Origin of the sequence: Paenibacillus lemnae (assembly GCF_012933385.1) — a bacterium.
In the GTDB taxonomy this organism is placed as follows: Bacteria; Bacillota; Bacilli; order Paenibacillales; family Paenibacillaceae; genus Paenibacillus_AQ; species Paenibacillus_AQ lemnae.
This window is the reverse complement of record NZ_JABBPN010000009.1, coordinates 1-57,177: the sequence shown is the minus strand read 5'-3', so window position 1 is coordinate 57,177 and position 57,177 is coordinate 1. Positions and strand designations below refer to the sequence as shown.

57 protein-coding genes, 2 pseudogenes and 1 riboswitch are annotated in these 57,177 nt (G+C 50.0%); of the genes and pseudogenes, 37 read left to right on the top strand and 22 right to left on the bottom strand.

The annotated features are described in order from the left end of the window. Positions 1 to 74: 74 nt before the first annotated feature. The 7 genes from HII30_RS11350 to HII30_RS11320 form a co-directional block, all read right to left on the bottom strand. Positions 75 to 1,583, bottom strand: coding sequence for an MDR family MFS transporter (locus HII30_RS11350; RefSeq protein WP_169505145.1), 1,509 nt, complete (start codon positions 1,581 to 1,583; stop codon positions 75 to 77). Positions 1,584 to 1,702: 119 nt separating this feature from the next. Then, positions 1,703 to 4,006: a UvrD-helicase domain-containing protein gene (locus tag HII30_RS11345; RefSeq protein WP_169505144.1), complete on the bottom strand. Its 2,304-nt coding sequence runs from the start codon at positions 4,004 to 4,006 to the stop codon at positions 1,703 to 1,705. Between the two features lie 160 nt (positions 4,007 to 4,166). Next, a complete protein-coding gene (locus tag HII30_RS11340) occupies positions 4,167 to 5,141 on the bottom strand; it encodes an aldo/keto reductase (protein WP_169505143.1) in 975 nt (324 codons plus the stop codon). 101 nt (positions 5,142 to 5,242) lie between these two features. After that, on the bottom strand, positions 5,243 to 6,382 hold the full coding sequence (locus HII30_RS11335; RefSeq protein ID WP_169505245.1) for an ArnT family glycosyltransferase: 1,140 nt from the start codon (positions 6,380 to 6,382) through the stop codon (positions 5,243 to 5,245). 160 nt (positions 6,383 to 6,542) lie between these two features. Continuing rightward, positions 6,543 to 6,773, bottom strand: a complete 231-nt coding sequence (locus tag HII30_RS11330) for a hypothetical protein (protein WP_169505142.1) — start codon at positions 6,771 to 6,773, stop codon at positions 6,543 to 6,545. Positions 6,774 to 6,865: 92 nt separating this feature from the next. After that, positions 6,866 to 8,719 carry a bifunctional diguanylate cyclase/phosphohydrolase gene (locus HII30_RS11325; RefSeq protein ID WP_169505141.1) on the bottom strand — a complete coding sequence of 618 codons (1,854 nt, stop codon included), beginning with the start codon at positions 8,717 to 8,719 and terminating at the stop codon, positions 6,866 to 6,868. A 261-nt stretch (positions 8,720 to 8,980) separates the two neighbouring features. Then, a complete protein-coding gene (locus tag HII30_RS11320) occupies positions 8,981 to 9,604 on the bottom strand; it encodes a DUF5317 domain-containing protein (protein ID WP_169505244.1) in 624 nt (207 codons plus the stop codon). Positions 9,605 to 9,824: 220 nt separating this feature from the next. Here HII30_RS11320 and HII30_RS11315 point away from each other — a divergent pair, with 220 nt between their 5' ends. The 3 genes from HII30_RS11315 (at position 9,825) to HII30_RS11305 (ending at position 11,740) form a co-directional block, all read left to right on the top strand. After that, positions 9,825 to 10,025 carry a cation transporter gene (locus HII30_RS11315; RefSeq protein ID WP_169505140.1) on the top strand — a complete coding sequence of 67 codons (201 nt, stop codon included), beginning with the start codon at positions 9,825 to 9,827 and terminating at the stop codon, positions 10,023 to 10,025. A 76-nt stretch (positions 10,026 to 10,101) separates the two neighbouring features. Continuing rightward, complete coding sequence (gene nfsA / locus HII30_RS11310; protein ID WP_169505139.1) at positions 10,102 to 10,848, top strand: oxygen-insensitive NADPH nitroreductase; 747 nt, start codon at positions 10,102 to 10,104, stop codon at positions 10,846 to 10,848. Between the two features lie 139 nt (positions 10,849 to 10,987). After that, positions 10,988 to 11,740: an exodeoxyribonuclease III gene (locus tag HII30_RS11305; protein WP_169505138.1), complete on the top strand. Its 753-nt coding sequence runs from the start codon at positions 10,988 to 10,990 to the stop codon at positions 11,738 to 11,740. Positions 11,741 to 11,788: 48 nt separating this feature from the next. On the opposite strand, the gene HII30_RS11300 is transcribed toward HII30_RS11305, so the two are convergent. From HII30_RS11300 to HII30_RS11280, 5 genes are all read right to left on the bottom strand, one after another. Continuing rightward, positions 11,789 to 12,580 (bottom strand): TatD family hydrolase, encoded by a 792-nt coding sequence (locus HII30_RS11300; protein ID WP_169505137.1) that lies wholly within the window; start codon positions 12,578 to 12,580, stop codon positions 11,789 to 11,791. Between the two features lie 15 nt (positions 12,581 to 12,595). Further along, on the bottom strand, positions 12,596 to 13,417 hold the full coding sequence (locus HII30_RS11295) for an ABC transporter ATP-binding protein (protein ID WP_169505136.1): 822 nt from the start codon (positions 13,415 to 13,417) through the stop codon (positions 12,596 to 12,598). Beyond that, complete coding sequence (locus HII30_RS11290; protein WP_169505135.1) at positions 13,414 to 14,184, bottom strand: ABC transporter permease; 771 nt, start codon at positions 14,182 to 14,184, stop codon at positions 13,414 to 13,416. Before HII30_RS11290 ends, HII30_RS11295 begins: the two co-directional genes overlap by 4 nt. Then, positions 14,181 to 15,212: an ABC transporter substrate-binding protein gene (locus HII30_RS11285; protein ID WP_169505134.1), complete on the bottom strand. Its 1,032-nt coding sequence runs from the start codon at positions 15,210 to 15,212 to the stop codon at positions 14,181 to 14,183. Before HII30_RS11285 ends, HII30_RS11290 begins: the two co-directional genes overlap by 4 nt. Positions 15,213 to 15,345: 133 nt before the next feature. Continuing rightward, a riboswitch (TPP riboswitch) is annotated at positions 15,346 to 15,458 on the bottom strand. Positions 15,459 to 15,547: 89 nt separating this feature from the next. Beyond that, positions 15,548 to 15,931: a VOC family protein gene (locus HII30_RS11280; RefSeq protein ID WP_169505133.1), complete on the bottom strand. Its 384-nt coding sequence runs from the start codon at positions 15,929 to 15,931 to the stop codon at positions 15,548 to 15,550. 160 nt (positions 15,932 to 16,091) lie between these two features. Here HII30_RS11280 and HII30_RS11275 point away from each other — a divergent pair, with 160 nt between their 5' ends. The 3 genes from HII30_RS11275 to HII30_RS11265 all read left to right on the top strand — a co-directional run bounded on the left by HII30_RS11275 (position 16,092) and on the right by HII30_RS11265 (position 18,549). After that, positions 16,092 to 16,508, top strand: a complete 417-nt coding sequence (locus tag HII30_RS11275) for a pyridoxamine 5'-phosphate oxidase family protein (protein ID WP_169505132.1) — start codon at positions 16,092 to 16,094, stop codon at positions 16,506 to 16,508. Positions 16,509 to 16,709: 201 nt separating this feature from the next. Further along, the gene (locus HII30_RS11270) at positions 16,710 to 17,753 is read left to right on the top strand and encodes an EAL domain-containing protein (RefSeq protein ID WP_169505131.1); all 1,044 of its coding nucleotides are present in this window, start codon (positions 16,710 to 16,712) and stop codon (positions 17,751 to 17,753) included. Positions 17,754 to 17,859: 106 nt separating this feature from the next. Continuing rightward, the gene (locus HII30_RS11265; protein WP_169505130.1) at positions 17,860 to 18,549 is read left to right on the top strand and encodes a copper homeostasis protein CutC; all 690 of its coding nucleotides are present in this window, start codon (positions 17,860 to 17,862) and stop codon (positions 18,547 to 18,549) included. An 85-nt stretch (positions 18,550 to 18,634) separates the two neighbouring features. Here the strand turns inward: HII30_RS11265 and HII30_RS11260 are convergent, their stop codons facing one another. The 3 genes from HII30_RS11260 to HII30_RS11250 form a co-directional block, all read right to left on the bottom strand. Next, positions 18,635 to 20,956 carry a family 65 glycosyl hydrolase domain-containing protein gene (locus HII30_RS11260; protein ID WP_169505129.1) on the bottom strand — a complete coding sequence of 774 codons (2,322 nt, stop codon included), beginning with the start codon at positions 20,954 to 20,956 and terminating at the stop codon, positions 18,635 to 18,637. 71 nt (positions 20,957 to 21,027) lie between these two features. Continuing rightward, positions 21,028 to 21,699 carry a beta-phosphoglucomutase gene (gene pgmB / locus HII30_RS11255; protein WP_169505128.1) on the bottom strand — a complete coding sequence of 224 codons (672 nt, stop codon included), beginning with the start codon at positions 21,697 to 21,699 and terminating at the stop codon, positions 21,028 to 21,030. Positions 21,700 to 21,786: 87 nt separating this feature from the next. Continuing rightward, on the bottom strand, positions 21,787 to 22,818 hold the full coding sequence (locus HII30_RS11250) for a LacI family DNA-binding transcriptional regulator (RefSeq protein ID WP_169505127.1): 1,032 nt from the start codon (positions 22,816 to 22,818) through the stop codon (positions 21,787 to 21,789). 470 nt (positions 22,819 to 23,288) lie between these two features. On the opposite strand from HII30_RS11250, the gene HII30_RS11245 reads away from it, so the two are divergent. The 5 genes from HII30_RS11245 (at position 23,289) to HII30_RS11225 (ending at position 30,261) form a co-directional block, all read left to right on the top strand. Next, complete coding sequence (locus HII30_RS11245; RefSeq protein ID WP_246246301.1) at positions 23,289 to 25,010, top strand: alpha-amylase family glycosyl hydrolase; 1,722 nt, start codon at positions 23,289 to 23,291, stop codon at positions 25,008 to 25,010. A gap of 168 nt (positions 25,011 to 25,178) precedes the next feature. Beyond that, positions 25,179 to 25,649, top strand: coding sequence for a DinB family protein (locus tag HII30_RS11240; RefSeq protein ID WP_169505126.1), 471 nt, complete (start codon positions 25,179 to 25,181; stop codon positions 25,647 to 25,649). 157 nt (positions 25,650 to 25,806) lie between these two features. Continuing rightward, positions 25,807 to 27,960, top strand: coding sequence for an alpha-galactosidase (locus HII30_RS11235; RefSeq protein ID WP_211184550.1), 2,154 nt, complete (start codon positions 25,807 to 25,809; stop codon positions 27,958 to 27,960). A gap of 616 nt (positions 27,961 to 28,576) precedes the next feature. Beyond that, positions 28,577 to 29,728: a C39 family peptidase gene (locus HII30_RS11230; protein WP_169505125.1), complete on the top strand. Its 1,152-nt coding sequence runs from the start codon at positions 28,577 to 28,579 to the stop codon at positions 29,726 to 29,728. A gap of 107 nt (positions 29,729 to 29,835) precedes the next feature. Next, on the top strand, positions 29,836 to 30,261 hold the full coding sequence (locus HII30_RS11225; RefSeq protein ID WP_169505124.1) for a hypothetical protein: 426 nt from the start codon (positions 29,836 to 29,838) through the stop codon (positions 30,259 to 30,261). 131 nt (positions 30,262 to 30,392) lie between these two features. Here the strand turns inward: HII30_RS11225 and HII30_RS11220 are convergent, their stop codons facing one another. Continuing rightward, on the bottom strand, positions 30,393 to 32,141 hold the full coding sequence (locus tag HII30_RS11220; RefSeq protein ID WP_169505123.1) for an alpha-glycosidase: 1,749 nt from the start codon (positions 32,139 to 32,141) through the stop codon (positions 30,393 to 30,395). Between the two features lie 279 nt (positions 32,142 to 32,420). Here HII30_RS11220 and HII30_RS11215 point away from each other — a divergent pair, with 279 nt between their 5' ends. From HII30_RS11215 to HII30_RS11165, 11 genes are all read left to right on the top strand, one after another. Then, positions 32,421 to 32,792, top strand: coding sequence for a GntR family transcriptional regulator (locus tag HII30_RS11215; protein ID WP_169505122.1), 372 nt, complete (start codon positions 32,421 to 32,423; stop codon positions 32,790 to 32,792). Beyond that, entirely contained in the window at positions 32,786 to 33,679 is an 894-nt protein-coding gene (locus HII30_RS11210; protein WP_343045099.1) for an ABC transporter ATP-binding protein, read from the top strand. The genes HII30_RS11215 and HII30_RS11210 overlap by 7 nt, the downstream gene beginning before the upstream one ends. Then, a complete protein-coding gene (locus HII30_RS11205) occupies positions 33,676 to 34,362 on the top strand; it encodes a hypothetical protein (RefSeq protein WP_169505120.1) in 687 nt (228 codons plus the stop codon). Before HII30_RS11210 ends, HII30_RS11205 begins: the two co-directional genes overlap by 4 nt. Positions 34,363 to 34,576: 214 nt before the next feature. Continuing rightward, positions 34,577 to 34,837 (top strand): metal-sensitive transcriptional regulator, encoded by a 261-nt coding sequence (locus HII30_RS11200; RefSeq protein ID WP_169505119.1) that lies wholly within the window; start codon positions 34,577 to 34,579, stop codon positions 34,835 to 34,837. Positions 34,838 to 34,955: 118 nt separating this feature from the next. Continuing rightward, on the top strand, positions 34,956 to 35,189 hold the full coding sequence (locus HII30_RS11195) for a sulfurtransferase TusA family protein (protein WP_246246299.1): 234 nt from the start codon (positions 34,956 to 34,958) through the stop codon (positions 35,187 to 35,189). A gap of 59 nt (positions 35,190 to 35,248) precedes the next feature. Beyond that, positions 35,249 to 35,734 carry a DsrE/DsrF/DrsH-like family protein gene (locus tag HII30_RS11190; RefSeq protein WP_169505117.1) on the top strand — a complete coding sequence of 162 codons (486 nt, stop codon included), beginning with the start codon at positions 35,249 to 35,251 and terminating at the stop codon, positions 35,732 to 35,734. Between the two features lie 54 nt (positions 35,735 to 35,788). Then, positions 35,789 to 36,364, top strand: a complete 576-nt coding sequence (locus HII30_RS11185) for a sulfurtransferase TusA family protein (protein WP_169505116.1) — start codon at positions 35,789 to 35,791, stop codon at positions 36,362 to 36,364. A 34-nt stretch (positions 36,365 to 36,398) separates the two neighbouring features. After that, on the top strand, positions 36,399 to 37,520 hold the full coding sequence (locus HII30_RS11180; protein ID WP_169505115.1) for an MBL fold metallo-hydrolase: 1,122 nt from the start codon (positions 36,399 to 36,401) through the stop codon (positions 37,518 to 37,520). After that, positions 37,517 to 38,305, top strand: a complete 789-nt coding sequence (locus HII30_RS11175) for a TSUP family transporter (RefSeq protein ID WP_169505241.1) — start codon at positions 37,517 to 37,519, stop codon at positions 38,303 to 38,305. The genes HII30_RS11180 and HII30_RS11175 overlap by 4 nt, the downstream gene beginning before the upstream one ends. Before the next feature lie 58 nt (positions 38,306 to 38,363). Further along, on the top strand, positions 38,364 to 39,380 hold the full coding sequence (locus HII30_RS11170; RefSeq protein WP_169505114.1) for an NADP-dependent oxidoreductase: 1,017 nt from the start codon (positions 38,364 to 38,366) through the stop codon (positions 39,378 to 39,380). Between the two features lie 129 nt (positions 39,381 to 39,509). After that, positions 39,510 to 40,946, top strand: coding sequence for an MASE4 domain-containing protein (locus HII30_RS11165; RefSeq protein WP_169505113.1), 1,437 nt, complete (start codon positions 39,510 to 39,512; stop codon positions 40,944 to 40,946). A gap of 107 nt (positions 40,947 to 41,053) precedes the next feature. Here the strand turns inward: HII30_RS11165 and HII30_RS11160 are convergent, their stop codons facing one another. Then, positions 41,054 to 41,551 (bottom strand): CcdC family protein, encoded by a 498-nt coding sequence (locus tag HII30_RS11160; RefSeq protein ID WP_343045096.1) that lies wholly within the window; start codon positions 41,549 to 41,551, stop codon positions 41,054 to 41,056. Positions 41,552 to 41,768: 217 nt separating this feature from the next. On the opposite strand from HII30_RS11160, the gene HII30_RS11155 reads away from it, so the two are divergent. The 3 genes from HII30_RS11155 to HII30_RS11145 all read left to right on the top strand — a co-directional run bounded on the left by HII30_RS11155 (position 41,769) and on the right by HII30_RS11145 (position 44,010). After that, positions 41,769 to 41,963, top strand: coding sequence for a hypothetical protein (locus HII30_RS11155; RefSeq protein WP_169505112.1), 195 nt, complete (start codon positions 41,769 to 41,771; stop codon positions 41,961 to 41,963). Positions 41,964 to 42,113: 150 nt separating this feature from the next. After that, positions 42,114 to 42,644, top strand: coding sequence for a sigma-70 family RNA polymerase sigma factor (locus HII30_RS11150; RefSeq protein WP_169505111.1), 531 nt, complete (start codon positions 42,114 to 42,116; stop codon positions 42,642 to 42,644). Beyond that, positions 42,637 to 44,010, top strand: coding sequence for a DUF4179 domain-containing protein (locus tag HII30_RS11145; RefSeq protein WP_169505110.1), 1,374 nt, complete (start codon positions 42,637 to 42,639; stop codon positions 44,008 to 44,010). The genes HII30_RS11150 and HII30_RS11145 overlap by 8 nt, the downstream gene beginning before the upstream one ends. Positions 44,011 to 44,089: 79 nt before the next feature. On the opposite strand, the gene HII30_RS11140 is transcribed toward HII30_RS11145, so the two are convergent. Together HII30_RS11140 and HII30_RS11135 are read right to left on the bottom strand one after the other, a co-directional pair. Then, positions 44,090 to 44,536 (bottom strand): hypothetical protein, encoded by a 447-nt coding sequence (locus HII30_RS11140; RefSeq protein WP_246246297.1) that lies wholly within the window; start codon positions 44,534 to 44,536, stop codon positions 44,090 to 44,092. A 131-nt stretch (positions 44,537 to 44,667) separates the two neighbouring features. Further along, the gene (locus tag HII30_RS11135) at positions 44,668 to 45,036 is read right to left on the bottom strand and encodes a cytochrome-c oxidase (protein WP_169505109.1); all 369 of its coding nucleotides are present in this window, start codon (positions 45,034 to 45,036) and stop codon (positions 44,668 to 44,670) included. A gap of 172 nt (positions 45,037 to 45,208) precedes the next feature. Here HII30_RS11135 and HII30_RS11130 point away from each other — a divergent pair, with 172 nt between their 5' ends. The 6 genes from HII30_RS11130 to HII30_RS11105 all read left to right on the top strand — a co-directional run bounded on the left by HII30_RS11130 (position 45,209) and on the right by HII30_RS11105 (position 50,410). Further along, positions 45,209 to 46,273 (top strand): lactonase family protein, encoded by a 1,065-nt coding sequence (locus tag HII30_RS11130; RefSeq protein ID WP_169505108.1) that lies wholly within the window; start codon positions 45,209 to 45,211, stop codon positions 46,271 to 46,273. 79 nt (positions 46,274 to 46,352) lie between these two features. Beyond that, on the top strand, positions 46,353 to 47,003 hold the full coding sequence (locus tag HII30_RS11125; RefSeq protein WP_169505107.1) for an HAD-IA family hydrolase: 651 nt from the start codon (positions 46,353 to 46,355) through the stop codon (positions 47,001 to 47,003). 222 nt (positions 47,004 to 47,225) lie between these two features. After that, positions 47,226 to 48,302 carry a sulfate ABC transporter substrate-binding protein gene (locus HII30_RS11120; RefSeq protein ID WP_169505106.1) on the top strand — a complete coding sequence of 359 codons (1,077 nt, stop codon included), beginning with the start codon at positions 47,226 to 47,228 and terminating at the stop codon, positions 48,300 to 48,302. 41 nt (positions 48,303 to 48,343) lie between these two features. Then, positions 48,344 to 49,186 (top strand): sulfate ABC transporter permease subunit CysT, encoded by an 843-nt coding sequence (cysT, locus tag HII30_RS11115; RefSeq protein WP_169505105.1) that lies wholly within the window; start codon positions 48,344 to 48,346, stop codon positions 49,184 to 49,186. A 28-nt stretch (positions 49,187 to 49,214) separates the two neighbouring features. Continuing rightward, positions 49,215 to 50,078 (top strand): sulfate ABC transporter permease subunit CysW, encoded by an 864-nt coding sequence (gene cysW / locus HII30_RS11110; RefSeq protein ID WP_169505104.1) that lies wholly within the window; start codon positions 49,215 to 49,217, stop codon positions 50,076 to 50,078. Between the two features lie 107 nt (positions 50,079 to 50,185). Continuing rightward, positions 50,186 to 50,410 carry a DUF2292 domain-containing protein gene (locus tag HII30_RS11105; RefSeq protein ID WP_169505103.1) on the top strand — a complete coding sequence of 75 codons (225 nt, stop codon included), beginning with the start codon at positions 50,186 to 50,188 and terminating at the stop codon, positions 50,408 to 50,410. A gap of 60 nt (positions 50,411 to 50,470) precedes the next feature. Here HII30_RS11105 and HII30_RS11100 read toward each other — a convergent pair whose 3' ends face one another. From HII30_RS11100 to HII30_RS11090, 3 genes are all read right to left on the bottom strand, one after another. Next, positions 50,471 to 50,986, bottom strand: a complete 516-nt coding sequence (locus HII30_RS11100; protein ID WP_169505102.1) for a DUF4188 domain-containing protein — start codon at positions 50,984 to 50,986, stop codon at positions 50,471 to 50,473. A gap of 295 nt (positions 50,987 to 51,281) precedes the next feature. Further along, positions 51,282 to 51,920: a TetR/AcrR family transcriptional regulator gene (locus HII30_RS11095; protein WP_169505101.1), complete on the bottom strand. Its 639-nt coding sequence runs from the start codon at positions 51,918 to 51,920 to the stop codon at positions 51,282 to 51,284. 176 nt (positions 51,921 to 52,096) lie between these two features. Then, a complete protein-coding gene (locus HII30_RS11090) occupies positions 52,097 to 53,023 on the bottom strand; it encodes a hypothetical protein (protein ID WP_211184549.1) in 927 nt (308 codons plus the stop codon). 704 nt (positions 53,024 to 53,727) lie between these two features. Here HII30_RS11090 and HII30_RS11085 point away from each other — a divergent pair. The 6 genes and pseudogenes from HII30_RS11085 to HII30_RS11065 all read left to right on the top strand — a co-directional run. Next, positions 53,728 to 53,934 (top strand): helix-turn-helix transcriptional regulator, encoded by a 207-nt coding sequence (locus tag HII30_RS11085; RefSeq protein WP_169505100.1) that lies wholly within the window; start codon positions 53,728 to 53,730, stop codon positions 53,932 to 53,934. Continuing rightward, positions 53,934 to 54,065, top strand: a complete 132-nt coding sequence (locus tag HII30_RS21830; protein ID WP_281363472.1) for a hypothetical protein — start codon at positions 53,934 to 53,936, stop codon at positions 54,063 to 54,065. Before HII30_RS11085 ends, HII30_RS21830 begins: the two co-directional genes overlap by 1 nt. Next, the gene (locus HII30_RS11080) at positions 54,049 to 54,807 is read left to right on the top strand and encodes a uracil-DNA glycosylase (protein ID WP_169505099.1); all 759 of its coding nucleotides are present in this window, start codon (positions 54,049 to 54,051) and stop codon (positions 54,805 to 54,807) included. The genes HII30_RS21830 and HII30_RS11080 overlap by 17 nt, the downstream gene beginning before the upstream one ends. Before the next feature lie 303 nt (positions 54,808 to 55,110). Beyond that, entirely contained in the window at positions 55,111 to 56,136 is a 1,026-nt protein-coding gene (locus HII30_RS11075) for a M48 family metalloprotease (protein WP_169505098.1), read from the top strand. A 252-nt stretch (positions 56,137 to 56,388) separates the two neighbouring features. After that, a pseudogene (locus HII30_RS21615) lies at positions 56,389 to 56,565 on the top strand (YHYH domain-containing protein); the annotation flags it as partial. A gap of 267 nt (positions 56,566 to 56,832) precedes the next feature. Beyond that, a pseudogene (locus HII30_RS11065) lies at positions 56,833 to 57,177 on the top strand (IS21 family transposase); the annotation flags it as partial.

The following is a 57,177-nucleotide window of genomic DNA, read 5'->3' as shown; positions in this document are numbered from 1 at the left end:
ATCGCCACTTCTTTGTTTTTGTGCCTGGCACAGGCGATAACCCGGCGGTGAAAATCCGCTATAGTCGTGGAAAATTAATGCCCGCCAGGTGCACCGGATGTTTTGGGCTGAATCTTCACCCGCTCATTGCCCATCATAAGGACAAACAGAAATGCGAGTCCTGCAGGGATCAATGCCCACATGAACGATTGTGCAATCGACTCAGCCAGAGCGGTCGACACCATCTTCTGAACAGCCGGAGGCATTTGAGCCAGCGCATCCGGAGAGGTAGCATTCTCGGCATCAAATCCGCCAGGAGCTCCGGCTGCCGCACCGGACAGCTTGCTGCTGAGTGAATTACGCTGAATGATCCCGAAGACCGTGATGCCTACCGTCATCCCGAGTGAACGCAGGAAGGAGTTCGTCGATGTAGCTGCTCCACGCTGACGGATATCGAAATTATGAATCGATGCCACGCTCAGTACAGAAAAGGAGAAGCCGACACCGAATCCGGTCAGTATCATATAAGCAGTCAATAGTCCTCTCGGTGTGTCCGGTGTCAGGGTGCTCAGGCAGAACATTCCGGAAACAAAACAGATGGCGGACAGAATCATAATATTTCGGAATGTGGTTCTTGTGGTCAGCATCCCGCCAATCTGGCTGCCGAACACACTGCCCAGCATCATCGGCATCAGCATGAGGCCAGAATCCGTCGCAGATCCGCCGTATACCCCTGCAATGAAAATCGGAATATAAACCGTGGCCACGATAAAACCTGCACCGTAACAGAGGGCTACCGCATTACTGGACGCAAACAGTCTTTTGCGGAACATGCTGAACGAAATGATCGGTTCGCTTGCCCGGGTTTCTGCCCACAGAAAAATAAACAGCAGTACCAGAAATCCTCCGAACAGCCCTAATATTTGCGGTGAGTCCCAGGCATACTTTTGACCGCCGAGCTCCAGGCCGAACATCAGGCAGATAATGGCTCCGACAAGTGTAGCGGCACCAGTCCAGTCAATCTTTTGCTGCACGCGGGACAAGGTCTCCTTATAAAAGGTGACAATGAAGATCAGAGAAATGATGCCGATCGGCAGATTGACGTAAAACACCCATTCCCAGCCGATACTGTCCGTAATAAAAGCGCCCAGCAGCGGACCAAGAATGCTGGAGGTACCAAATACGGCTCCGAGCAGGCCTGTCATCTTACCGCGCTTCTCTGCGGGAAACAGGTCAAAGACAATCGTGAACGCGATCGGCATCAGCGCGCCTCCGCCGATCCCCTGAATGGCGCGGAACAGAATCAGCTGAAGCATGTTATCTGCGAGTCCGCAGAGGGCTGACCCGACCAGGAAAATAACAAGTCCGAAAATATAGAAGCGTTTGCGTCCATACATATCAGACAGCTTGCCGAAGATTGGTGTACCGGCCATGACGGCAACCATATACGCTGACGTCACCCACACAATCTGGTCAAACCCGCCGAGATCTTCTACGATCGTATACATAGCTGTAGCCACAATCGTATTGTCCATGGCTGACATCAGGATGCCGAGCAGAAGGCCGGCCACGACAAGCTTGATATTGCTTTGCTGTGCATTCATGTATTGCTGCTCCCTTTCTATGTATATATTTGTATAAAGGCAGATGGTGGTTCTATTTTAGCGGTTTGCTAACCCTAAAGGCAAGCGGAATTAAAAATACATACAGGCATCTCCTATGATCATCGACGGCGCGATGGAACGGCAGCTTGTTTCATGCCCGGTTTCATGGGAGATCCGCACAGCGGGCAGGTCTTTCGAGGCTGCTCGCCGCCCTTGGCATCCTCCATACGCTGCCAGCCGCGGCAGCCGCTCCCGCTGCAAACCCATGCCTTGACGGCTTCGGTCACTTGCTGCTGACTGCGTGTCTGAGGCTGGGTGGAGGCAGTAGCAGATTTCTGAATCGGACGCATGGTCTGCAAACCCTCAATGTGGAACACGCTCTGAAGAAAACGGGATACTTCCATCTTGCGGCCCCGGTAGTACGCCGGGGAACTGATCAGCAGCTCATCTTTTGCACGGGTAACTGCAACATAAGCGAGTCTCCGTTCCTCTTCCAGTGCATCACTTCCTTTTTCCTGCCTGGAGGTGAGCGGATGATGATCGTCTCTGTTCTCTGCCTGCAGGGAGGAGGTGTGGGGCAGGATGCCGTCTGATGCGCCAATGAGGCAGACCGAAGGGAATTCCAATCCTTTGGCTTTATGAATTGTCATCAGCTTGATGGCATCCGCCTGGTCATCCTTTTTGCGCAGCGCCATCTCGGCATGAACCGTAATTAGCCTGTCGACAAAGGCAAGAAAAGAGGGCACATCCTTGAAACGTTTGGCGGACGCCTCCAGCTCATCTAACCCTTCCTGGATGAATTCCTGATGCAGGGTAATATCTCGAACCCCGTCTGCTTCCATGTATTTGTCGTAAAAGCGCAGCCGGATCTCGCGAATGGCCTCGGCCGGCTCCAGCGGTTTCAGGGATTTAATGAGCTTGGAACGCTGTCTGATCTGCTCGACCTGAAAATCCTTCAGACCCGGAAAGGTCAGGAGGTGGGCTAGTGGGCCTTTTTTGGGACGGGGAGCGTCCTGCTGCTTGATGTACTCCATTCCTTTTTCGCGGTTGATATACAAGGTATGGAGAATGCCTGCCATGGCTTCGAAATTCCGCCGATCCTGTGACAATCGGAGGTAATCCATGACGGGCTTCACCATCCACTGCTCATAGAACAGGTCTCCCTGCTCATAATGAATAAACGGTGTTTCCTCCAGAACTAGCTGCTCAAAGATGGCCCGGCTGTTGTGGGAAGTGCGGTACAAAATGGCGTAGTCCCCATAAAGTCTGCGGCCCTCCCGCACACTGTCTGTAATATGCTTCAGCAGCAGTTCTGCTTCTTCATCCGGATTGTCCGGACGAAGGTACAGCGGGACCTGGCTGCTTTTGCGGGTAGATTGCAGTGTTTTTAAGCGGCGCTTCGTATTGTCTTTAATAATTTCATTGCCCAGTCCGACGATGCTGGACACCGAGCGGTAATTCACATCCAGCGTTATGACGCTGGCACGCGGAAAGTTTTGGTCAAACTCCAGAATAAACTCATGACGGGCACCGTTAAAGCTGTAGATGGTCTGGTCATCGTCCCCCACAACCATCAGATTGGCATGCTGCCGCACGATCATCTGAATCAGCTCATAGGGAAGGCGTCCGGTATCCTGAAACTCATCCACCATAACGAAACGATAGCGCTGCTGAAGGGAAGAGAGCAGCCGCGGATCAGAAGTCAGGAGACGGTGCGACCAGACCAGGATATCGTCAAAATCCATGTGAGCATGTTCTTCCTTCCATGCTTCATATCGAGCAAAAATCTGCCGGTGCTCCACATCTGCAGGTGTGCTGGGTGGGAGGTTATCCAGGCTGGTCATGTTCATCCGGTATGCCGACCACAGGGCCAGCACGGTCTCTGCTTCATAGCTGTCCTGCAGCCCCATTTCACGAAGGATGCGTTTGACGATAAACTGCTGGTGTCTGGCATTGCTGAGAATATCCTGACGGTACCCGCGTGAGCGCAGCAGATACAGGAAGAACGAGTGAAAGGTCCGTGCGGTCACTTTAGCCGCTTCACGGGCATGAATTCCCGGAAGCTGCTGGATTCTTTCTTTCATTTCAGCAGCGGCTTTGGTAGAAAAGGTGACCAGCAGGATCGAGGAAGGGTCCACTTGCCGCACCGATATGAGGTAGCCGGTGCGGCTGACCAGTACGGACGTTTTGCCAGAGCCGGCTCCCGCAAGGGTAAGCAGCGGTCCCTCGCCGTGGCGAACGGCCTGGATCTGGGCTGCATTCAGGAACAGCCCCTCGCCCTCCAGCCCCCGGAAAAATGCAGCATCCGTTTCCTGGCTGCTGATCAGCTCCCGGCTGCTTTTGGAGAGCGTCAGCTTGGCAAAGGGAAGATCGGTCCGCTGACTGCCGAAGGGACGTTTATAGAAATGTGCATAAGAAGTCATTTTACCATTCACCTAACATTTAAAATTTAGCGTACAGCCTACCCAGTGTACCGAATTCCAGGCACACTGGCAAAGGAAAAGTTAAGGGTCTTCCCCCGCACAATAACATTAAATAGAACGGCTGCCGAAGTGTTTTCGACAGCCGTTCTATTTGTAATGATCAAGGCAGATCGCTGCCGCGGGAGCTGACGTAAAGGGAGTACCATTCTTCTCTGGACAGCTCTACGAGCTCGGCACCGCCGCAGGCCCGGATCCGCTCCGGATGTTTGGTGCCAATCACAGGCTGGATACCGGCCGGATGTTTCATCAACCAGGCCAGAAGCACAGCTTCCGGGGTGGTTTCTTTCTCGGCTGCCAGACGCTGGACCATCGCTGCGGTTTCCTGAATGGATTCCGGCATGTTTTCCACTGGACGTCCCGTGTATACGCCTTGAGCAAGAGGTCCCCAGGCCTGAATCTGAATATGATGCTGCTGGCAGTATTCCAGCGTACCTTCGGGGAAGATATTGTCCTTGGAGTTCCCGCGGTTGACCCGTACTCCTGCATCCAGCCATCCCACATGCTGAAGACTCATTTGCAGCTGGTTCACGACAAACGGGATGTTCGTGTAGGACTGAAGCAGCGAGATTTGCCCGGCATGCATATTGGATACACCGAAATGTCGTACTTTACCGGAGGACTTCAAGGTTTCCAGGGCTTCGGCCACCTCGGCCGGGTCCATCAAAGGATCCGGACGGTGCAAAAGCAGAATGTCTAGATATTCTACGCCCAATCGTTCGAGCGAGCGATCTACACTATGCAGAATATGCTTTTTGGAGAAATCATACCGGGATGGCACACCATTCGGTCCGGCGAAGCGGATCCCGCATTTGGACTGCAGAAGAATTTGTTCTCGCAATTCAGGGCGCTCCTTCAGTACTTGGCCAAAAACCTGTTCGGCTTTACCGAGGGTATAGATATCGGCATGATCGAACATATTGATACCTACCGAAAGGGCAGCCTCCACAGCTTCGTGTGCCTGCTTCACATGCTCAGCAGTGAGCGGGCTTTCATCCCAGCCTCCGCCAAGTCCCATACATCCCATAACGATCCGGCTTGCCGGAATATTCCGGCGGTTTAAAGGCATGATACTCATCCAATTACAACCTCCCTAAAGTTTGATTTAACGGCACGAGCGGTCATCTTGATTATTTCTTGTGCAGAGAACCCGCGAGAGTGTTACATGCTTACCTGACATTACCGGTCTCGTTCCAGGCTCCGGTGCAGACTGGACTTGTGGCCATATACAATAGCTTTGTTGGCTAAAAAAGCGGTGTAGAGCAAAATGAACACACCATACGGGAATCCGGTCCCGTCCAGGCTCGGAACAGCCCCTTCGGCCGCAATGAAATAGGCGAGTGTCAGGAGCACAGGCAGCTGACGCTTCAGCCGGTATTTCCAGACCGACCAGACCAAACCGGCCACACCTGCATACAAGAGAACAAGGCGAACAAAATCCAGAGCAGACTGCACCACTCTCCGGGTGTCGGGATCGCTGAACCGCCCTGCATATCGGGTAGATAAACCTCCGAAGATGCTGCGAAAAAAGTGGACAAGAGGGTTGCCCTCAATGAATCGTGCATCCAGCCACAGTGGAGCAAGGTTCCAGGGACCCGGGAGATACATCAGCTTCTCAAACAGGGGAAAGCTGAGCCACCAGGGAGATAAAACCAGCAAATAACCGGCTGCGACCAGAAGCGTTCCACGAATGATATAAGTCCAGGGACTGCGGTAGATGTACCATAACACTAGAAACACAGCAGGGTACAGCAGTGCCTGAAGATTAAAGCAGGCCACCAGTGCGGTCAGCACACCGGCTGCGGCATACCAGCTGTACTGCTTCAGTTCCAGCGCAGCGATGACAGCGCATACTAGCAGAAGCATCAGAGTCTGCATGGTCGTATCCGGCAGGATCAATCGCACAACACCGTAGGCCGGCCAGTACAAGGCATAGATAACACAGGCCAAAAAGGCAGTTGTCGTGTTAAACATGTAACGTGCCAGCACAAAAATGAGATAAACGGAAACCGCATGCAGCAAGCATTGAATGATCCGGTATGCGGTAAAGGCGCCGCCGTCTTCTCCGAATATTTTGATCAGTCCGGCAATCATCAAAGGGACGCCCGGCATGACGACAGAAGAAGCCTCGGAACCTTCCCCGGCGTGACTGATCAGTGCAGCATTAATCATATATTGTTGTTCCATTTCAATGACTGCTGCTTTGGGATTTCTGGAATCTCCTGCTGCTACAAGCAGGCAGGACATTAAGAAAACAACAACAATTAGTCCCAGCAGTGCTTTTCGGTTCAGACGATTTAAGGACCAGATGGAAAACAAGTTGTCCACTCCAATATCTAGAATTATTATCTAATTTCTATCTTATAGAATTGATGACCGGAAGGAAAGCCCGGCAGGGGATCTTCCTTTCGGTCATCACCGTTTGTTCCGTCAAAAAGGCTCCGTTATAACGGAGCCTTCAAACAGTATGACTGCGGTATCAGAATCCGCTGTGATATTTATCATCGCTGGAGGAGCTGTCCTTGGACGTTCCGTCTCTGCGCTTTTCTTCCTGTTTCTCCTGATTCAAATCTTCCATGGGAATCGGGTCTACTGTTTCCTGACTCTTGAATTTATCGAACAGGCTTTCCTCTTTCGTCGGATACTGTTCTGCATGGTCGGTGTTACCGGGACCATGGTCAATAGGAAGATCTTTATTAGATTCTGGCATGGAAATCACCTCGTTTGAGTTTGATACTCTCTTTATACCTGTTTTAGAGGAGGATCAAACATATTTCGGTCCGGTGATGACCAGCGCTGCTCTCAAGATTCCAGTCCGGCAGCAGGCTGCTGCTGTTCCTGGATTTTATGCTCCATGTACTGGATGAACAACTCCGTAAGCTCGGGATCGAACTGGGTTCCGGAACAGCGGCGGAGCTCGATGATCCCTTCTTCGTACGTTTTTGTTTTCTGGTAAGGCCGCTCTGTTGTCATGGCATCAAATGAGTCGATAATGGTCAGCATGCGGCATAGGCGGGGGATCTGGTTGCCTTTAAAGCCGTGCGGATAGCCGCCGCCGTCATAGCGCTCATGATGCAGCTCGATGAACGGCACGAGCTCCTTGAACTTGTCATTCGTTTCCGCGATCCGCTTACCCCAGCTGACATGACGTTTCACGGTTTCCCATTCATCCGTGGTAAGCCTGTCCTTTTTGTTAAGGATCCCCCAGGGAATTTCGAGCTTGCCGATGTCGTGAATGAGCGCCCCTAGAATAAAATGCCGCCGGTCCATACTGTCCAGTTGCAGCGCCTCACTCATGTCGATCGCATAACGGAACACGCGTTTGGAATGCTTGAATGTATCTACATCTTTATATAAGAACAGTTTCAATTGCTGTTCAATATCCCGCACATCCTCGGCAAAATCGATTTCAGCTTCTTTTGCAGATCCGCTGCCGTAGATATGAACATTGTTCTTGCCTTGTTTTTTGGCGTAGTACAGGGCCTGGTCTGCAAAGTCGACCATCTGTGCTTTATCATGAATATCTGTCCGGTAACCGGCAACCCCTGCAGAGAAGGACAAGCATCCGGAAGGAAAGATTTCTACACCTTCAAAATAAGTATCGTTCAGTTTTTTGCGCAGACGGTTTACAAAATCCCAGGCCTTGTTCTCATCATACCCTGGCATCAAAATGGTGAATTCCTCGCCACCAAAGCGGGCTGGGATGACATCTGCCGGCCCGCACTCCTCCGACAGGAACTTTCCGAGAAAACCGAGCAGCATATCTCCTTTTAGATGGCCGAACTGGTCGTTGTATTTTTTGAAATCATCAATATCAATCATAACCAGGGACAAGGACTCGTCGTTATGAATGACCTTCTTGATTTCTGTATTCAGCAGGTTCTCAAAGTAACTGTGATTATACAGGCCGGTACGCTGATCTCGAATGGCCTTTTCCTGGATCTCATTGTACATGGTGAACAGCTGCTTAAACGAATAAGAGAGCATTGTGCTCAGCCCGATGAACAAGATCAGTCCAAATACTCCGTTGCTGCTGATCAGGATCGATAGGGCCAGGGAAAGGATCAGGGTAATAAGGTAAACAAGCAGTGTGTCTTTTGCGAATGACTTTAGAATTTCATAAAGGGATTTCTTGTACTGCAGGAAGTAAAAACAACCAATAAGTAATACGTTAAGTATGAAATATGCTAATAGTGCCAGTAAGTAGGCACCCAAATTTTCGTTTTGAACGGGTCCTATAACGCCGCCGGATAATTCATAAACAAAAGCAGAACCCATAATCATCATGGAATAGACTGAAAAATTGGCAACTTGCTTCCACCAAGCTACTTTGCGGTCAAAAATGATCACAGCGACCAAATTCAGAAGGATGACCGAAAGAGCGAAGTTTGCACCGTAAATGAATATACATGCCAGGTAAACCGATGAGTCCATGGACTGAAAGTTTCCCTCAGGCGGCAGCTGGAACATGAAATGATTAAGAATTAAGGTGGCTCCGAGCATGGCGTACAGCCAAATCCATTGTGAAGAGCTGTAGTTGAGAAAATCACCGCGATTAAAATAAATAAAGATGCCGCATCCAAGTGCCGTAATCAAGAAAAAGTAAATTTGACTTGAGCTGATTCTGGATATAAGAGGACCTCTAGACATAGACATATACGTGCTCCTCGGATAACATGATGTATTCTTCCCATCATTTTAAAATAGATCAATCATTTAAACAACAGAGCAATAATAAAAAAGACAGACTCCCGAGAGCCTGTCTTTTTGGGGATTTAGCCGAATTTGTATCCGGAAGTCAGAGCAACAACGACAGATGCAACGATAACAGCATTGATGACAATACGGGAATACTTGAGTTTTTCTGTTCTTTTCATACTGATCCCCTCCTTTCCAGATGTCGTGAACGTGCAAAATCTATGATAAATTTTGAGGTTCACCAAGGTTGGTGGTCTGGTTCTCAGAATAATCTGACGAACCTGAGGATTTCTTGCCTGCTGTCATAAGATGAACAATATAGAAGAAGATCCCGACATTCATAATGATATCTCCTAAACTGATGGCCTGTGTTCTTGGGTAAGGAGAAGAAAGCGGAATGATATCACCTAAAAAAGGCAGCCTTGTAGAGGCGTCCATCAGATAATGCTTAGTAACCACTGTACTGTTCTTGAGCATGTCCAAATAGTATGGGTCCAGGACAGAAGCAGCCTGCAAAGATACCGGCATTCGGCCCCCGTTGACAGCCATAACCAGAAAATTGAGAAACACGCCAATCAGAATGATTGGAAACCCTTTGTACTGCCGGTTCATCCATAAAAACCACATGCCTACAATATAAATGGCAACAAAGAGATAATTGCTTAATGCAGCGAAATCCGGATTAGACTCTTGAAAACGGAAAATGAACAGCTGAATCAGGAACAATATTGGAAATATCCAGCCGCCTTTCAGTCTGATTTGGCTGAAAGCCTGCAATCCGTGCCGGAAGCCTCCCTTGATCAGTCCAACAACCAGACCCAGAATAATACCGTCGAAAACCATAAAGTGATTCCTACTTTCTTTGTTCGTCGATTCCTGTACACATGTTTTCGACGTATTCATTGGAAAATCCTTCTTTTTAAATTCGTTTTTTTTGAAAAAATCGACATTTTTTCGCGGCCACCTTTTAGCTCATAAGAAAAGAAGGTGTCGGTTTTTGCTATACTTTACATACAGTCGGGGGGTATCGTATAATGAACCGATAATGGAAGGAGGGAATATCATGAGCCAGGTTACGTTGAATGTGGGCGGTATGTCCTGCAACCACTGTGTGAATGCTATAGAGAAGGCTTTGAAGGAAGCTGGAATGTCCGGCAAGGTCGATCTGCAGGCCGGGACCGTTACGGTAGATTATAATGAAAGCCAGACGGCTGTAGAGCAAATCAAGGAAACGATCGAAGAACAGGGATATGAAGTGGTTTAAGACTTTCATATGAATAAGCTCGGTTTCCGGGCTTATTTTTTTATAACAATCTAAGAACCAGGAGTGAAGGCAGCGCATGAATGAGACCATTGATCTTTTAATGAAGCACCGATCGATTCGTAAATACAGCAGCCGGGAAGTGACCGAGGAACAGCTGCAGCGTATCGTCCAGGCGGCCCAGATGGCTTCCAGCTCCAGCAGTGTTCAGGCATATAGTGTCATTGCAGTAACCGATCCGGAGCAAAAGCAAACCCTGTCCGTGCTGGCAGGTAATCAGGCTTATATTGCAGAATGTCCAGTATTTCTGGTCTGGTGTGCAGATCTGTACCGCCTAAAGCAGGCCGGAGAACAGCATCTGGACGGAGCGGAATCTTATATTGATTCCACTGAAAACTTCATCATAGCGACCGTGGATGCATCACTCGCCGCCCAGAATGCGGCTGTTGCTGCTGAGTCGATGGGGCTTGGCATCGTATATATCGGCGGGGTACGGAATCAGATTGCGGAATTTTCTGAGGTGCTTCAGCTTCCGGAGCTCGTGTATCCTGTATTCGGCATGTGTCTCGGGTATCCGGATCAACAGCCGGATGTCCGTCCGCGGCTGCCTCTCGAAGGCGTTTTGCACCGGGGGACGTATAATGCTTCTTCGGTACAGGAACAGGTAGCCAACTATGACAATACGTATACCGCCTACATGCAGGCTAGAAGCGGAGGAGGTAAACCGGCGGCAGGCTGGTCGCAGTTCATGGCGAAGCGGCTCGCTGAACCGGTGCGTCTGCATATGAAGGATTTTCTGCAGCACAGGGGAATGATGAGGCGCTGATACAGAGCTGATAAGGCGCTAGTGCTTGTTATTACAATGGTCATCATGGCATCCGTTAACCTGGCTCTATTCTAGCAGGTCGGATGCCTTTCTATTATATAGAAGGAAAATCACAGAAATGATTTTAGGAGGGGACTTATTGAAGCTGGTATCATGGAACGTCAATGGCCTGCGGGCTTGTGTCACAAAAGGGTTTATGGATGTTTTTAAGGAGATGGATGCCGATCTGTTCTGCTTGCAGGAGACGAAGCTGCAGGATGGGCAGATTGAGCTGGATCTGGGACCGGACTATGAGCAGTACTGGAATTATGCGCTCAAAAAAGGATACTCCGGCACGGCCGTGTTCAGCCGGATGAAGCCGCTGAGTGTTCGCTACGGCATGGAAGAGGACAGCGAGCCGGAGGGCAGAATGATTACGCTGGAGTTTGAGGAGTTTTATCTGGTCAATGTGTATACGCCTAATGCGAAACGTGATCTGAGCCGGCTTCCGTACCGGCTGGAGTGGGAGGACCGGTTCCGCAGATATGTACTGCAGCTGAATGAGCTCAAACCGGTCATCCTGTGCGGAGACCTGAATGTCGCGCATCAGGAGATTGACCTGAAAAATGCGAAGTCAAACCTGGGCAATTCCGGCTTTACTCTGGAAGAACGGGGAAAGATGACAGACCTGCTGGCGTCCGGCTTTATCGACACCTTCCGGCAGCTGTACCCGGATCGTGGTGATGTGTACAGCTGGTGGTCCTATATGCCGAAGGTCAGAGAGCGGAATATCGGCTGGCGTATTGATTATGTTCTGATGTCAGCAGCGCTTTCGGACAGGCTGAAAGATGCCGATATCCACTGTCATGTGGCGGGAAGCGATCATTGTCCGGTGTCGCTGACGCTGGCGTAAGCAGCCCGGCGGACACCGTCACAGGACAGGCAGAACAAGCTCGTACGTTCAATCCAGCCGGTAAAAGCGCCGGGCATTATCATATAGAATGCTGTGTGCCTTATCCGGATCCAGGCCGCGTATCCTGGCCCAGGCATGTGCCACATCGGATGTCATTCCGGGATGGGTGGTTCTGCCCTGAAAAGGACCCTCGAACGGCCAGGGGCCGTCTGTCTCAGTCATCACCTGCAGCATTGGATACTTGGCTGCCAGATCCATCATTTCTTCCTCGTACAGCAGATCCGGCGTGAACGAAATGTAGTAACCGCAATCGGCCATACGCTTCACGGTCTCGGGTGAACCCTTGAACCAGTGAAAATGTGCAGCACGCACGTCGTACTGCTCCAGCAGATCACAGGCAATGTCAGCGTCCTCATAGACGGCATGAAGAATAATCGGCTTGCCGTGCTTCGCTGCAAAGGATATAAAACGTTCCAGCAGTTTCTGGTACGGAAGGTTATCCCAGCTCTGGCCCTGGCTCTGGGCTTCCAGCCTGGAGTAATAGGGCAGGCCGACTTCGCCCACGGCAGCCATGATGTCCAGATGGGCCTCCATAAAAGCAAACAATGCTTCAACCTCTTCCTCGCCGGGAAGGGGTTGTTCAGGATGGAAGCCGAAGGCCGGTTTAACCCGGGAATCGAGCAGCGAGAGTGCCCGGTTCCGGCGGGAGGATTCCAGGTGCATGGAGACGGAAATCAGAGACTTCACGCCGCATGCCTCCAGCTCCTCAAGAATGCGGTGCTGTTCGGTTTCGGGATAAGTGTCCAGATGAATATGGGTATCAATGTAAGCAGAGCGCATAAGATAAACGCCTCCTCAGGATTTGCGCAGCTCATTCCGCATCCGGTCTGAGATCTCCTGCTTCAGCGCGAGAAATGCTGGCTGATGCAGCAGGGCTTCACTTCTTGGACGAGCAAATGGCACCTCAATCTTCTGTAAAATAGCTGCCGGCCGGTTTGACATTACATATACGACATCAGACAGCAGCAGCGCTTCTTCGATATGATGGGTGATCATGAGCACCGAACGGCGGTCCGCTTCCCACATGTCCAGCAGCCAGTGCTGCATGTCGGTTCTCGTGAGGGCGTCCAGTGCGCTGAACGGCTCATCCAGGCACATCACTTCCTGCGGGCTCATCAGGGTGCGCAAGAAAGCGGTCCGCTGCTGCATGCCACCTGAAAGTGTGTCAGGATAGGCATTCTCAAATCCGGACAGGCCGGCACGCTCCATCAGGATACGGGCCTCGTCACGTGCCTGTTCCTTCGGCATGCCGCTGAGCTCACGCGGCAGAAGCACATTATCCAGCGCAGTCCGCCACGGAAACAGCGCAGGCTGCTGCGGCATGTAGGCAATGCGGCCTTTCTGGCCGGTGACATCACTGCCATTCATACGGATAGCCCCTGCATCCGGCTTCAGGAGTCCGCCAATAATGTGAAACAGCGTACTCTTGCCGCTTCCGGAAGGACCGATGATGGAGGCGAATTGTCCGGGCTGAACAGTCAGGCTCAGACCATCAAGCACCTTAACCTCTGTTTTGCGGTCACGGAAAGATTTTGTGATGCCGTCCGCCTCCAGAGCGGAAGAAGGCATCGCTGCTGCCGCATCTATCGCACCAGGAATAGAGATATTTCTGCTCATCGTGACACCTCCCTTGATTTGGCGTTCCAGCGGATCAACCGCTTTTCAAGCAGTGTGATCAGCCCAACCATCAGCAGACTGAGCAGCACGACGATAACAATGGCGACAAAGACCCGGTCGGTCCGGTACGCGGATTTTTGCAGCATCATATAATAGCCGATGCCCCGGTCAGATCCGATCCACTCACCGATCACCGCGCCCATAACGGAATACGTTGCCGCGATTCTAAGGCCCGAAAAGAGAGAAGGAAGGGCATGAGGCAGCTCCAGCTTGGAGAACGTCTGCCATCTGCCGGCTCCTGCCATCTGCATGTAGTTCATCATGGTCCGGTCCGTCCGGGCCAGGCCGTCCATGGCAGCAACGGCTACCGGAAAGAAGCAGACCAGCGTGATGACAATAATCTTCGGAAGCATCCCGAATCCGAACCAGATCATGAGCAGCGGAGCCAGAGCAATGGTCGGCACGTTCTGGCTGACGACGAGCAGGGGATAAAGAGCAGTTTTCAGTCCAGGCAGCATATGAAGAATCAATGCAATGATAAATCCCACAGCAGTCCCGATGACAAACCCCGTCAGTGTCAGCCGCAGAGTGGCCAGTGTATGGCCCGGCAGCCCCTGAGCACCAGAAGCAGCTTCTCTTGCAATTCCTGCAGGAGAAGGCAGAATCCAGTCTTCGATGTGAAACATATAAACCGCGGCCTGCCAAGCCCCTAAAAAGAGAAGGACCGCCACAACGGGCGGCCACACATCCTTCCACCACATTCTCATGGCGTATTCGGCAAAAAGTCATTGGTAAAGGCTTGCTCCGACTCCAGTGGTTTGTCCAGCAGCTTGCGTTCGAACATCCACTCGGCATAATTGTTCCACACTTCAGCCTTCTGCTCTCCCCAGCGCGCCGCATCATCCTGATACTTCGGACTGAGCCATTTCTGGCTCGCCAGCACCAGCTCTTCATCCAGCTCAGGTACCGCTTTGGACAGCAGGGCCGCAGCTTCCTCAGGCTGGTTGATGGCATATTCATAGCCTTTGGCGGTAGCGCTCATGAATGCTTTGACGAGTTCGGGATCGTTCGCAATTTTATCTTCGTTCGTTACTAATACCGGGGTGTAATAATCCAGCGCCTCGGAGTAATCCTTTACATAGATCATGTCCAGAGGCTCTCCGCGAAGCTCGGCTTCCACACCTGTCCACGCATAATAGATCCATGCAAAATCAATATCCCGTTTAACTGCTGTGAAGTAGTCCGCATCCCCCATGTTGATCATCTTGACCTTGCTCACGTCAGCTCCATCGATATCCATGATCGATTTCATGACGGCCTCCTCAACCGGAGAGCCCCAGCCGCCATACGACTTGCCTTCAAAATCAGACGCTTTCTTGATATTCCGGTCGACGGGAGCGGCGAAACCGGAGGTATTATGCTGAATGACAGCAGCGATGGATACAAGCGGTACTCCCTGCGTGCGTGCCAGCGTAACGCCTTCCTGGTAGCTGATGCCGAAATCAGCCTGACCGGAAGCAACCATAGCATCTGTACCACCCGCCCCTGGCTGAACAATCTCGACGTTCAGGCCTTCTTCCTTGTAGTAGCCGAGATCCCGGGCAGCATAAAGTCCTGTATGATTCGTGTTGGCCGTCCAATCCAGCATGACTTTCACATTTTTTACCTGGGCGGGAGCATTTCCGCTTTCTTCCCCGCCGGACTCTTCAGCCGGTGCCTTGGTCCCGTTACCGCAGCCAGCGGCAAACAGCAGGACACTTCCCAGAAGCAGGGACAGCAAGTTTTTCGTTCTCATGATCTATTCTCTCCTTTGGTCAATCCACTTCACGCTAAACATTCACTGATGCAAATAACGTACAGGGTGCACAAAAAAAGCGTCCCCTCAAGGGACGCATCGCGGCAAAAACAGTTCAATAGCCGGCGGATTCCACCGGTCACTGCAAGTTTCCTACGCTGGCATTACCCAGATCAGGTTTAAGGGTCAGTGTCTTGAAGGGACACAATCTCAGCCGGCCGATTCCCAGCTCCCCGTATTTAGTATGAAGTTAGATCGCATTGTTGTATCACGTGTAATTATAGACCTTATCCTCAGGACTTGTCCAGCCGCCCACTAAGCACAGGCATATTGAATCACCGCTGGAAAAACTCAATCCACTCGCCTTCAGGACCATGTATGAAAAAATAACGATGGCCGTTGGGCAGTGTCACAATCTCATCATCGACATGCGGAATATCCAAACTTTGAATGCGCTCATATTCCTGCTCAATATCATCCGTGCTTACCGCAAAATGATGCACCCGTCCTTCAGCCGGCAGATGATCGTTATAGCCCTGAATCAATTCGACCTCTGTCTCATCGCTGCCGTTAAAGCCGAGGAAAGCCAGCTGAATGACCCCGTTGGTGTGGGTAAGTTTTCCTTTAAGCTCAAGCCCTACTACCAACGTATAAAAATTAATGGTTTGATCCAGGTCCCGTACCATAATGCCGACATGGTCCAGCCGTTTTTGTGCCATCTATAACCAGCCTCCTTTGTGATTAAAAATAGGTAGCCACATCATATCACTTCATCCCTAGCTGTCAAGTCGGGATAAGGCATCATAAATCGAGGTTCAGATTTCGTGAAACGGGTACACTATACATACAATGTCTTGTTAAGGAAAGGGGCAAAAAATCATGGACCGTACACAGCTGGAACAAAAAATCGCAGAAGCATTGAAGGATAATAAATTTTGCTCATTTGCGACCGTAGAAGGAAATAAACCGAAAGTGAGATATATGGCGCTTTTTAATGATGGTGTGCATCTTCATTTGGCCACAGACCGCAAAACCCACAAGGTAGAGGAACTCGAGAGCAACCCAAATGTGTATGTGCTTGCCGGATTTGAAGAGGGCGGTACAAAGGAACTGCTGGAGATTGAAGGGCGCGCGAGTGTTACGAAGAACGACAGCCTGCGCCGTGATTTATGGAATGATGATTTTAAAAAATGGTTCAACGGACCGGATGATCCGGATTATGTCATCCTGGATATTGAATCCGTGCGCATCGAATATACTCCGCCAGGCGGCGATCGTCAGGTATGGGAAAAGTAAACGAAATTCGACAATAAAGACCCCTTTGCGGGTCTTTTTTTGTCGTAGGGAGAAATATTCCAGTTAAATCTTTACATTCACTTGGGCAATTAGTATGATGATGAAGTACATAATTAATTCTTAAGACCTAATATGGAAGTAAGGAATTCCAATGTTCATGCCGATAACAAGTATATAGACGACCTGCTGAGGAGGAAGAACATGCAATGCGATAATTGCACTACACTAGAACCGATAGAAGATCAGGGATATGTTTATATACGTCCGGGATATGCTGAAGTTCATCAGCTGTTTCTCGATCATGGTCTGTCTGTTCAGGAGACCTCAGAGGGATGTACGGTTGCTTATGAGGTGCTGGAAGAGATGCTCACCTTGATCAAGCTGTTGAAAGATATTTCTCCTGGAATTCGGGAAGAGCTGTCATTCAGCGTGACAGGGCGGGAAACGTCACTTTCCAGAAGAAAGTGGCTGCCTCTGAAGCAGCTGGAAGAGCAGCTGAAGCATCTGGATGTCGTCAATATTATTATGGAACAGCAGTTCACCAGCTTTATGCAGCCGATCGTAGACAGCAGACAGAACATTGTGGCTTACGAGTTTCTGCTTCGTCCCAGGGAAGACAGCGCTCCTTTTCAGCCATACCAGCTGTTTGAAACCGCCCGCACGACCGGACTTCACTCTTTTCTGGACCGCTCAGCCCGGATCTCGGCAATCGAGACCAGCGCATTGTGGCTTCCAAGAGGCATCAAGCGGTTCGTGAACTTTTTGCCGTCCTCCATCTATAATCCTGAATATTGCCTAAGTCATACCTTTAATACTATTAACAGGCTGTCCCTGGATCCTTCGGATTTTGTCTTTGAGGTTGTCGAGACGGAACGTGTGGATAACGTAAACCATCTGCAGTCGATCTTCGAGGTATACCGCAGAAACGGAATCGCCGTAGCAATGGACGACGTAGGTGCAGGCTACTCGACACTGGAGCAGATGGTGCGATTGAAGCCGGATTACGTCAAAATTGACCGCAGTTTGATTGATCGCTGTGACCAGAACGTAGAGCAGCAGCAGCAGCTGGCGATCATCGCCAATACCGCGCGCGAGTTTGGCGCCAATGTGCTCGCTGAAGGCATCGAACGTCAGGAAGAATTCGAGTTCTGCCGGCAAATCGGCATAGACCTTGCCCAGGGCTACCTGTTCGGGAAACCTGCCGCCCGCCCGCCGATGGACTATCAGAATACGCTTGTCGTCTAATCAAAGGAAGCCACGTATGGCCTTCGTCCTGTATACTATGGGACGAAGGCCATTTGTCTGTACGTATGAAGTTTTCGATATTGACTTACATTGGAGGGTGAGATTGATGCTGCTTGAAATTATAGCAACCACCTTGGATGACGCTGTGACCGCAGAACAACACGGTGCCGACCGGCTGGAATTGATAACTGCAATGAATGAGGGAGGATTAACGCCCAGCATCGGACTGATCGAACAGGTCGTGAAGGCCGTACAAATCCCGGTGCATGTCATGGTCCGGCCTCACAGCCGGTCGTTTGTATACAGCGAACGAGACAAGGCGGTGATGGCTGCGGACATTCAGGCCATTAGGGAGGCCGGCGCTGCCGGTGTCGTATTCGGTATGCTGACGCCTGAAGGAAACATTGATGAAGCACTTTTGGAGCAGATGCTGAAGGGGAGCGGAGATATGCAGGTGACGTTTCACCGGGCCTTTGACAAGCTTGGCGACCAGGCCCAGGGACTGCAGCTTCTGATGAAGTACAAACCGGTAACACGAGTGCTGACATCCGGCGGTCCCGGCTCGGCACTGCACAATATCCCTCAAATCCGCAAGCTGGTCGAAATGGCCAAGGCGTCCGGTACACTTGATATATTGGCAGGAAGCGGCTTAAATAGGCAGGCCATCCAAGATTTTGTGCGCCAAACCGGTGTGAACGAAGTTCATTTCGGCTCTGCGGTTCGGTATGAGCATTCTGGCATGATGCCGATTGATCCGGCAGAGCTGCGCTTGCTCGCTGACAGCCTTCACCGATAATTATGGGGGAGAGCTGCCCGCAATAAGAAATAAGGCCGGAGACGGGAGCTCGTAAACAGCCCCTATCTTCGACCTTGTTTTTGTTTTAGCTGGTTACTTCCACCGAGCGGGAGGCTCTGACTTCTCCCATGCCCTCGATGCTGTATTCCTGGCCGCCGACATTCAGGACAGCCGGGATATCGGTTTCATTCAGAATGACAACCTCTTGGTCCGTCACCTTCACATTGAAGCGCGCTCCGCGGAACATTACCTTGAAGGAGAAGGAGCTCCAGTGTCCCGGAATGAACGGATTCAGATGCAGTGCGCCATCCTTTACCTTCAAGCCGCCGAACCCGTGAACCACTGACATCCAGGTGCCAGCCATACTTGTTGTGTGGCAGCCGTCTTCCGTGTCATTGTTGTAGTTGTCGAGATCCAGACGTGCTGTCCGCAGGTACATTTCATAAGCCTTTTCCTGATATCCCAGCTCACAGGCAAGAATGGAATGCACACAAGGGGACAGGGAGGACTCATGGACGGTGAACGGCTCGTAGAAATCAAAGTTACGTTTTTTCGTCTCCAGGTCGTAGCGGTCTCCCAGGAAGAACAAACCTTGCAGTACGTCAGCCTGCTTGATGTATACCGAGCGGAGGATGCGGTCCCACGACCATTTCTGATTCAGCGGCAGATGGGACGGATCCAGATCCTTGACCGGTAACAGCTCTTTATCCAGGAAGCCGTCCTGCTGCAGGAAAATACCGCGCTCTGCGTCTTCCGGATAGTACATTTTCGAGATAATGTCCTGCCATTTGGCTGTCTCTTCATCCTTCAGCTTCAGCTTGGATACCAGCTCTGCATAACGCTCCGGCTGATTCTGCTCCAGCTCTTTCAGGACTTCCAGCGTGTATTCCATGGTCCAGGACGCGATCCGATTGGTGTACCAGTTGTTATTGACATTGTTTTCGTATTCATTAGGACCGGTTACACCCAGCATGACATATTTATCTTTGGATGCAGCATAGTTGACGCGCTGCTCCCAGAAACGGGAAATTTCTGCGAGTACCTCCAGGCCGTACTGGGCCAGGTAGGAGGTGTCTCCTGTATAATTTACATAGTTATAAATCGCATAGGCGATGGCGCCGTTCCGGTGAATTTCCTCAAAGGTGATTTCCCATTCATTATGGCACTCTTCTCCGTTCATCGTTACCATCGGATACAGTGCGCCTTTGGTGAAGCCGAGCTTTTTCGCATTTTCCTTTGCTTTCTCCAGATGCTTGTAGCGGTAGATCAGGAGATTGCGCGAAATGCTTGCATCAGCAGTGCTGAGGTAGAACGGCAGGCAGTAGGCTTCGGTATCCCAGTAGGTGCTGCCGCCGTATTTCTCGCCGGTGAAGCCTTTGGGTCCGATGTTCAGGCGGTCATCCTCACCGCTGTAGGTCTGGTTCAACTGGAAAATATTAAACCGGATCGCCTGCTGTGCAGCGACGTCTCCCTCGATGACAATATCGCTTTCCTTCCATTTGTCGCCCCATGCTGCCTTCTGCTCACGCTCCAGCTCTCCGAATCCGGCCTGAACCGCTTGATCCAGTACCTCACGGGCTTTATCGACGAGCTGACCGAGACCATGATCACGGGAAGTGACATTAGCCACGTATTTAAAGATCGTAATTTCTTCGCCTTCGCCTGCCTGCACGTGAACCACGTTACCAACATATTTTTCCTTCTCGATCTGTTCTGCACCCAGTTCCAGCTTCTCGCCGTTCTTGGAAACTTCATAGGTCATCACGGAGGTGACATGGAAGTCGAGTTTTTTGGTTTTTACGGTCAGGGCTGCATTTCCTTTACCCGCTTCCTTGAACACTTCCAGCCAGAATTTCTCATCATAGTTGGAATCCTTGTTCTTCACATCTCCATCGAGGTAAGGGGTCAGCGTGATGGTACCCGTGAAATTCATTGGAGTGATGCTGTAACGGATAGCGCCAATCTCATGACGCACGATGCTGACAAAGCGGACCGATGTCACTTTCAGCTCCCGGCCGTCTTCCAGAACGGCGGTAAAGCTGCGGGACAGGACGCCTTCCTTCATATTCAGCTCACGGACAAAATCTTTAACTATGCATTGGGACAGATCCAGCGGCGTGCCGTCGATGTCAACATCGATTCCGATCCAGTTGGTGCTGTTCAGCACTTTGGCAAAATATTCAGGGTATCCGTTCTTCCACCAGCCGACACGGGTTTTGTCAGGATAATAAACACCCGCCATATAGCTGCCCTGCAGCGAAGTTCCGCTGTACTGCTCTTCGAAATTGGCGCGCTGACCCATATAGCCGTTACCGATACTAAAAATGCTTTCTGAAATTTCATGCGAATGGGAATCAAAACCTTCCTCAATGATCGACCATTCATCAAGTTTAAGATACTGCTTCACAATTACCGGCTCCTTTATTTTCAAAATGAAAAATAATAAGTACAACGTCTTGCGACGGTATTACAGTGGCGTCAAATGCGGGAAGCATCTGTCTCCAAATCACGAAGCTGTGCAAGGTGGAAATCGGCAAGGGAAGGCACGACGATATTGGCCTGCCCCAGCTGTGCGGGCGATCCGATCCCGATACTCCGCATGCCGGCCCGCATCGCTGCCTCAACGCCAGCCTCAGCATCCTCGAACACAACCGCTTCTGCAGGCGTAACCCCAAGCTCACGTGCCCCCATCAGGAATACCTCGGGATCGGGCTTGGCGTTGACGGTCTTGGTGCCATCGATGATGACATCGAAGAAGGGGGTGAGTCCGGTGTTGTCCAGAATCATCATGGCATTTTTGCTGGCAGATCCTAGTGCGATCTTGATGCCGTTCTGTCTTAATTCCTGCAGCAGCTTCAGAGCTCCAGGCAAAATTTCAGTGTGATCCATGGCGGAAATGTACTCCACATACCAGGCGTTCTTTTTTGCAGCCATCTCCAGCTTTTCAGCTTCAGCAGGCGTCAATCCGCCAATCTCCAGCAGGATATCCAGTGAAGCCATCCGGCTGACGCCTTTCAGACGCTCATTGTCAGCTTCCGTAAAAGTGAAGCCGAGTTCTTCAGCCAGGCGGCGCCAGGCGATAAAATGGTATTTGGCAGTGTCAACGAGAACACCGTCGAGATCAAACAGACAGGCTTTAATTTGAGACATTACAATTTCCTCCTCAAATGATTATTTTTAAGTGCAAACGTTTGTACAAATATTAAAAAATAAAGGAAGCACGGTAAAGTGCTTCGATTATTTGGAGTTGGAGTACATCGATGATTCACGAATCATCAGGCGATGCGGGATGATGTACCGGTTCGGCAGGACCGTCTTGTCATCATGACGGATGCTCTGGATTAAGGCTTGCGAAGCCGTATAGCCCAGGTTGTAGATACCAATATCCACACTGCTCAGCGGCGGAGTGGAGAGCTCGGTCAGCGAGATATTGTTAAAGCTGATAATCGAGACATCCTCCGGAACCTTGTATCCCAGTTCATGAAGACCGCGCAGGACGCCGAATGAAACGATGTCATCTACGATGACAAGGGCTGTCGGACGTTCCGGAAGATTCATGAAGAAGGACATCGCTCGGTATCCGCTGTCCTGAAGAAACTCGCCTTCCACAATCCAGTCCTTGCGTACTTCCAGGCCAGCATCACCCAGCGCCTTGTAATAACCTTTAAGGCGGTCCTGCGAAACGACCAGATTAGGCGGTCCGCTGACAAAGCCGATTCGTTCATGGCCCTGGGATATCATATGCTTCGTCGCATCGTAAGCGGCCTGAATGTTGTCCGTATCCACGGAGAGCAGATCGGGATAGCTGTCACTTCGACCTACCAGTACAAACGGATAATCATGACCCTTCAGAAATTCGACAACAGGGTCGTTCTGCCGGGAATACAGCAGGATGGCACCGTCCACCCGCCGGCCATGTAATAGCCGGGATACCGCCTCCACTTCTTCCTTTTCATTTCCGCCCGAGCTGATCAGTACATCGTATCCGGCCCGGTTCGCCTGAGCGACAATGCCTCGAATGAGTTCCATAAAAAACAGATTCAGAAACAATTCTTCAGCAGGCTTCGGGAGAATGACGCAGATGCTCTCCGTCGTTTTTGAAACCAGGCTTTTTGCCATAATGTTCGGATGGTATCCGAGTTCTTCCATGATCTCCTTGACCTTGCGGGAGGTTTCACGGCTGATTCTGGGATGGTTGGATAGTACACGAGATACGGTGGAAGGAGATACGCCCGCCTTCTTAGCTACATCTTTGATTGTTACAGACATGAGAACCTCCTCCAGTGGAACCGTTTGCGTTTATTTGTTTGGACATTTTCATAAAAAATACTGTGTAGGATATGTGATTTGTTAAACGGTTTCACACTGTTATCTTAACGTTAATCCGTATTCTTGTAAATACGTATCCGGTCTCAAAAAAACATCCTGCGAAAGACCATCAAAAACACAGGAAAGCGGTGAAAATCAAAGAATAAACCGGAATAGTTAACAATTATATAACGTTGATACTTCAGATTATTGTGCAAACGGTTTAACAAAATCATGATCTGATATATAATAATTCATAACCGTAAGCGTATACAATGTGTTTTTAAAACGGTGTAAAGCGCAGTTTGGGGGCGAATTGACGTGTGAATGGGTTGATAGAAACTATAATCATACAATCGTTTGCACGCTGGAGATGACGACAAGAACACATCGCATGAAAGCACGATCATTAAAACCGGAGGAAAAAAATAATGAGCAAACTAGGAGCACGTAGAAGGAAGTATAGAAAGATTCTGGGCATCACGGCTTTGCTGACAGGCATGCTGCTGGCGGGATGCACCTCAGGTACTAACACGCCCGGGGAGGGCGATAACCCGGAGGGTGCGGGTGAGGCGCTACCGGCTGCCGAGGAACAGCAAGTAAAGCCCGCAGACAAGGAAACCCCGCAGGCGGCATCGGTTGAAGTGGATGAGCAGCCGTCGAACGTATTTTATGAGATTTTTGTAAGATCTTTTTATGATTCGAATGGTGATGGTATCGGGGATTTGAACGGCATCATTGAAAAGCTGGATTATTTGAATGACGGAGACCCGAATACGACCGAGGATCTCGGGATCACGGGTATCTGGCTGATGCCGATTAATCCGTCGCCATCCTATCACGGCTATGACGTGACCGATTACCGGAGCATTCATCCGGATTACGGGACGATGGATGACTTTAAACGCTTAATGGAAGAAGCGGACAAACGCGGTATTCAGGTCATCATGGATCTAGTGGTCAATCATAGCAGTGTCCAGCATCCCTGGTTTGAGGAATCGGCTTCAGATACCCAGTCAGACAAGAGGGACTGGTATGTCTGGGCGGAGGATCAAGGCAAGGCGCCGTCAGGCTCCAGTGCAGCCGGAAGCGGCAGCCCTTGGCATCTGAAGAATGGAGCCCATTATATGGGGGCATTCTGGGATGGCATGCCGGATCTGAACTTTGACAACGAAGAGGTTCAGCAGGAGATGAAGGATATCGGCAAATTCTGGCTGGAGCAGGGGGCTGACGGCTTCCGGCTGGATGCGGCCAAGCATATTTTTGAAGATTTGGCCTCTGACAAGTCCGAAGAGACGCTGGCCAAGAACGTAGCCTGGTGGCAGGAGTTCCGGACCAGCATGAATGAAGTGAATCCGGATGCCTATATTGTAGGGGAAGTATGGGAGAATGCGGCCAGCTCCATTTCGCCGTACCTGGATAAAGCCTTTGATTCCGGATTTAACTTCGGCCTGGCGGAGAAGATCATTAGTGCTGTGCAGAATGAACGTGATAATAACCTTGCCTTTACTCTGGAACGTACTTACGGGTTATTCAGCAAAGTGTCCGGCGGCGAATTTACTGATGCTGTATTTCTGACGAACCATGATCAGAACCGGGTTTTTACCCAGCTGAACAGAAACGTGGATCAGGCCAAGATGGCTGCAGGCATTCTGCTTACAATGCCAGGCAATCCGTTTATCTACTACGGGGAAGAGATTGGCATGCAGGGCTCAAAGCCGGATGAGCAGATCCGTGAACCCATGATCTGGTCGAACACAGGAAGCGATAAGGGGCAGACCACCTGGGAGCCGCTGAAATACAACGAAGGGGACCGTACGCAGGGAGTAGAACAGCAGTTGAATGATGACCAATCGCTGCTTGCCAGGTACCGGACGCTCATCCAGTGGCGCAATGAAATGCCGGCACTCCGGGATGGCGCCATCGGCCAGTACACATCCGGTCACGAACAGGTCATGGCCTACACCCGGATGACGAGCGAGAAGCAGGCCCTTGTCGTGCATAACTTATCGGACACCGAGGTGGTTATCACCCTAACTGAGGACAGTGGGGGGCATGTATTTACAAGCATGGCCCATGCCACCGCAGATGGAGCTGTGCTGAACGGCGCTGAATTGGCGCTGCCGCCTTATACCACGGCTATCCTGGAATAACTGAAATTACACGATAGCAACAAACTATTTTGGCTGCGAAAAAGCCTGGCTCTGTAGGATTTGAGAGTCGGGCTCTTTTTTTGCCTTGGTAAATAAAGAACATATGTTCTATAATGATAAGACACGGTTTATGATCCATATGACAAATATTAGATTGGAGAATCATTCTTGAATACATACTGCACCAATGCTCTGCATCAAATTGAAGTGGCCGTTATGTCGCTGATTGCTGTTATGGATAAACTGGAAGAGTCGGATCTGGAGATAAGACCGACTCAAGGCAAGTACTCTGCAGGTGAACTGCTGCGCCATATCGCGGTGATCTGCCGTGCAGACGTTCTCATCTCGATGGAAGCCTCTGAAAAGGAAATGAGCCGGTATTACGAAAGTGTAGAGATGAACAATCTGAAGGAGATCCAGGCTGAACTGCTGGGTAATTACTCCTCACTCGTTCAGCTGTATCATGACATGACAGAAGAAGACCTTCATGCCAAAAAGACCTCATACTGGGGTGTTGTGTACTCCCGCTATGAATGGCTGCTCCAAATATCCTCCCATCTGTACCATCACCGCGGGCAGCTTCATGCGATGCTGGTTCACTGCGGTCAGAAGGACCCGGCTGTCCCGCTGTTTGAATGATGACGAAAAAAGACACATAAGTCCATATAGAAGATCACTTAATGCCCGTTACTCCTCCTGGATTACATAGTAGAATGTAGACGAGCAGTACCATCTCATTCAGGAGGATTTCTTATGCCTATTTTCTATCTATGATAATCATCAAGATTTATATCATTTGCAGTCTAAAAACTCCAGCTATATCATCCAGTTGGTCCGCGGTTATGCGGCTCATGTATATTATGGTCCGAAGCTTCGCCACAATGGCAATCTGAGCGGGATGCTGAAGCTTCAGGAACGTGCATCGTTTTCACCCAATCCTGTGAATGAAGACAGATCCATCTCGCTGGATTCGCTTCCCCAGGAATATCCGCAGTACGGTACGAGCGATTACCGCAGTCCGGCATATCAGGTCAAGCTGGAGAACGGAACCCGGATCACCGAGCTTGTCTATCAATCGCACCGCATCTATGCCGGCAAACCGGAGCTTCCGGGACTTCCGGCTGTATATGTAGAGCAGGATCATGAAGCGGAGACGCTTGAGCTTGAGCTGCTCGATGAGGTGACAGGCCTGACGGCTGTGCTGAGCTATTCTGTGTTCTCAGATTTTAGCGCTATCACGCGTTCTGTGAAGTTCGTGAACGGAGGCAAAGAGACGGTGGAGCTGGAGCGGGCGCTGAGTGCCTCACTGGATTTTGCTGACAGCCGCTATGATGCGCTGTATTTATCCGGAGCCTGGGCACGCGAACGGCATGTGCAGCGAAGAAGACTGGCTCCGGGCGTAACCGGGATCAGCAGCCGCAGAGGCTCCAGCTCGCATCAGCAGAATCCGTTCATCGCGCTGCTGCGCCCCGAGACGACAGAGCAGCAGGGTGAAGTGTTTGGCTTCAGCCTGGTGTACAGCGGAAACTTTACGGCAGAGGCAGAAGTGGAGCAGTTCGGCACGACCCGGCTGCAAATCGGGCTGAATCCGTTCGATTTCTCCTGGCAGCTGCAGCCTGGAGAGGAGTTTCAGACTCCGGAAGCGGTCATGGTGTACTCGGATGAGGGACTGGGCGGCATGTCCAGAGAATATCACCGTCTGTACCGGACGCGTCTGTGCCGGGGTACTCACCGTGACCAGGAGCGCCCAATTCTGGTGAACAATTGGGAAGCGACGTATTTTGACTTTAATGCAGATAAGATTGAATCCATTGCCAAGGCTGGCAGTGAGCTTGGTATCGAGCTGTTCGTGCTTGACGACGGCTGGTTTGGACGCCGTGACAGCGATAACAACTCGCTGGGAGACTGGTTTGAAGACCGTCGCAAGCTTCCGGGCGGCCTGAAGGATCTGGCAGAGCGTGTCAATGCGGCCGGCATCCAGTTCGGGCTGTGGTTTGAACCGGAAATGGTGTCCCCGGACAGCGAGCTGTACCGCAGTCATCCTGACTGGTGCCTGCATGTACCGAACCGCCGCCGTACGGAGGGCCGCCAGCAGCTGGTCCTCGATATGTCGAGGGAGGATGTACGGGCATATCTGTATGAGCGCCTGAGCGACATATTCAGAACTGTGCCGATCACGTACGTCAAATGGGATATGAACCGCAACATGACGGAGATCGGCTCTGCGGCGGCTCCATCCTATCGCCAGAGAGAGACCGCCCATCGTTATATGCTCGGTTTGTATGAGCTGTTGGAGAAGATTACGCAGGAGTTCCCGGATATTTTGTTTGAGAGCTGTTCCGGCGGCGGCGGCCGTTTTGATCCAGGAATGCTGTACTATATGCCTCAAACCTGGACAAGCGACAATACCGATGCGGTGGAACGCCTCAAGATCCAATACGGCACAAGCCTCGTATATCCGGTATCTACCATGGGTGCCCATGTGTCAGCCGTACCGAACCATCAGGTGGAGCGGACGACGTCGCTTGAATTCCGGGGCGATGTCGCCATGTCCGGTAATTTCGGCTATGAGCTGGATCTGACGCAGTGGTCAGAGACGGAGCGGGAGATTGCTGCCAAGCAGATCAAGGACTACAAAGAGATCCGCGGCTTGGTGCAGCAGGGTGAGCTGTATCGTCTGCTCAGTCCTTTTGAGGGCAATGAGACCTCCTGGATGTTCGTCAGTGATGACCGGGAAGAAGCGCTGTTGTTCTATTTCAAAGTGCTGGCTGAACCGAATGCTCCGCTGCGCAATGTGAAGCTGGAAGGTCTGGATCTGGAGAAGGATTACCTCCTGACCACCAGCGGTGAAATCTTCGGCGGAGACCGCCTGATGGCGGCAGGTCTGCCGGTATCTTCACTGAGCGGCGATTTCTCCAGCATGTGGGTGCAGCTGAAGGCTGTGAAGTAGCTGCGTTATGTAGACAGGGGTCTGATGTTGATCAGGCCCCTGATTTGACGGAAAATAACGGGCCGTTTTCAACAGTGAAGTGTTGATAGAGTTATAAAAAGTGATGAAGGCAGAGATCCTTTCATCACTTTTTTTTGTGCTGGAAGGGAGGTCGCCGGGGGATCTTACGGACTGTGGTTCCGTTAGTTATACCAAGTTACTAAGTATACGGTTGAGTGAATGCAGGATTGTTCGTTTCTACTAGGGCGTGTCTTCAAACTGAAGATGTAGTTGGAAAAGAATAAGGACTTGCTGTCCGCAGACCAAAAAACTCCAGGGCGGTCGGATTTATGATTCTAATAGAATTCCTGTTTACACAGCAAGCTACATCGGTCATTCCACAAGCTGGCTTGTACCTTTGCGGCTTTTTTATCCTTGGCATCTAGCTTAGTTTGGCTTGCTTAGGTTTGAAGACACGCCCTAGTATATTCAATTTTTTTAAAAAACATCCATAACCTTTAGTGTTTTATGGTGTTTATATAGATATACACCATGAATGGAAATATAGGGTATTTAAATTATCTATCTCATGTGCTTACATGAAAGGGGGCTGATTCGAAGAATTAAGCGATGCTCTATGTGTTTTCAAGTACACACGCCAATTATAATAAGATACGGAGGAATTAGACTTGAAAAAAATTGCGAGATTTACATTTTTAGCAGTTTTAACGTTACCCTAGTTGTACCCAGTGCGTTTGCAGCGAATTCTACAGCGGTTAGCAAAGATATTTTAAAAATTGCAGACCAAAAAATTGAAGAGCGTTTACAGCTAGGGCACACGGAATTTGAAGGAGTTACCGTCGAAAAAATTATTGGAATGAAAGATGAATATGAAGAACTTACAAAATCTCTTGTGGTATTACAAAGGGAAAGTGGCGTAGCAGGATATTTTATCATAGATAATAACTCGGGACTCCTTATAGAATTTGCTATGGGAGATGTCTATCCAGGCCAAGGCGAGGATGAAACCAACCTTTATTACTTAGGCCCACTTTTTTACGCAAACAAAGTTGATAGCAATACATTCGAAGAATTAAGTACCGATCAAACCTTTGAAGCTGATTCATTGCAGGAGATACAAGTTAACAGGTCGAATGCAACAGATATATTGGATAAAGCTTCTCCAAGTGAAGCCGAATCGTTGAATAGTGATATTGGAATCAATTCAATCATTAACTATCAATACGATTTTATTAATGGAGTGCCTGATTATCAACAAGATGATAATACGAGTATGCTTAACGACTGTGTTCCAACGGCTGGCGCCAGTGTAATTATGTACTGGCGCAATAAAGGTTATACTAACTTATCATCTAGTGGTTTATGGAGAAATATTGCAGATCGTCTAGGTGTAATAATGGATCACAATGATCTATACGGAGTATTTAATAATAGAATTGCTTCAGGGATGAACTCATATACCTCTGAAAAAGGCTACTCGAACTTCACTACAACATGGGCATCGCCAACTTTTAGTAACATGGTATCCGAAGTAAATGCTAAGACTCCTGGATTTTTACGTTTGGAAAACTACGGATATACTCCTGAAGGTTCAGATGGAGGTCATTTAGTGACTTTAGTTGGTTATGAGACATACACAGATACCAGTAACTGGTCGAACCCTCAATATGCAATTGTGCATGACAATTGGTCAAGCACGGGGGTTAATGTTTACCTTTTGTTGGGGCAGTATGGCTCAGTTACTCACTTGTGGAAATTCAAGAATTAAAGGAACTGTATTTAAGTTAAACGCTGGTCTTCCCAGCGTTTTTTCTTATTAAACAAGATGAAACAATTCAAATGGAAATTTCGTTTAGAGATTAAGGGGGGGGTATGATGAATAAATATTTATTTTATATCGTAATATGCGCTTCATTGTTAGTCTTGATTCTAAGCGGCTGTCAAACCTCTAATCAGTCCGACATGGCAGGAGTAAGCAAGGAGTCAAAGGAACTAGAGGCCTTCTATCCTAGCAACATTACACAGGTTGATTCTATTGAAATAATGAGTGGGGATAACGGCACAAAAAAAATAACTACAGATCAAGCACTCATTCAGGAATGGATCGAAAAGGTGCGCCACTTGAAAATCGTACTTGATCCAGACCGGGAAGATACAACAGGGGTTTTGTTCCATGTCACTTTGTTTGAGCAAGGGAGAGGCATGTTGTATATGACTCCTACCGATATAGATCATCAACGGATGGAGCCGCACTCGGAATTAGCAGACCGAATGACAGAGCTTTACGATTCTATAAAATAAAATAATACCAATACAGTCATGCGGATTGCAGACTTTTCTTTCGGCATTGGCCATCAGCAGAGCAGCAAAAAAAATGGCGGTGCCAGGACTGATCCCTGGCACCGCCATTATTTGTAGCAGCCTTGAGTATATTACTCTCCAGCTTTTAATATCACAAACCCGTAAGCAGGCAGCTTCACGCTGAGACGGCCTTTCGGGGCTTCCACGGCTTCGCCGGTCCACAGGTTGGTCCACTTCGCCTCATCCACATGAACGCTCAACGTCTGGCCCATCTTGTCATTGTTGACCAGAATGACGATGGATCCCTGCTCGTCCTCGCGGCGGTATGCCAGCTTGCCGCCGTTGTTCTCGGCGGTCAGGAAGTGGAAGGAGCCGGTGCGCAGTGCGGAATGGTCTTTACGCAGCTGAATCAAGGTTTGGTAGAACGTAAACAAATCCTTGTCCTGCTTGGCAGTATCCCATTCCATACAAGCGCGGCAGCCCGGATCATGCCCGCCGTCCATGCCGATCTCATCACCATAATAGATACAAGGTGCACCGGAATAGGTGAACTGGAACATGGCAGCCAGCTTCATCAGGCGCTTGTCACCACCTGCGAGTGTCAGCAGGCGAGCCGTATCGTGGCTGTCCAGCAGGTTAAAGGCAACTTCGCTCGCCTGACGAGGGTAACCGGCCAGCTGTTTGCCAAGCATGAACGAGAATTTCTCGGCGTCCACCGAGCGGTTAATGAAGAAATCCAGGACCGCGTTGGTGAACGGATAGTTCATGACAGCGTCGAACTGGTCTCCTTCCAGCCAGATGGAGGACTCGTGCCATACCTCGCCAAGAATATACGCATCCGGCTTCGCGTTCTTCACAACCTTGCGGAAATCACGCCAGAATTGGTGGCCGACCTCGTTCGCTACATCCAGACGCCAGCCGTCGATGCCGGTCTCTTTGATCCAGTATTCAGCCGATTTAAGCAGATATTCTCTAACCTCTGGGTTCTCGGTGTTCAGCTTCGGCATAAGCGGTTCGAATGCGAACGTATCGTATGTCGGGATGCCATCCACAACCTCCAGCGGGAGAGAGCGGATATAGAACCAGTCTTTATAACGGGAATTCTCGCCGTTCTTCTGCACATCCACAAACGGAGCAAATGTACGCCCGGAGTGGTTGAATACCGCATCCAGCAGCACACGGATACCGCGTTCGTGGCACAGGTCTACAAGCTTCTTAAGGGTGTCCTTATCTCCGAACTGTGGGTCGATCATCATATAATCTTCGGTATCGTATTTATGGTTGGTTGTTGCTGTGAACAGCGGTGTAAAGTAGATTGCGTTTACACCAAGCTCGCTCAGATGATCAAGATGGTCGATGACGCCCTGAAGGTCACCGCCGAAGAAGTTGTCCCGCTCCGGTGGAGCGCTGCCCCAAGGAAGCGCGCCCTGCGGATCGTTTGAAGGGTCGCCGTTTGCGAACCGTTCCGGGAAGATCTGGTAGAACACCGCATCCTTCACCCAGTCCGGCGTGTGGAACACATTTTCCGGATTAATGAAAGGATATTCAAACAGGCGGTCCGGGTTCGCAGGCGGCTCGGTATAAAATCCATACTCTGTCATCCAGCGCTTCTCGCGGCCCTGCTGCAGCAGGAAGCCGTATTTCAGCCTGCGGTATGGCGGCTGGGTTTCACATGCCCAGTAATCAAACAGCTCATCGCTCGACAGCTTCTCCATCGGTATGTATTCCATGGTGTCATCCCATAGATACTTGTCGCCAGCAAGTGCGAACACTTCAGTCATATCATCTTTTTTGGTACGGATTCTGAGGTGGATGGTCTTTCCGTCATAAGCATAAGACCAGTTTTTACGCGGACGGTGGTAAACGGCTTCCAGAAACATAGAAAAGTCCTCCTTCAGGATAAATAAAATTGGAAAACCTAAAAAAAGGTACAGCCAGGACTAAGTATAGCCGAGGTTGTACCTTTTTAAGATAACATTGCCTTTAAATTATGTTTTGGGTTCTGCATGTTTTTGTACTACAAAAATATAACACGGCTTTTAACAGCGCACAAGTAGGAAGGACATTTGAACATTTTTATAAAAAGGGGTTTACAAAATACTCCATTGGTCATATAGTTAATTACATGAGTAATGAACCAGTTAAGAGGAGGTGTCACCATGGCCACGCTGATGGACGATGGCAGACCTATATTTATACAAATTGCGGAACGGATTGAAGATGACATCATTCAGGGAGGCCTGGCGGAGGAAGAGCAGGTGCTCTCGACGAATCAGGTCGCAGCCTTTTACAGTATTAATCCGGCGACGGCAGCCAAGGGTGTGAATCTGCTGGTGGATGAAGGAATTTTGTATAAGAAAAGAGGGATCGGGATGTTCGTAGCAGAGGGTGCGCGAGGCAAGCTGGTGGAGAAGCGGAAGGAACAGTTCTATGAGCAGTATATCGTGACGATGGTCAAGGAAGCAGAGAAGCTGGGCATCACGGGTGACCAGTTGACAGAAATGATTCGGAGAGGGGCGGAACAATCATGAGTATCGTGGAAGTTCGTAATCTGACCAAAACGTATGACAATATCCATGCTGTGCAGGATGTCAGCTTTAGTCTGGAGGAAGGCAAAATTTACGGCCTGCTGGGGCGTAATGGTGCGGGGAAGACGACGATTATGCATATCATTACCGCACAGCTGTTTCAAAGCAGTGGTGATTTGCTGGTGTTCGGCCAGCGGCCTTATGAGAATGAGGCGGTCCTCTCACAGGTGTGCTTTATCAAGGAGAGCCAAAAGTATCCGGATGTGTTCAAAATCAGAGATGTGCTGGAATCAGCCAGCAACCTGTTCCCCAACTGGGATAACGAATACGCACTGTCTCTGGTGGAGGATTTCCGGCTTCCGATGAACCGCTGGATGAAAAAGCTGTCCCGGGGCATGCTGTCCGCTGTCGGCGTTATTATCGGGCTTGCGAGCCGTGCGCCTCTGACATTTTTCGATGAACCTTACCTGGGCCTGGATGCTGCAACACGCACATTGTTTTATGACCGGCTGCGGGAAGATTACAGCGAGCACCCCCGTACGATTGTGCTGTCTACCCACCTGATCGACGAGGTCAGCCCGCTTCTGGAGCATGTGCTGCTCATTGACGGCGGGAAGCTGGTTCTGAATGAAGATGCAGATACCCTCCGCGGTATGGCTTATACCGTAAGCGGAGCAGCGAAGGAAGTTGCGGCATTTACCGAAGGCAAAGATGTGCTGGAACGCCAGTCCATGGGAGGCTTGTCTGCGGTAACCGTATTATCTCCAAACGGAGCCATGGAGCGCCGTGAAGCAGCGGAGCTGGGACTTGAGCTGTCTGCGGTTCCGCTGCAGCAGCTGATGGTCCGGCTGACCGATCCTCAATATATGAACAAGGCGGTGATCTCATGACCCGGGTACATGGTGTAGTTAAAATTCATCTTAAAGATAAATGGACATGGATCTATATTCCTTGGATGATCCTGCTGAGCAGCTTCTCGATCAACTTCTTGATCGCAGCCTTGGCAGCTCCGGAAGCGGGTGTCAAAACCGGCGGCGTGCTGTCGATCTTTATCTATATGATGGTAACAGGCATTATTACGATGTATAACACGTTCCCCTTTGCGCTGGGGATGAGTGTGCGAAGAACAGATTATTTCAAAGGGACCTTTCTGGCAGCACTGCTGATCAATGCCCTTACTACCGTCGTGCTGCTTGCACTCTTCCTTATTGAAGAGAAGGTAATTCCGGAGTGGGGGGTATCGCTGCAGTTTTTCAGCCTCGCCTTTTTGAGAAGCTTTAATCTTTTGGAGCTGTTCGGGATTTTCTTCTTACTGCTGCTTAACATGTTTTATGCGGGCTTTGCGATTTCCTGTCTGCAGCGCAGGTTTGGCCGGACCGGCATGTTCGTCTTCTTCGGCGGTCTGCTGGCCGCAGGCTCCATTGCATCTTATTTCCTCACAGCTAACAACGGATGGATGACCCTGTTTGGCTGGCTCGCTGAGCATTATGATCTCCTGTTCTGGTGGTCGCTGCCGCTGACACTGCTCTATATGGTGCTTTCTTATCTCATGATGCGCCGCACCACGGTGTAATCAGACCAAGCAGGTATACTTTCAAAAAAAGATTAGCCGCTGGCTGCTTCCTTCGCGATAGTGATTCACGGAGGGAGCAGCTTTTTTGCTTGGACGTAGGTGATGGTGCAGCCGTCCTCAGATTGACAGGATACCCTAACAGGTATATATTGTGGTCATCAGGACATGCTGAAAGCAGCGGAATGAACGTACCTGAACAGGAGGCTGAACAGATATGGAGTACAACGATCAAATGAAAAATCGGGTGAAACGCATCGAAGGCCAGCTGCGGGGAATCCTCAAAATGATGGAGGAGAACAAAGACTGCAAGGAAGTGATTACCCAGCTGTCAGCGGCGAGAACGGCGATTGACCGCACGATCGGTGTGGTGGTGAGTTCTAATCTAGTAGAATGCGTACGAGAAGCCGAAGAGCGTGGTGAGAGCACGGAAGAGCTGGTACAGCAGGCTGTGAACCTTTTGGTAAAAAGCAGATAAGAGGAAAGGGTTGACTTCCTTTGCTCTGACCTTTATTATACCCCTATGGGTATATGATACAGCGGGCTGGACGGACCATGATCCAACCTCCCGACACACAATCACTTAGGAGGAATACATGATGGAGCAAGCTCATGGAAAGCTGGACGCGAAAGGACTGGCATGTCCAATGCCAATCGTCAAGACAAAGAAAGCCATGAAGGACATGGAACAAGGACAGATTTTGGAGATTCAGGTGACGGATCAGGGAGCCTTGGGTGACATGACGGCATGGGCGAAATCCGGCGGGCATGAACTGATGAAGCATACGGAGGAGAATGGAGTGCTGACCTTCTGGATCCGCAAGGGTTAATTTTTTTGAACTTAAATATACCCCGTGGGGTACTTAAGAAAAGTGAGGAGTGATAAATAATGAGTCAGGTTAAAAAGACAACGATCATCCTGTTCAGCGGTGATTATGATAAGGCTATGGCTGCCTATATTATCGCCAATGGAGCAGCAGCTTATGACCATGAGGTCACGATTTTTCATACCTTCTGGGGCCTCAATGCCCTGCGAAAGGATGAGCAGGTTGAGCCGCCTCGCAAAAAAGGGTTTATGGAGCGGATGTTTGCCCGAATGATGCCGCGGGGGGCGGATAAAATGGGACTATCCAAAATGAATTTTGCAGGAATGGGTCCCAAGATGATTAAAGATGTTATTCGCAAGCATAATGCGGTTCCGCTGCCACAGCTCATCGAGATGGCACAGGAACAGGATGTGAAGCTCGTAGCCTGCACGATGACGATGGATCTGCTTGGCCTGCAGAAGGAAGAGCTGCTGGAAGGCATTGAATATGCCGGTGTAGCCGCCTATCTGGGAGATGCCCAGGATGGAAACGTCAATTTGTTTATCTAAAATTTTTTATCAATTTATATACCCTATGGGGTACATTAAGGGGAGGGTTTTATAATGGAAAAACTGACATTTGATATGAAACTGGACGCGAAAGGGCTGGCCTGCCCGATGCCGATCGTACGCACCAAGAAAGTAATGAAGGAATTAAAAGCAGGACAAGTGCTGGAGGTCGAGGCGACCGACCCTGGTTCTACAGCAGATATGAAAGCCTGGGCGGAAGGCATCGGGCATCAGTATCTCGGTACACTTCAGGAGCAGGGTGTGCTGAAGCACTATCTCCGGAAGGCTTCTGAAGAAGAGAGCGCAGAACGATCCTTTGCCGCCGTTTGTGATCATTCGGAGCTGGAGCAGCGCCTGAAATCCGGGGAGCCTATGGTGATTGTGGACGTGAGGGAGCCGGCGGAATTTGCATTTGGTCATATTCCAGGAGCCGTTTCAATGCCGCTGGGAGAGTTGGAGATCCGTTTGAGCGAGCTTGATCCTCAGCAGCCAACGTACGTGATCTGCCGCAGCGGTCTTCGCAGTGATCTGGCTGCACAGGCTCTATCGAATGCAGGATTCCAGCAAGTCATCAATGTGGTGCCAGGCATGAAGGATTGGAACGGAGTGACAGAGGACATTAAAGCATAAACCAATAAAACCAATACGAGAGGAGATCATAATCATGTCAATCCGAGCTATAAGTGTTCATGAAGTCGCACAAAAACTCATTCGCAAAGAACCTATGTTTATTCTGGATGTACGAAATACCGACCAATTTCAGGATTGGAAGATCGAAGGTGCTGGAATACAGCATCTGAATGTACCCTATTTTGACCTGTTAGACGGTGTAGAGGAGATATTAGAACAGCTCCCGCCTGAGGAAATTGTGGTGGTATGCGCCAAAGAGGGATCTTCAATCATGGTTGCGGAATTATTGTCAGAACAGGGACGCAGAGCAGCGTATATGGAGGGCGGAATGAAAGCCTGGAGCGAGCATCTGGTGCCCCTTAAGGTCGGGGATCTGAGGCATGGCGGTGAGCTGTACCAGTTTGTACGCCTGGGCAAAGGCTGCCTGTCCTACATGGCGGTATCCGGCGGCGAAGCCGTTGTGGTGGATGCCACACGGATGATACATGTGTATACCGATTTTGCCCGGAACTTGAACGTCAACATTACCCATGTAGTCGATACCCATCTGCATGCAGACCATATTTCAGGCGGACGTGCTATTGCACAAGAAACGGGTGCCGAATACTGGCTGCCAGCCGAGGATGCGCAGGACGTGGCCTTCGCTTATGAGAAACTTGGCCATGGAACAGAGATCAAGCTTGGGAGTGGAGAGGTTTCCATAAAAGCATTATACTCCCCGGGGCATACGATCGGCTCCACATCACTTGTGATAGACGACCAGTACCTGTTCAGCGGAGATATTCTGTTTATCGACTCCATCGGCCGTCCGGATCTCGCAGGTGAGGCAGGCAGCTGGGCGATGGATCTGCGGGAAACGCTTTATAAACGTTATCGCGATTTAGCAGAGCAGCTGATCGTCCTGCCTTCCCATTTCATGATCATGGATGAACTCAATGAGGACGGCACTGTGGCCAAGAAGCTGGGTGAGCTGTTCCTTGAAAATCATGGATTGAACCTGGAAAAGGAAGCCTTTGTCACCATGGTTAGTCAGAATCTTCCGCCACAGCCGAATGCGTATCAGGACATCCGTAACACCAATATGGGAAAAATGTCTCCAGACCACGAAGCCCAGCGGGAGATGGAGATCGGCCCTAACCGCTGTGCGGTGAGATAGACGTGGGTATCTATGAAGTGATCATCCTGTTCCTGATCGGCTTTGCCGGTTCCTTCCTTTCCGGCATGATGGGTGTCGGCGGGGCGATCATTTTATATCCTCTGGTGCTGTATGTGCCGCCACTTCTGGGTGCTGCTGCTTTCACGCCGCATGAGGTCTCAGGAATTACAGCCGTACAGGTCCTGTTCGCGACACTTGGCGGAATCTGGGCATATCGCAAGAGCGGATACCTGAACAAGAGGCTGATTGTGGTGATGGGCGCTGCGATTCTGACGGGCAGCCTGATCGGCGGTTTCGGCTCCCGGTTTCTGGACGGAGAAGGGATCAATATGATGTACGGCGGCTTGGCCGTGATGGCTGCTATTATGATGCTCATTCCGGTGAAAGGGAACAGCGGTTTGGCAGAAGACGTAAAGGAAGTGAAGTTTAACGCCGGACTGGCGGCGCTGTTAGCCCTGTTGGTCGGCGCGGCCTCAGGCATTGTGGGCGCAGGCGGGTCATTTCTGCTCATTCCGATCCTGCTTGTTGTGCTGAAGCTTCCGTTCCGCATAGTCATCGCATCCTCGATGGCCATTACCTTTATCTCTTCTTTGGGTGTGACCGGAGGCAAACTGGCAGCGGGTCAGGTAGTTTTGCTGCCTGCCCTGGTTATGGTGGCTGCGGCTCTAATAGCTTCGCCTCTTGGCGTAAAGGTCGGTCAACGGATGAGAACCTCCGTCCTGAAATGGATGCTGGCCGTGATGATATTTGCTGTTGCCGTCAAGATGGGACTGGAATTATTGTGATCCTCAGAAATTGGGTAAGATACAGGTGAAGCTGTAGATAGCGAGGAGGAAAATAATAATGTCTGTGAATGAAAAAATTGTACTGGTGAAGCGTCCGGAAGGTATGCCGGGCAGCGCGGATTTCGAATTCAAGGAAGAACCGCTTCCCGTCCCGCAAGCGGGAGAGGTATTGGTACGGACCCTTTATATATCGGTGGATCCATACATGAGAGGACGTATGAGTGCAGCTAAAAGCTATGCCGAGCCTTACCCCATCGGCGAAGTGATTATGGGCGGCAGCATCGGCCAAATCATGGAGTCTGCCGATCCGCAGTGGAAGGAAGGCGATATTGTCGCCGGACTGTGGGGATGGCAGCGTTATGCTGCAGCATCGACAGAATCCCTGCGCCGAATTGATCCGGATCTGGCTCCGGTTTCTACAGCACTGGGCGTGCTGGGCATGACCGGGCTTACAGCTTATTTTGGATTGCTGGATATCGGCAAGCCTCAGGAAGGTGAGACCGTGGTGGTATCCGGAGCTGCCGGAGCCGTTGGGATGATTGTCGGACAAATCGCGAAGATTAAAGGAGCGAGAGTGGTCGGTATTGCCGGCTCAGACAGCAAAAATGACTATTTGACCAAGGAACTGGGCTTTGATGCGGCGCTCAACTACCGGACGGAAAAAGATTTGAAAGCTGCGCTGGAGATGGCATGTCCGAACGGTGTGGATGTGTATTTTGACAATGTGGGCGGCGAAATTTCAGATGACGTGCTGTCGCTCCTGAACCCGAATGCACGGATTCCGATCTGCGGCCAAATTGCACTGTACAATCTGGAGAAGCCGGATAACGGTCCACGGATGCAGACGGCCCTCTTGAAAAATACGGCCCTGATGAAAGGTTTTCTCGTCGGGCAGTATGCAAAGGACTTTGGCAAGGCACTGCCCGAGCTGGCAGGCTGGATCCAGAGCGGACAGCTGCAGTATGCGGAGAACATCGTAGACGGATTCGAGAACACGATTGAAGCATTCCTCGGGCTGTTCAGCGGTGATAACCTCGGCAAACAGCTCGTTAAGGTCAGTGAGATGACAAAGTAGGTACTCCGGGTAATTTTTTTAGGTAAATCGACATTTTTTTCATCATAATAGTTGTCATCTGGGAGCAAATCTACTAATGTAGATAATTGGTAATTCCTAAATGACATGAAGAAAGTGCGGTTGTTTATTATGCCTAAATCTCTAACTCCAACAGATACCCATCAATTACTGCATATCCCATCCAGCAGCACGCATAAGCGTGCTGCTATTTGTGTGGCCATTTTCTTATTTATCGTATCGATGCTGATTCTGCCGTTCGGGGAAAGGATGCTTCCGGAGGTCAAACCCTTTCTTCCGGCATTCATCGCCTGGTTTCTGTTCGGTGATTTTATGACGGCATATCTGCTGTACAGTCAGTTCAGGGCGGCGCGGTCCATGTCCCTGCTGGTGCTGTCATGTACATACCTGTATACCGCTCTGATTACGCTTCCGCATATTCTCACATTTCCGGGGGTATTCTCGGATACCGGACTCATCGGTGCGGGAGATCAGAGCGCGGTGTGGCTATGGGTGCTGTGGCATGGCGGGTTTCCGGCTGGCATCATGCTCTACGTATGGACGAGCTGGAAGACGTCTGCTCCTTTGAAGCCTCGAGGACTGGGAAGGAAGGGAGCCGCGGCCATCATGGTCGTCCTAGGGATCGTTCTGGGAGCTTATCTGCTTGTGACGCTGGGTAATGATGTCCTGCCCCGGATTATTCAGAAGGGGAATTTCCGGGCACTGCTGGATTCCGGCATCGGGCCGGTCGTATGGATGCTCAATATGCTTGCACTGGTGCTTCTGCTTGTGGTGCACCGCGGGCGCAGTGTGCTTCATTTATGGTTAACGGTAGCGGTGTTCGTGTTTCTGCTGGACGTAACCTTGACGTTATTCTCCGGAGCAAGATACAGCCTGGGGTGGTATGCAGCCCGGACGAACTCCCTGATCTCCGCTACCGTCGTCATCTGCTCGCTGATGTATGAAGTGAACAAGCTGTACATCCGGATGGTGAAGAACCGGGAGCAGCTGCTTTCTTCCCGGCAGCGCCTGGAGGAGGCGAATGAGCAGCTGACCCGGCTGTCTGAAATGGATGGTCTGACAGAGATCCCGAATCGGCGGGCTTTTGATGATAAGCTGAGTGAAGCTATGAAAAGTTCTGCAGCCGGCTCATATCCTGCAGCGCTGCTGCTGGTGGATGTAGACTATTTCAAGGCATATAACGATCACTACGGCCATCTGGGCGGAGACGCTGTACTGAAAGAAGTGGCCGCTGCGCTGGAACAGACTGCTTCTGCCTCATCTCTTGCATCGGCTTACCGTTATGGCGGTGAGGAATTTGCGGTCATTATGAAAGAGGCAGGGCCAGAGGAAGCGGCTGCGCTCGGAGAGCAAATCCGGGAAGCGGTAGCCCGGCTGCAGATTTCGCATGAACATTCGCAGGTGAGTCCCCATGTTTCGGTCAGTATCGGTGTCCACAGCCGCATCGTCCGGGACGGAGAGACAGGCCAGCAGCTGGTAGATCAGGCGGATCGCGCGCTGTACCGGGCAAAGGAAGCGGGACGGAACCGCGTAGAAATCAATGGATAGCGAAGATGCGTACATAGGAATTGAACAAAAAAACCGTTCCTTCGTCCATGGATCATCCATCGGAGTGAGGGAACGGTTTTTACATGCAGGCTTATCAAGCCGGCAGATCAGGCAGCCGGGTTGGGTCCGGTAATGTGGACATACTGCCTGTACATCGACACGCGCCAGTGGGTGATCATACCGTAGGCGAGCAGGAAGAACAAGGCGCCGGTCTGCGGGATCGAAATGTGCTGTTCAATGTAACCATGCAGCAGAAGGCGGACGGTGAGCAGCCCTAGTAAAATAAAGACAAAGCCGCGTGAGCGCTGGATAAATACCTGCCCGTCCACAAGCTGGAATTTGGTGCCGCGAATGAGTGGATAGGAGAAAATAAACCAGCCGATCAAAAACGAAATAATTCCCCACAATACGGGAATACGCACTTCCGGGACGACAAACATGAGAAACCCGGTCGTCATGCCTAGCGGAGGAATAATAATCTTGCGTACCGTAACCGGACGGTGGCTGGCTTTTACTCGTATGAAAATAGCAGTCAGTGCCATGACCAGCATGGCGATCGTCGAACCTATTTGAAGAATTGGGGAGTTCAGATCCAGATGAACCACAATTCAAGACCTCTTTCCTTCAGTAATGTCACAAAATCTATGCCTACATGATTATACCATATAACCTCGCATGACAACATGAACGCCTCATTTGAAATGTATAAAATATTAATATTTTTCCATATTTTGAGTGCAATTTCTTGGCTGTTGAGTTAACATAAAGTTAATAAAGAGACAGGAGTCGACAGAGAAACTAGAACAAAGGAGGCAGATCAAGATGCAGTGGTACAAACGAATGTTTCTGTTTCTCATCATGTACGGGTTCTCGGTTTATCTATTGTATATTGCCGCCCTCTATGCGCCGTATCTGCTGCCTGTCATCTGGTTTACTGCTCTGACCCTGTTGATCTGCGGATTGTGTTATGTCTTTTGCCAGCATCTATCTGACTCCCGGAAGAAACGAAGTCGTTAGCGCATAAGGGAACATGGAATACGAAATGGAGTTAGGGGCTGTCTTATGAGGCAGCCTCTTTATATTTCCTAAAATAACAAATCGTTTGTTAGCCGTAATTCGTCTTATATACAGAGACGGTTAACCAACAAGGGGAAAGGGGCCTCGGTTATGGAAGAGGTGGAACAAGACTTGGCTGCAGCGGCATGCCGGGGGGATGAGGCTGCGTTTCATGCGCTGGTTTCATCACAAAAGAGGAGGCTGTACGGCATCGCATACAGTTATCTGCATAATGAGAATGACGCGCTGGAAGTACTTCAGGAGACGGTGTGCCGGGCCTGGAGCCGGTGCGGAAGCCTGCGGAATCCGGAACATTTTGCATCCTGGCTGATCCGCATTTTGATCCACTGCTGTGTGGATGAGCAGAAGCGCAGACAGCGGATGGTTCCTTACAGTGAGATTCACGAGAAGGGAAAAGCGGAGATGGTGAGCGACAGCAAGCTGGATCTGGAGCGGGCGCTGAGCCGACTGAAGGAGAAGTACCGGCATGTGCTGATTCTTCGTTATTACGAGGATATGTCTGTGGCTGACATCGCCATGGTGCTGGATTGTCCGGAAGGAACCGTAAAAACCCGTCTGCGTCAGGGATTAAAATTGTTGAAGCACAAAATGGAGCCGGGAGGTGCGTTTCGTCATGCATAATCAGGAGGATCGTGTGCTGAAAGGATATATGGACGAGGTCCGGGCTAAAGCGGCGTCCATGCCGGATGATAAACTGGATGATGCCGTGCGGCAGGGAATAGAGAGGGGAAAGCTCTCACCATCACCGCGCCGGCGGAATAGAATTTTTACGGCCGCCGCTGTGCTGGCTGCAGCGGTTATTCTGCTTTGGAGCGGAGTATGGCAGCCCCAGGCTGAGCGCACGACTGGAGGGCCGTTTCCTCCGCTTACCGTGGATTTAAGTAAGAATCCGGAATTGAGCCAGTTTAATGAGAAGGGACTCATTCAGCCGGTCGGACGATCCACTGTGAAGGGAGACTACAAGTTGACGGTGGATGGTGTCATCGCTGGTTCCCAGCAGCTGAAGGTGCTGTATACCGTAGAGCATTCACTGAAAAAGCCGGTCATGGTGCTAGACACCATAATAAAGGACCCAGTGACAAATGAGCCTTATAAATCCAGCGCGGCATACGGAGGAGGCAATGCCATACCTGCTGGAATTCATTCGTTCGACGCGGATTATGTGTATGAAGAAAGCCAGGAGATCCCGGAGAATCTAATCTTAGAAGTCAAAATCGCGCCGTATTCTTCGGAGTTTCGTTATAGCCGGGATTTACCGGATGCCATTAACCTCGAGGTTTCGCTGAAGCTGGATCTGAAAACGTATCAAAAGCTGGTCCGCACGATCCCGATCCAACAGACGCTCGAAGTGGAGGGACAGAAGATTTTGATTCGGGAGGCGGTGTTATCGGCTGCAGGCATGGTTCTGAAGGTCACCGTGGATCCTGCAAATACGCTGGAGATAAAGGAAATGAACAATGTGTATCTCGAAGCGGTTAAGGGAGGGTTTCCAACATTGGTAAATAGTTGGTTAAGCTATTATCCTGATGACAAGGGGGAAGCCGATTACTACTTCAGAGGAGCAGCCTTATATGACACAGATTCCATTACATTGAAGGCTGTTGGATTAGAGGCCGTTGATCCTGAAAAGTTGAATGTTGTTGTAGATTTGAAGAAGGGCGAGCTGCTGGAGGTGCAGGTAGACGGTCTAGAATATGGTGGTCATCAGCTTGATCAGGACCGGGAAGGTAATGAGGTCAACACACTGACCTTTAACTATGTGAACAAAGATAAGGAATATGTCACAGCCATCCCGAGTTTTGAACGGCGTTTTGTTGATGGAGAGGGACATGTGCACGAAATGGGAGATTATATTTCGAGCGGTAGCATTAAAGAAGCCGTTATTTCACTTAAAATCGAACCGCTGGACTACCCGCAGCCGCTGACCTTCAGCTTGTACAGCTATCCCAACGTCCTGGAGAAGAAGATTGAGGTTCCAATTCAATAGCAGCAAAAAGCACGTGCCCCGTTATCAAGGGCACGTGCTTTTTTGGTGACGACGGATTTCAAATCTCGCGATCGCGCGGTTACTCTTTCTCAACTTGTCCCGGCGGCTTCTTCTTCAGCTCAGACCTCACGGCTGGCGGGACGGGTACGCCCCTGGCATCCAACAGCTCAATCAGCGTCTTAGGCACACCGTTTAGCAGCAGCCATTGACGCAGCGTCTCGATGGCACGGATATGGCCGCTGCCTTCGTCGCGCCAGGTGAGCAGCTCCACGACCTTGATTACGAGCGACATCAGCTCCACCTGAGCCTTTTCTGTTTTTTCTGCACGAAGCTTTTGATAGGCGGCTTCTTTCTCCCAGTCCAGCAAAATCTCATCACCGATCGTCGGTTTCATCAGTGTATATTCGTAAAAACAGCCCGGGCACTGCACATGGGCGAGCTGTTCGTGGTTAAAGCTGATTTCAACGGTCTCGCTGCACTGTCTGCAAGGGAAACGGACTTGAATGGCTGATTGAATGTCCATCATGTATAAAGCCTCCTTGGGTTGTACATCACTACTTCATGTGTGATGAATACTGTTTACCCAAACTTTCAGTGAGAGACCCACTACATGGAGATAAGATTCATTATGGGTGATACGGCGATGGTTGTCGATGATCAGGAAGATTTCACATGGGCAAATACATTGTACACAAAGGAAATGATCCCGATCGTTACGGCTGTTCCGCCAATAGCAATCACAGGCTCCATGCCTTCTACGCCAGAGTTTAGGAGGATCAGACCGATCATCATGACAGGCAGTCCCAGATTATGAAGCCAGAAATGAATTTTACCCGCTGTGGAGCCACCCGCCTGCGGAAAGAGATGGTAAACCACGCCAGCAAGTCCCAGTGACGCCCACCCCAGCAAATTGACGTGAGCATGCACAGAGCTAAGCGCAAAATCATGTGACATGGACATAAACATCCCCAAACCGACACCAATGATAAAATAAACTGCTGCAATCTGAATCAACCTTACTCCCATGAACATCCTCCTTTTAAAAGGTTACTATCCATGTTATATGTCAGGGTTGGCGCAGTATGCGAATTTGGACACAGAACAGGAAACTTTTGCAAAAATAAACCGGAAGAAGAGATAATCACCATAGGCGGTTGGGTAATAGAGTAAGAGTCAAAAATAAGAGGGAGTGTGCGGGATGGCGGAAGAGAATAAAAACAATGTCTATTTTTATATAGGTACCTATGGTCCTCAGGAAGAGGAGGGCATTCACCTGGCATCGCTGGATCGGGAAAGTGGCGAGATGTCGCTCCTGCATGGCGTTTCGGGCATCGAGAATGCGACATTTCTGAACTGGGATGAGCTGAATCGTGTGCTGTACGCGGTCAGTGAAAAAGAAAATAGTGAGGTGGTCGCTTACACGGCTGATCCGGAAACACACCAGTTGACCGTTTTGAATCGGAAAGATACCGATTCTTCAGGAACATGCCATCTCTCGCGCTCGGGCGACGGGAAATATCTGTTCACGACGGGATATGGCGACGGTGGCGTTACGGTGCTGGAGCTTCAGGAGAACGGCAGGCTCGGCGAGATTGCATCCCTGATCCGTCACAGTGGAAAAGGGGCGCGTGAAGACCGTCAGTCGGAAGCCCATCCGCATTCGGTATTTCATGATCCGAACCGGGAATTTGTGATCGTGTGCGACCTGGGGATGGACAGTATCAATCTGTACCGCCTCAAGGAAGGCAAGCTGGTTACACACCGGGAAGTCATCATGCCGCCGGGAGCGGGACCGCGTCATGTGACTTTTCACCCGAATGGCAAATGGATGTATGCCGTGAATGAGCTCAATAACACCATTACGTTCTTTGCCTATGATTCCACCTTTGGTGATTTGAAGACACGGCAGCATATCTCTACCCTGCCATCCGGTGTTGTGATGGAGGACAGTACGGCAGCCCAGCTGGCGATCTCTCCGTGCGGCCGCTTCCTGTATGCATCCAACCGTGGTCATGACAGCATTGTTCAAATGAACATTAATCCGGAAACCGGGATGCTGGAAGCTGTCAATTGGGTTCCATCCGGCGGAAAGAACCCGCGGCATTTTCATATGGTTCCTGGCGGATATCTGCTTTCTGCCAACCAGGACAGCAACTGTATCGTGTCTTACCAAATCAATAAGGAAACCGGCGGACTGAAGGAAACCGGATTTTCGCTGGAGGTCCCTCGTCCTGTATGCATCTGCCCGGTTGAGAAGCCATAGCCGCCTGATGCTCCGCAGGAAATGACCGCCCATGTGTCGAACCTCTTCTGTAAGCAGGGACAGGGAGGGAAGAGACATCATGTATAAAGTAATGGTGGTCGATTTTAACGGGACATTGGCGGAGAGTAAATATGCGGTCATCCAATTGATGAACGGACTGGCTGACAAATATGGGTATCAGAAAATCCGGGATGAGGACGTGGAGCGGATGGCCTCGATGCCGATCCGTGAACGGCTGAAGTTTATGAAGTGTCCCATGTACAAACTGCCTTGGCTGATGCGGGACGTCAAACAAGGCTACAAGGAAGCGGCCATTACGCTGAATCTGGTGCCTGGTACGGCTCAGGTTCTTGCAGCGGCAAAGGAAAGCGGGCTGACCCTGGGTGTTCTCTCTTCGAACAGTGAAGAGAACATCCGGGGATTTTTTGATAATCATCATATTCATGAATACTTTGATTTCGTCTATACTGCCAAAAGCATTTTCGGCAAGGATAAGGCCTTGAAAAGGCTCATCCGTCAGCATGGATACGCTGCACATGAGATCCTTTATGTAGGGGACGAGCTGCGGGATGCGGTGGCTTGCCAGAAGGCGGGCGTAGATTGTGCACTGGTGACGTGGGGATATGATACAGAGGAACTGCTTCGGCAAGGGCAGCCCAGGTATATGGTGAGAACACCGCAGGAACTTCAGGATCTGATGCTCATGAAAAAAACTTCGTCAGATGCATAAAAAAACGTTTGACAAACCCCGGGGTATGTCATTACAATACCTATAACATACTAAACAGGTAGGAATTATATAATTTGTTCTCACCGTAAAAACGGAGGAACCTTTTTGGAAACAGCAGACACGGCTATGCCATGCCGGTTTGACTGCAGCCTTAAGGTGTCCTCTGTTTTTTTTCTGCCTGAAAGACAGATGGTCCATGATAAAAAAAGGGGAGTGGATGTTATGAAAAACAATGGTAAACGCAGTGTATTCCTGGGGTTAGCGATGATGCTCGCAGTATCTTTGACTGCTTGCGGCGGCGGGGGGACTAAGCAGGTTGAAGCGGAAACCGGGACTGGAAATGCGAAGAGCACAGAGAGCAAAACGGTCGAGCTGCTGAATGTATCCTATGATCCGACTCGCGAGCTGTATGAAAGCTATAACAAGGCATTTGCCCAGTATTGGGAAAAAGAAAGCGGCCAAAAGGTGACGTTCAAGCAATCCCACGGGGGGTCAGGTAAACAGAGCCGTTCCGTCATTGACGGTCTGGAAGCCGATGTTGTCACCCTTGCCCTCGGTTATGATATTGATGCCATCCGTCAGTCGGGACTGATTCAGGGAGGCTGGGAGAGCAAATTTGAGCATAACAGCTCCCCTTATACATCCACAATTGTATTTTTGGTCAGAAAAGGAAATCCGAAAAATATTAAAGACTGGCCGGATCTGATCCAGGAAGGCGTGGAAGTGATCACTCCGAATCCGAAGACCTCCGGCGGTGCGCGCTGGAATTACCTGGCTGCGTGGGGATACGCCCTGAAAGCGAACAATCAGGATGAGTCCAAGGCCCAGGAATTTGTCAAAGAGCTGTTTACGCACGTACCGGTTCTGGACAGCGGAGCTCGCGGAGCGACAACGACGTTCGTAGAACGCGGTATCGGTGATGTGCTGCTGGCCTGGGAGAATGAGGCTTACCTGTCCATCAACGAGCTGGGACCCGATAAATTTGAAATCGTGAATCCCTCGGTCAGCATCCTGGCAGAGCCGCCGGTTGCAATTGTGGACAAAAATGTAGACAAACGCGGAACGCGGGAGACGGCAGAAGCCTATCTGAAGTACCTGTACAGTGAAGAAGGGCAGAAGATTGCTGCTGAGAACTATTACCGCCCGACGCTGCAGTCCGTCGCGGATCAATTTAAAGACCAGTTCCCGGCCATTGAACTGTTTACATTGAAGGATGTGTTTGGTACGTGGGGGGAAACCCAGGAGAAGCATTTTAACGATGGCGGTATTTTTGATCAAATTTATGTACCGGGAAGCTGATCAGCGACAAGAAAGCTGAAGGCAGGAAAGGATGATTAAGGATGTCAAGTCTCCATATCAGACGCAAGAAACAGCGAAACGTGCTTCCAGGCTTCGGGATTGGAATGGGGTTTACGGTATTTTACTTAAGTCTCGTTGTACTGCTCCCATTATCCGCCCTGCTGCTGAATTATACGGGACTAACCTGGGAGAAATTCTGGAGTGTGGCGAGCGATCCGAGAGTGCTGGCCTCCTACAGGGTGAGCCTCGGTACGGCGGCACTGGCGGGCCTGCTGGATACGGTGCTGGGATTGCTGCTGGCATGGGTGCTGGTCCGATATGACTTCCCCGGAAAAGGGATCTGGGACGCGCTGATTGATCTGCCATTTGCGCTGCCGACAGCGGTGGCCGGTGTGGCACTGACCGCGATCTATTCCCAAAACGGCTGGATCGGCTCTATTCTGGAGCCGCTGGGTATCAAGGCGGCTTTCAGCCCGCTGGGGATTACGCTGGCGCTGATGTTTATCGGTATTCCGTTCGTCGTTCGGACCGTGCAGCCTGTGCTTCAGGATGCCGAGCGGGATGCAGAGGAAGCGGCAGCAACGCTGGGAGCGGGACGATGGCGGACGTTTTGGACCGTGATCTTCCCGGTGCTGATTCCGTCCCTGCTGACGGGATTTGCGCTGGCTTTTGCGAGAGGCATTGGAGAGTACGGGTCTGTGGTGTTCATATCCGGCAATATGCCGATGAAAACCGAGATTGCCCCGCTGCTGATCATGTCCAAGCTGGAGCAGTTTGATTACGCCGGAGCAACAGCCGTGGCGCTGATCCTTCTGCTGATCTCCTTTGTCCTGCTCCTCGGTATCAATCTGCTGCAGAGATGGAGCCGGAAGGCGGCTAGATAGCTTTTCAAGGGGAAGGGGAGTCACAATTATGGCACATGGTGCTGTGTTAACACCGCTAAAGTCTCAAAAAAGCAATGCTGCACCGGCAGCTACAGAGCAGCGCTGGGTGCGATGGGTTCTGATTGGATTGGCAGGCCTGGTCCTGCTCTGGCTGATCATCCTTCCGCTCGCGATTGTGCTGAGTGAAGCGCTCAAAAAAGGATGGGGCGTATATATTGCAGCACTGTCTGACCCCGATGCCCTGTCAGCGCTGCGGCTCACGCTGCTGACTGCTGCAATCACGGTTCCGCTGAACACGATTTTTGGCGTCGTGGCCGCCTGGACCATCACCAAGTTCCGCTTCAAGGGCAAGGGACTGCTGGTCACACTGGTGGATCTGCCGTTTGCGGTATCGCCGGTGATCGGCGGCTTGATCTTTGTTCTGATTTTTGGACGGCAGGGATGGCTCGGTCCCTGGCTGGATAGCCATGATATTAAAATTATTTTTGCACTACCGGGGATCATCCTGGCTACATTGTTCATTACATTCCCGTTTGTAGTGAAGGAGCTGATCCCCTTGATGGAGGATCAGGGAACCGGGGAGGAGGAAGCTGCGGTTACCTTGGGCGCCAAGGGCTGGCAGGTCTTCTGGCAAGTAACCCTGCCCAACATTAAATGGGGACTGCTGTACGGTATTATTCTATGTAATGCAAGGGCGATGGGAGAGTTCGGAGCGGTTTCTGTCGTCTCGGGCCATATCCGCGGTGAAACGAATACACTGCCGCTGCATGTCGAAATTTTGTATAATGAGTACCAGTTTCAGGCTTCCTTTGCGGTGTCTTCACTCCTGCTGCTGCTGGCACTAGTTACCCTGCTGCTGAAAAACTGGTTTTCGCGAAAAAGTACCCATTGACAGTAGGAAAGGGCACATGCTAAGTTAAATTCACACTAATCGGGTTGGAATAGGGTGTAATAGTTTATAATAAAACAGGGCGTGAGCCCGGATGGGAGGCGGTAGCGGTGGTGAAGCCATTGAAGGTTGATGAAGCATGGCTTGAACGCATAGCGGGCCTGCTGGACGACATGGAGTTTGGTTCACTTCATATCGTCGTACATGAAGGACAGATTGTACAGATGGAGCGAACGGAACGCAAGCGGTTCGGGAATTCCCCGGCAAGCAGCCCGGCGGAGAAACCTGGCCGGCCCTCTGCCCGCCAGCAGCTTCCCCGATCTTCTGCCAAGTGAATCATAAGGAGCGCCAATCCTGACTGCCAATGCGGCAGCGGATGGCGCTCTTTTTTTAGTTTAAGACTGCTCCGGATCAGGCGGCGAGGGGATGGCTGGTGTGCTGTGGCGTCCAAGCCTTTGCCCTGCGGTTTCTCTGCGGCCGGTGGCGGGGAGGTGGCTGCCCGCTGCGGCAAGACCGTAAACAGGCATATTGTTATACATGGCTTCGTACTGTCCTTTGCTGACGAGATAAGACTCATGATAGATGCCGACGCTGCCATCCGTGCCGATCTTGCGGTTGAAGTTTTTCCAGGCTGTCAGATGCTTCTCGCCATGCCGGGCATAATGCTCCAGTTCCTCGAAAGAACGCCAGTATTGAATAACCGTCGCCCCGCGCGGGGAGAGATGGAAGGTGCCGTTCAGGAAGCCCAGCTCCTTGTTCTGGTACAGCTCGGATATCATCGGACCCATCGCTTGAAATACAGGCAGCCACTTATGTACAGCCCACAGCTTGTTAATCCGCATTCCGATAATAAATACGACAAACGAATCTTCCATTTCGGCCGTGTACCGGCCAGCAATCACGTGACTCATTATGAGCCCCTCCTTCGGATAATTCCACAAAACTAACTCAATTATAGACTGAAGTTAAAAGTTACCGTTCTGGTTGGCTGCGATGGCAAGTGTTCTTACACCCGCTGTTGCCTCCAAAATGCTTGGAATTGTAATCAAAGGTGACATTTTGGAGGCAAGCTTATGCTTTCGTTGCTAGCTTTCCTTCGGAAAGCTTTTAGGCGGACGCTGACGCTTCTCCAGAATCACTTGTCACCTCCGCTATAGAAGGGTTGATCTTAAATTCATTCTATATAGCTCAGCTCAACCAAGTTTCTCAGTTCTTTTGCTCGATCAGGGATATCTGCCCTTCATAGAAGCTCATCACATCGTGGCTGGCATACAGCTGCGAAGTAAGGAATGCTCCGTAGAATGTCGTAAACAGAAAAGATACGGCTGTCTGATCAGTAATGTCAGGCCTCAGTCTGCCGTCTTCCCGGGCTTCGGCAATGCATTGCTGAAACAGCGCAAACATATTCGGAGACTCCGCGCCCTGGTCAACATGTTCCGGAAACAGAAGCAGCACTTCAGGCTGACTCAGCTCCGGCATTGCCGGATGCATGTTAACCTCGGACAAAAAGGCAATCAGACTTGGCATAATCCCCGGCTGCTCCCGAAATCCTTCGGCCACATTGCGGTACAGATGACGAACAGCCTGGAGACCTCGAAGCTGATCTGTACGAATTTCAATAATCCGGCGGGACAGCCACAGCCTCATATAATAAAGCAGAAGATCCTCCTTCTTCCGAAACAGATTGAAAAAGGTGACTTTGGAGACTTCGGCCTTCCGGCAGACGTCTTCCAGCATGACCTCACGAAACGTCTGTTTTTCGATGATCGACAGAAAGGCTTCGTAGAGGGCAATCCGGGTTTTGGCTTTTTTTAATTCGCGCAGGGGGACCTGGGATAATTCCATGTTACGCAGCTCCTATCGTGCGTTGCGTTAATTAAATTTAACTTATGTAAATAAATTTACTTGAGTTAAGCTAATGTGTCAAACGAATTGTGAGATCATTTGTATATATATGAAAAAAGCATGCTGAGATCAAGTCTCAGCATGCTTTGAAAGGATGAGATGGGCTGGAGCATGGTTTAACTGCGGCTCCGTTCTTTGTGTCCACGGCGCCTTGGTTTCAAAGGTTCCGGTTCAGCCGGCAGGGTCTGTTCATCGGCTGCCGGCTCCAACACCCGCTGTTGTTTAAAGTCGTTCAGCAGTTCCGGATGGCCTGCATAGGGCCGTTCTTTTCGGGCTGGAGCCGCATTAAACCAGAAGCCGGCCAGATAGAGCATGAGCTGTGTTGCGAGTGTAAAGATGGCAGCTTCGCGCCAGAACAACAACGGGAGCGCTGCTGCAGCAATCAAGGCATGCAGGACGTAGAACACCGCACTGGGCAGGCCGCGTCTGGCATCCATCGCGAGCCGGTAGACCGACAGCGTAGAAATCATGCAGGTGAGCCATACACACCATACTTCGGGTCTGGACCATCCTCCTGTCATCTTCAATTCGGTGATCAGGTTGAAGCACCACCATACGGCTGCTGCAAACACCAGGCCGGGCACTGCCGGTTTGAGCAGGAGCCATAGTCCCAGCCCGAATCCGGGAGCTTCCACACGCCGCAGCAGCTCGCTGCGTTCCCGCACCAGCCCGTTCATCTCCCGTTCCAGACTTTCGCTTAACAGCGGGAGTCTGGACGGGTCCCGATCCCGCAAATACGCGTTGATCTGCTCCAGGAGGCTCTCCGTTAGACGGTCAGCAGCCTTGCACTCCAGCAGCAGAGTCGTTAACTGATGTTCCGTCAGCGGCTCCAGCTGCCGGGATGATGCGGCTGCAAGCGGACCGGCAAGCTGGGTGTACAGCGTCAAAGACTGCCGGATCCTCTCCAGGACTTCCATTCGTGCGGTCTGAAGCCGGGAAGAGGAATATATGTATAAACCGAGGAAAACAGCCGCAGCCAGCAGCACTGCAAGCAGACCTTCCATTGAGCCGAAAATATTCTCGATCCACGCCGCAAGGGACAAGCCGATCCCTCCTTCAATATTCTACTTTTCACTATTGCACAAGAAGGAAGTTATTTCAAGGCGGGCACCTCATAGCTATGCATTTTATAGGGCTTCAAGGCGGCTGGCGCGAATCGGCTCAGTTGAAAGGTGCAGCGGCATCACGATCTTCTTAAAGATCGTGATGCCGCTGACGGTGCGAAATGAAAAAAAAAATGGGCGCGATCACCTGGGCATTCACCCTTGAATGGTTGAGGGAATGGTTGTATTATTTCCTTAGGGAAACATTTTTTCTTTAGGTAAAATTAATGTGGATAATGCAGACTTAAATATATAAGTAAAGGAGCGGCGGAAAAGATGGATCAAGCATCGTTAGCCAAAGGCCCGAAACAGCGGGTTAAGCTGACCACCCTTTATGTGCTGGTGCTGCTGCTGGCAGCATAGAGGAGTGGCCAGGCGGACGTGAATTGGTGAGTGAATGGTACGGGGGCTGCGAGACTGCGGGGACGAGGGCAGGGATAGGGACATGTACAGAAGTAGGGATGAAGTAAAGAAACAAAGTACAGAAACAAAGCACAGGGTAAACCGCGGGTTTGCCCTTTTTTAATAGGGATAAACATCCATCGGAAACAAATAAATTGTGCGAAATGCAAAGTTAACTTGACATTATATGCAAAGCTAACTATGCTAATTATGTAAAGTATACTTTGCAAGGGAGTGTTCCTTTGAAGACGAGAATTGCAGAGCTGCGGAAGCAGCATAAGTTGTCCCAGGAAGAGCTGGGACTGATTGTAGGAGTTACCCGGCAAACCATAACCTCTCTGGAACGGGGGAAATATACGGCGTCCCTTGTTCTTGCTTACAAAATTGCCAGGCATTTTGGACTTACGATTGAAGAGGTTTTTGATTTCAGCGAATTGGAGGAGTTGTAATGGAAACGTACAAAATGCAAATCAACACCCGCAAGAATCTACTTTCACTCGCTGCTGCTGTCATGCTGGTCATTTATGCAGGTCTTCTGTTGTACCGCGGAGGGATACTCCCGATTGGTTCAAAATGGTAAAAAGAGAGGGGCGATGGCGATGGGTGAGTGCGAGATTATCAAGGTGGTTCCAACGGTTGAGCGAAAAACCGTAAGTGTCAAAAGTTATTCTGAAGAAGGGGATTTTTGGCTTCACCCCGAGATGGCCGAGGAAGAGGAATTCGATCTCAAGGTCCATGAACTGGTCGATTGGCTGGCCAGACAGGAACTCCCCAATGTTGGGAACTTTTATGCCGATTCGAAGATGAGACAACTAAACTTAATCAAATACTTCAAGGCTTTGTTCTGGATCAAGCCGGATTTGATGTTTATCGGCGAAGCCCCCGGCATTCACGGCTGCGTCAAAACAGGCATTCCCTTTACGTCGGAACGGTTGATCCAGGACGGGCAACTGGACCGTTATTTCCTAGGTACCCGGTTTGACGCCGAAGGAAACAAGGCGGAGGGGTCCGCAACGGTCATCTGGCAGGCGATTGGTCGATTGTCCAAGCCCCCAGTCATGTGGAACGCGTTTCCGCTTCACCTAAGGAAAAAGGACGGAAAGAACCGGACGCCTACTACCTCTGAATTGAAGTGGGGAGCCTTTGCGCTAGGCAGAGTGCTTGAGTTATTCCCGGGAGTGGAAATTATTTCGATCGGTAAGAAAGCAGAGAGCGCGTGTGAAAAAGTCGGGGCTATAACATCGGGCCATTTAATTCACCCGGCTTATCATACAAACGAATTTCGTGAGCAATTTGATTCTCATTTCTTCAAGAGGGCATAAGTATGGATTTACATTATTGCTAACAAACTCTGCTCCGAAGCGGACTTCCACCATGTTCTCGCTTGGCAGATCCCACACGCGTATCCGGACGTCAAGATCAATTTTGAGGTTAAGTCACCCGGGACGCGGGTCTATCTTTATCTGGTTGTGATCCATACGGGCCAACGGACCGCAATCGAAGAGCTCAAAAAGAGATCAATAGATTATACTGCGTCAATGATGGCTATACAAATGATTATGATGGCAAAAATAAACAAACAATCTATTGAACTATATTATCTAAAATATAAATGAGGATGAAAAATGACAGATAAAGATTCAGTAAAGAAGAGATTTTTAAGTGAATTCTCAGGTGCAGTTGAAGATTGGGATATACATCTTTTGGAAGCTGGAGACGATGACGAGAAAAAACGCTACCAAAAAATTTTAGAAGAGCAGGAGGAGTACGGGAATATAAGAAACTATGGTTTAGGACGGGACCTTTGGTACAGCAACGACCATTATATTAACTTTCAGATACAGGATTTAATAGAGAATGCACAAGATGATACTGTTCTATACGAAGAGCTGAGAAAAGTTTGGGTTGGAAAAGTTAATAAACGAAAACCTAATGCAATGGCCATAAATATGGATGAAGAATTTGATGGCTATTTGATTACCATACATTTTGAAATGGATCTTGATCTTGAATTTCTCTCTCTGGTTGTTGCAAATTATTTGTGTGCTAGGCAGAGTAAGGATGATAGCGAAAGAAAGAAACTAGTTACAGAAATGACTACACTATTTTGTTACTTGCTTGATAAAGATTATTTTGTCAAACAAAATAAAGGTTCACTGGAAGTCGAGAAGGGTTCAGTATCCAATGTAATAGCATCTCAAATACTTGAAGCAAGTATGAAATTTGTTTTAGGTCATGAAATTGGTCATCATTTATTAAAACATACGGCCACAGATGGAAGAAATATTGTAAACAAATTCAAACCAATGATTTTAACTCATAATGCAATGCAATTAGACGAGTTTGCTGCCGATAATTTTGGATTTGATCTATTAGTTCGAGGCATGAATCCGCTAATTCCAAATCCTCATTTTTTAATCGCTCCATTAATTGTAATATTATTGCTTGCCATATATGATGAATCTCCCGAACAACCTAGTACGGATCATCCTTCATTAAGAGACAGATATCTAAATCTATTAAATAAGATTTCTGAATTTAATGAATACCTAGCAAATATCTATCAAGAAATTTTAAACGAAATAGCTTCATGGATACGTGATTACTTCAGTAACTTTATTCACTGGAGAACAGAATGGTGGAAGGTTTAGCAACACTTCCGAAGGAAAGATGAGGCGACAACGGACCAACATTTACAAAGCTTATGATGATGCAAAAAAAAGGTATGTCGGGGGACAAGAACTTGTACCGATTACCGGGGGGATATGATGAAAATATATTTATTTTACATCTTAATATGTGCTTCATTGTTGCCCTTTATTCTTAGCATTTAGTTTTATTCAGTTTAGTGTAATCAACAACTTATGTAAATTGTTTGGTTCATAATTCCAGGGGGAACTTATTTGAAAAAAACATTGCTGTTTCTATTAGTTCTGCTATTAATATTCTCTTCACAAGCAGCTGAAGCACACCCAGGCAGAACAGATAGTTCTGGTGGACATACTTGTCGAACGAACTGCGGCAAATGGGGATTGTCATCTGGAGAATATCACACTCATAACGGCGGATTATCATTTTCAGATGATGTTGAGTATCCAGATGATGAAGGGTCTTCATACGTCGAGGTACCCGAAATGACACAGGAACAACTTGAAGAAACATATGCTTCTTTAATCAAAGCGGGCCGTGACATTGGATATAAACACGGTGTTTATTGCATACTAAGAATGCCGAGAATCGCAGCGTAAAAATGCTCAAGTAGATGCAAAAATAAAGAGGCACTTGTCAGCACCACAATTTCCTCCTATCGTTAGGTTAGCGACAACTTGACGAAGGAGACTGGAAGGATGCTGAAAATGCCCCAGCAACAGTATATCAAATTTTTACGCGAAGCAGAAGGATTAACGGTGAGCGAAATTGCTAGACAGACGGGAGTTCATTGGCGAACAGCAAAGCGTTACGCAGACCAGGACAACTGGAATGAAAGCCTGGCTAAACGAAAAAGCAGCAGCCCGGTCATGGGCCCTCACATGGAGGTGGTCGATACCTGGCTAGAAGAGGACCGGCTGCTTCCACGCAAGCAGCGCCATACTGGGGTCCGGATCTTCCAAAGACTGAAAGAAGAGTATGCGTTTACGGGTGGACAACGTACGGTGTTAGCCTACGTGAAGAAGCGCAAGGGTGAAATGGAA

Excerpts from the sequence above, each read along its gene's own strand:
- HII30_RS11200 (WP_169505119.1), top strand. The coding sequence starts at position 34,577 with ATGGAGTACAACGATCAAATGAAAAATCGGGTGAAACGCATCGAAGGC.
- HII30_RS11220 (WP_169505123.1), bottom strand. The coding sequence starts at position 32,141 with ATGTTTCTGGAAGCCGTTTACCACCGTCCGCGTAAAAACTGGTCTTAT.
- HII30_RS11245 (WP_246246301.1), top strand. The coding sequence starts at position 23,289 with ATGAGCAAACTAGGAGCACGTAGAAGGAAGTATAGAAAGATTCTGGGC.
- HII30_RS11345 (WP_169505144.1), bottom strand. The coding sequence starts at position 4,006 with ATGACTTCTTATGCACATTTCTATAAACGTCCCTTCGGCAGTCAGCGG.
- HII30_RS11205 (WP_169505120.1), top strand. The coding sequence starts at position 33,676 with ATGACCCGGGTACATGGTGTAGTTAAAATTCATCTTAAAGATAAATGG.
- HII30_RS11330 (WP_169505142.1), bottom strand. The coding sequence starts at position 6,773 with ATGCCAGAATCTAATAAAGATCTTCCTATTGACCATGGTCCCGGTAAC.
- HII30_RS11270 (WP_169505131.1), top strand. The coding sequence starts at position 16,710 with ATGCAATGCGATAATTGCACTACACTAGAACCGATAGAAGATCAGGGA.
- HII30_RS11250 (WP_169505127.1), bottom strand. The coding sequence starts at position 22,818 with ATGTCTGTAACAATCAAAGATGTAGCTAAGAAGGCGGGCGTATCTCCT.
- HII30_RS11190 (WP_169505117.1), top strand. The coding sequence starts at position 35,249 with ATGAGTCAGGTTAAAAAGACAACGATCATCCTGTTCAGCGGTGATTAT.
- HII30_RS11230 (WP_169505125.1), top strand. The coding sequence starts at position 28,577 with ATGTGTTTTCAAGTACACACGCCAATTATAATAAGATACGGAGGAATT.
- HII30_RS11100 (WP_169505102.1), bottom strand. The coding sequence starts at position 50,986 with ATGAGTCACGTGATTGCTGGCCGGTACACGGCCGAAATGGAAGATTCG.
- HII30_RS11180 (WP_169505115.1), top strand. The coding sequence starts at position 36,399 with ATGTCAATCCGAGCTATAAGTGTTCATGAAGTCGCACAAAAACTCATT.
- HII30_RS11150 (WP_169505111.1), top strand. The coding sequence starts at position 42,114 with ATGGAAGAGGTGGAACAAGACTTGGCTGCAGCGGCATGCCGGGGGGAT.
- HII30_RS11350 (WP_169505145.1), bottom strand. The coding sequence starts at position 1,583 with ATGAATGCACAGCAAAGCAATATCAAGCTTGTCGTGGCCGGCCTTCTG.
- HII30_RS11265 (WP_169505130.1), top strand. The coding sequence starts at position 17,860 with ATGCTGCTTGAAATTATAGCAACCACCTTGGATGACGCTGTGACCGCA.
- HII30_RS11140 (WP_246246297.1), bottom strand. The coding sequence starts at position 44,536 with ATGATGGACATTCAATCAGCCATTCAAGTCCGTTTCCCTTGCAGACAG.
- nfsA (WP_169505139.1), top strand. The coding sequence starts at position 10,102 with ATGAATGAGACCATTGATCTTTTAATGAAGCACCGATCGATTCGTAAA.
- HII30_RS11320 (WP_169505244.1), bottom strand. The coding sequence starts at position 9,604 with ATGGTTTTCGACGGTATTATTCTGGGTCTGGTTGTTGGACTGATCAAG.
- HII30_RS11155 (WP_169505112.1), top strand. The coding sequence starts at position 41,769 with ATGCAGTGGTACAAACGAATGTTTCTGTTTCTCATCATGTACGGGTTC.
- HII30_RS11315 (WP_169505140.1), top strand. The coding sequence starts at position 9,825 with ATGAGCCAGGTTACGTTGAATGTGGGCGGTATGTCCTGCAACCACTGT.
- HII30_RS11295 (WP_169505136.1), bottom strand. The coding sequence starts at position 13,417 with ATGAGCAGAAATATCTCTATTCCTGGTGCGATAGATGCGGCAGCAGCG.
- pgmB (WP_169505128.1), bottom strand. The coding sequence starts at position 21,699 with ATGTCTCAAATTAAAGCCTGTCTGTTTGATCTCGACGGTGTTCTCGTT.
- HII30_RS11275 (WP_169505132.1), top strand. The coding sequence starts at position 16,092 with ATGGACCGTACACAGCTGGAACAAAAAATCGCAGAAGCATTGAAGGAT.
- HII30_RS11170 (WP_169505114.1), top strand. The coding sequence starts at position 38,364 with ATGTCTGTGAATGAAAAAATTGTACTGGTGAAGCGTCCGGAAGGTATG.
- HII30_RS11325 (WP_169505141.1), bottom strand. The coding sequence starts at position 8,719 with ATGTCTATGTCTAGAGGTCCTCTTATATCCAGAATCAGCTCAAGTCAA.
- HII30_RS11215 (WP_169505122.1), top strand. The coding sequence starts at position 32,421 with ATGGCCACGCTGATGGACGATGGCAGACCTATATTTATACAAATTGCG.
- HII30_RS11120 (WP_169505106.1), top strand. The coding sequence starts at position 47,226 with ATGAAAAACAATGGTAAACGCAGTGTATTCCTGGGGTTAGCGATGATG.
- HII30_RS11135 (WP_169505109.1), bottom strand. The coding sequence starts at position 45,036 with ATGGGAGTAAGGTTGATTCAGATTGCAGCAGTTTATTTTATCATTGGT.
- HII30_RS11165 (WP_169505113.1), top strand. The coding sequence starts at position 39,510 with ATGCCTAAATCTCTAACTCCAACAGATACCCATCAATTACTGCATATC.
- cysW (WP_169505104.1), top strand. The coding sequence starts at position 49,215 with ATGGCACATGGTGCTGTGTTAACACCGCTAAAGTCTCAAAAAAGCAAT.
- HII30_RS11145 (WP_169505110.1), top strand. The coding sequence starts at position 42,637 with ATGCATAATCAGGAGGATCGTGTGCTGAAAGGATATATGGACGAGGTC.
- HII30_RS11130 (WP_169505108.1), top strand. The coding sequence starts at position 45,209 with ATGGCGGAAGAGAATAAAAACAATGTCTATTTTTATATAGGTACCTAT.
- HII30_RS11225 (WP_169505124.1), top strand. The coding sequence starts at position 29,836 with ATGAATAAATATTTATTTTATATCGTAATATGCGCTTCATTGTTAGTC.
- HII30_RS11195 (WP_246246299.1), top strand. The coding sequence starts at position 34,956 with ATGATGGAGCAAGCTCATGGAAAGCTGGACGCGAAAGGACTGGCATGT.
- HII30_RS11340 (WP_169505143.1), bottom strand. The coding sequence starts at position 5,141 with ATGAGTATCATGCCTTTAAACCGCCGGAATATTCCGGCAAGCCGGATC.
- HII30_RS11300 (WP_169505137.1), bottom strand. The coding sequence starts at position 12,580 with ATGCGCTCTGCTTACATTGATACCCATATTCATCTGGACACTTATCCC.
- HII30_RS11285 (WP_169505134.1), bottom strand. The coding sequence starts at position 15,212 with ATGAGAACGAAAAACTTGCTGTCCCTGCTTCTGGGAAGTGTCCTGCTG.
- HII30_RS11290 (WP_169505135.1), bottom strand. The coding sequence starts at position 14,184 with ATGAGAATGTGGTGGAAGGATGTGTGGCCGCCCGTTGTGGCGGTCCTT.
- HII30_RS11075 (WP_169505098.1), top strand. The coding sequence starts at position 55,111 with ATGACAGATAAAGATTCAGTAAAGAAGAGATTTTTAAGTGAATTCTCA.
- HII30_RS11095 (WP_169505101.1), bottom strand. The coding sequence starts at position 51,920 with ATGGAATTATCCCAGGTCCCCCTGCGCGAATTAAAAAAAGCCAAAACC.
- HII30_RS21830 (WP_281363472.1), top strand. The coding sequence starts at position 53,934 with ATGGAAACGTACAAAATGCAAATCAACACCCGCAAGAATCTACTTTCA.
- HII30_RS11125 (WP_169505107.1), top strand. The coding sequence starts at position 46,353 with ATGTATAAAGTAATGGTGGTCGATTTTAACGGGACATTGGCGGAGAGT.
- HII30_RS11280 (WP_169505133.1), bottom strand. The coding sequence starts at position 15,931 with ATGGCACAAAAACGGCTGGACCATGTCGGCATTATGGTACGGGACCTG.
- cysT (WP_169505105.1), top strand. The coding sequence starts at position 48,344 with ATGTCAAGTCTCCATATCAGACGCAAGAAACAGCGAAACGTGCTTCCA.
- HII30_RS11185 (WP_169505116.1), top strand. The coding sequence starts at position 35,789 with ATGGAAAAACTGACATTTGATATGAAACTGGACGCGAAAGGGCTGGCC.